This window comes from Solihabitans fulvus, assembly GCF_008386585.1.
Taxonomy (GTDB): domain Bacteria; phylum Actinomycetota; class Actinomycetes; order Mycobacteriales; family Pseudonocardiaceae; genus Solihabitans; species Solihabitans fulvus.
In genome coordinates, this window is sequence record NZ_VUOB01000015.1 from 56,151 (window position 1) to 99,240 (window position 43,090).

41 protein-coding genes and 3 tRNA genes (1 of these 44 running past the window's edge) are annotated in these 43,090 nt (G+C 69.8%); 20 read left to right on the forward strand and 24 right to left on the reverse strand.

Features of this window, described 5'->3' with window-relative positions; all coding sequences use genetic code 11:
- A protein-coding gene (locus F0L68_RS09575; RefSeq protein WP_223198635.1) for a D-arabinono-1,4-lactone oxidase crosses the window boundary here: on the forward strand, positions 1-1,032 show its 3' portion. It extends 318 nt beyond the left edge of the window; only the last 1,032 of its 1,350 coding nucleotides appear in the window; its start codon lies off the left edge, out of view; it ends in the stop codon at positions 1,030-1,032.
- Here the strand turns inward: F0L68_RS09575 and F0L68_RS09580 are convergent.
- The 5 genes from F0L68_RS09580 to F0L68_RS09600 form a co-directional block, all read right to left on the reverse strand.
- Complete coding sequence (locus F0L68_RS09580) at positions 1,029-1,679, reverse strand: NAD(P)H-binding protein (protein WP_149849136.1); 651 nt, start codon at positions 1,677-1,679, stop codon at positions 1,029-1,031. The two genes, F0L68_RS09575 and F0L68_RS09580, sit on opposite strands and share 4 nt — an antisense overlap.
- A 10-nt stretch (positions 1,680-1,689) precedes the next feature.
- Positions 1,690-2,310, reverse strand: coding sequence for a hypothetical protein (locus F0L68_RS09585; protein ID WP_149849137.1), 621 nt, complete (start codon positions 2,308-2,310; stop codon positions 1,690-1,692).
- 348 nt (positions 2,311-2,658) lie between these two features.
- Positions 2,659-2,904 (reverse strand): DUF2630 family protein, encoded by a 246-nt coding sequence (locus F0L68_RS09590; RefSeq protein ID WP_223198636.1) that lies wholly within the window; start codon positions 2,902-2,904, stop codon positions 2,659-2,661.
- A 219-nt stretch (positions 2,905-3,123) separates the two neighbouring features.
- Positions 3,124-3,765 (reverse strand): LPXTG cell wall anchor domain-containing protein, encoded by a 642-nt coding sequence (locus tag F0L68_RS09595; protein ID WP_188316480.1) that lies wholly within the window; start codon positions 3,763-3,765, stop codon positions 3,124-3,126.
- Positions 3,766-3,974: 209 nt separating this feature from the next.
- On the reverse strand, positions 3,975-4,610 hold the full coding sequence (locus F0L68_RS09600) for a TetR/AcrR family transcriptional regulator (protein ID WP_149849140.1): 636 nt from the start codon (positions 4,608-4,610) through the stop codon (positions 3,975-3,977).
- Between the two features lie 111 nt (positions 4,611-4,721).
- On the opposite strand from F0L68_RS09600, the gene F0L68_RS09605 reads away from it, so the two are divergent.
- Entirely contained in the window at positions 4,722-6,155 is a 1,434-nt protein-coding gene (locus F0L68_RS09605; protein WP_149849141.1) for a DHA2 family efflux MFS transporter permease subunit, read from the forward strand.
- 29 nt (positions 6,156-6,184) lie between these two features.
- Positions 6,185-7,033, forward strand: coding sequence for a mycothiol conjugate amidase Mca (mca, locus tag F0L68_RS09610; protein ID WP_149849142.1), 849 nt, complete (start codon positions 6,185-6,187; stop codon positions 7,031-7,033).
- Here the strand turns inward: mca and F0L68_RS09615 are convergent.
- The gene (locus F0L68_RS09615; RefSeq protein ID WP_149849143.1) at positions 7,030-7,497 is read right to left on the reverse strand and encodes a MarR family winged helix-turn-helix transcriptional regulator; all 468 of its coding nucleotides are present in this window, start codon (positions 7,495-7,497) and stop codon (positions 7,030-7,032) included. The genes mca and F0L68_RS09615 overlap by 4 nt on opposite strands.
- Before the next feature lie 532 nt (positions 7,498-8,029).
- Positions 8,030-8,112: transfer RNA gene (locus F0L68_RS09620), tRNA-Leu, on the reverse strand.
- Between the two features lie 118 nt (positions 8,113-8,230).
- Here F0L68_RS09620 and F0L68_RS09625 point away from each other — a divergent pair.
- From F0L68_RS09625 to pknB, 7 genes are all read left to right on the forward strand, one after another.
- Positions 8,231-9,472, forward strand: a complete 1,242-nt coding sequence (locus F0L68_RS09625) for an FHA domain-containing protein (protein WP_149849144.1) — start codon at positions 8,231-8,233, stop codon at positions 9,470-9,472.
- Positions 9,473-9,524: 52 nt separating this feature from the next.
- Positions 9,525-9,983 carry an FHA domain-containing protein FhaB/FipA gene (locus F0L68_RS09630; protein WP_149849145.1) on the forward strand — a complete coding sequence of 153 codons (459 nt, stop codon included), beginning with the start codon at positions 9,525-9,527 and terminating at the stop codon, positions 9,981-9,983.
- Complete coding sequence (locus F0L68_RS09635) at positions 9,980-11,389, forward strand: PP2C family protein-serine/threonine phosphatase (RefSeq protein WP_149849146.1); 1,410 nt, start codon at positions 9,980-9,982, stop codon at positions 11,387-11,389. The genes F0L68_RS09630 and F0L68_RS09635 overlap by 4 nt, the downstream gene beginning before the upstream one ends.
- Positions 11,389-12,858: an FtsW/RodA/SpoVE family cell cycle protein gene (locus F0L68_RS09640; protein WP_149849147.1), complete on the forward strand. Its 1,470-nt coding sequence runs from the start codon at positions 11,389-11,391 to the stop codon at positions 12,856-12,858. Before F0L68_RS09635 ends, F0L68_RS09640 begins: the two co-directional genes overlap by 1 nt.
- Entirely contained in the window at positions 12,855-14,363 is a 1,509-nt protein-coding gene (locus tag F0L68_RS09645; RefSeq protein WP_149849148.1) for a peptidoglycan D,D-transpeptidase FtsI family protein, read from the forward strand. Before F0L68_RS09640 ends, F0L68_RS09645 begins: the two co-directional genes overlap by 4 nt.
- Positions 14,363-15,793 carry a serine/threonine-protein kinase gene (locus F0L68_RS09650; RefSeq protein ID WP_149849149.1) on the forward strand — a complete coding sequence of 477 codons (1,431 nt, stop codon included), beginning with the start codon at positions 14,363-14,365 and terminating at the stop codon, positions 15,791-15,793. Before F0L68_RS09645 ends, F0L68_RS09650 begins: the two co-directional genes overlap by 1 nt.
- Before the next feature lie 88 nt (positions 15,794-15,881).
- On the forward strand, positions 15,882-17,879 hold the full coding sequence (pknB, locus tag F0L68_RS09655) for a Stk1 family PASTA domain-containing Ser/Thr kinase (RefSeq protein WP_149849150.1): 1,998 nt from the start codon (positions 15,882-15,884) through the stop codon (positions 17,877-17,879).
- Positions 17,880-17,979: 100 nt separating this feature from the next.
- Here pknB and F0L68_RS09660 read toward each other — a convergent pair whose 3' ends face one another.
- A complete protein-coding gene (locus F0L68_RS09660; RefSeq protein ID WP_149849151.1) occupies positions 17,980-18,621 on the reverse strand; it encodes an aminodeoxychorismate/anthranilate synthase component II in 642 nt (213 codons plus the stop codon).
- 121 nt (positions 18,622-18,742) lie between these two features.
- Between F0L68_RS09660 and F0L68_RS09665 the strand changes: the two genes are divergently transcribed.
- Positions 18,743-20,062 (forward strand): FAD-dependent oxidoreductase, encoded by a 1,320-nt coding sequence (locus tag F0L68_RS09665; protein ID WP_149849177.1) that lies wholly within the window; start codon positions 18,743-18,745, stop codon positions 20,060-20,062.
- Positions 20,063-20,108: 46 nt separating this feature from the next.
- Here F0L68_RS09665 and F0L68_RS42260 read toward each other — a convergent pair whose 3' ends face one another.
- Positions 20,109-20,264, reverse strand: a complete 156-nt coding sequence (locus tag F0L68_RS42260; RefSeq protein ID WP_188316481.1) for a hypothetical protein — start codon at positions 20,262-20,264, stop codon at positions 20,109-20,111.
- A complete protein-coding gene (locus F0L68_RS09670) occupies positions 20,264-21,298 on the reverse strand; it encodes a class E sortase (RefSeq protein ID WP_149849152.1) in 1,035 nt (344 codons plus the stop codon). Before F0L68_RS09670 ends, F0L68_RS42260 begins: the two co-directional genes overlap by 1 nt.
- Positions 21,299-21,669: 371 nt before the next feature.
- Between F0L68_RS09670 and crgA the strand changes: the two genes are divergently transcribed.
- Both crgA and F0L68_RS09680 read left to right on the forward strand, forming a co-directional pair.
- Positions 21,670-21,936, forward strand: coding sequence for a cell division protein CrgA (gene crgA, locus F0L68_RS09675; protein WP_149849153.1), 267 nt, complete (start codon positions 21,670-21,672; stop codon positions 21,934-21,936).
- Between the two features lie 223 nt (positions 21,937-22,159).
- Positions 22,160-22,573: a PH domain-containing protein gene (locus F0L68_RS09680; RefSeq protein WP_223198637.1), complete on the forward strand. Its 414-nt coding sequence runs from the start codon at positions 22,160-22,162 to the stop codon at positions 22,571-22,573.
- A gap of 11 nt (positions 22,574-22,584) precedes the next feature.
- Here F0L68_RS09680 and F0L68_RS09685 read toward each other — a convergent pair whose 3' ends face one another.
- Positions 22,585-23,502, reverse strand: a complete 918-nt coding sequence (locus tag F0L68_RS09685; RefSeq protein ID WP_149849155.1) for a rhomboid family intramembrane serine protease — start codon at positions 23,500-23,502, stop codon at positions 22,585-22,587.
- 10 nt (positions 23,503-23,512) lie between these two features.
- On the reverse strand, positions 23,513-24,061 hold the full coding sequence (locus F0L68_RS09690) for a peptidylprolyl isomerase (protein WP_149849156.1): 549 nt from the start codon (positions 24,059-24,061) through the stop codon (positions 23,513-23,515).
- Positions 24,062-24,155: 94 nt separating this feature from the next.
- Here F0L68_RS09690 and F0L68_RS09695 point away from each other — a divergent pair, with 94 nt between their 5' ends.
- Positions 24,156-24,905, forward strand: a complete 750-nt coding sequence (locus F0L68_RS09695; RefSeq protein WP_149849157.1) for a hypothetical protein — start codon at positions 24,156-24,158, stop codon at positions 24,903-24,905.
- Between the two features lie 57 nt (positions 24,906-24,962).
- Here the strand turns inward: F0L68_RS09695 and F0L68_RS09700 are convergent, their stop codons facing one another.
- Positions 24,963-25,523: a DUF2020 domain-containing protein gene (locus F0L68_RS09700; RefSeq protein WP_149849158.1), complete on the reverse strand. Its 561-nt coding sequence runs from the start codon at positions 25,521-25,523 to the stop codon at positions 24,963-24,965.
- A gap of 240 nt (positions 25,524-25,763) precedes the next feature.
- Here F0L68_RS09700 and F0L68_RS09705 point away from each other — a divergent pair, with 240 nt between their 5' ends.
- Positions 25,764-26,198, forward strand: coding sequence for a DoxX family protein (locus tag F0L68_RS09705; RefSeq protein ID WP_149849159.1), 435 nt, complete (start codon positions 25,764-25,766; stop codon positions 26,196-26,198).
- 298 nt (positions 26,199-26,496) lie between these two features.
- Here the strand turns inward: F0L68_RS09705 and F0L68_RS09710 are convergent.
- The 11 genes from F0L68_RS09710 to dnaA form a co-directional block, all read right to left on the reverse strand.
- Positions 26,497-26,569, reverse strand: a tRNA-Ala gene (locus F0L68_RS09710).
- 72 nt (positions 26,570-26,641) lie between these two features.
- Entirely contained in the window at positions 26,642-26,764 is a 123-nt protein-coding gene (locus F0L68_RS43430) for a DLW-39 family protein (RefSeq protein ID WP_223198638.1), read from the reverse strand.
- 63 nt (positions 26,765-26,827) lie between these two features.
- Positions 26,828-26,901: transfer RNA gene (locus F0L68_RS09715), tRNA-Ile, on the reverse strand.
- 52 nt (positions 26,902-26,953) lie between these two features.
- The gene (locus F0L68_RS09720) at positions 26,954-27,655 is read right to left on the reverse strand and encodes a DUF3566 domain-containing protein (protein WP_223198640.1); all 702 of its coding nucleotides are present in this window, start codon (positions 27,653-27,655) and stop codon (positions 26,954-26,956) included.
- Positions 27,656-27,903: 248 nt separating this feature from the next.
- The gene (gene gyrA, locus F0L68_RS09725) at positions 27,904-30,414 is read right to left on the reverse strand and encodes a DNA gyrase subunit A (RefSeq protein ID WP_149849160.1); all 2,511 of its coding nucleotides are present in this window, start codon (positions 30,412-30,414) and stop codon (positions 27,904-27,906) included.
- 58 nt (positions 30,415-30,472) lie between these two features.
- The gene (gene gyrB, locus F0L68_RS09730) at positions 30,473-32,443 is read right to left on the reverse strand and encodes a DNA topoisomerase (ATP-hydrolyzing) subunit B (protein WP_149849161.1); all 1,971 of its coding nucleotides are present in this window, start codon (positions 32,441-32,443) and stop codon (positions 30,473-30,475) included.
- 213 nt (positions 32,444-32,656) lie between these two features.
- Positions 32,657-33,085, reverse strand: coding sequence for a DciA family protein (locus tag F0L68_RS09735; RefSeq protein WP_438672262.1), 429 nt, complete (start codon positions 33,083-33,085; stop codon positions 32,657-32,659).
- Between the two features lie 274 nt (positions 33,086-33,359).
- A complete protein-coding gene (recF, locus tag F0L68_RS09740) occupies positions 33,360-34,514 on the reverse strand; it encodes a DNA replication/repair protein RecF (protein ID WP_149849162.1) in 1,155 nt (384 codons plus the stop codon).
- A 9-nt stretch (positions 34,515-34,523) separates the two neighbouring features.
- A complete protein-coding gene (gnd, locus tag F0L68_RS09745; RefSeq protein WP_149849180.1) occupies positions 34,524-35,426 on the reverse strand; it encodes a phosphogluconate dehydrogenase (NAD(+)-dependent, decarboxylating) in 903 nt (300 codons plus the stop codon).
- Positions 35,427-35,524: 98 nt separating this feature from the next.
- Positions 35,525-36,664, reverse strand: coding sequence for a DNA polymerase III subunit beta (gene dnaN, locus F0L68_RS09750; protein WP_149849163.1), 1,140 nt, complete (start codon positions 36,662-36,664; stop codon positions 35,525-35,527).
- 1,329 nt (positions 36,665-37,993) lie between these two features.
- On the reverse strand, positions 37,994-39,607 hold the full coding sequence (gene dnaA, locus F0L68_RS09755; RefSeq protein ID WP_149849164.1) for a chromosomal replication initiator protein DnaA: 1,614 nt from the start codon (positions 39,605-39,607) through the stop codon (positions 37,994-37,996).
- A 507-nt stretch (positions 39,608-40,114) separates the two neighbouring features.
- Between dnaA and rpmH the strand changes: the two genes are divergently transcribed.
- Genes rpmH through F0L68_RS09780 form a run of 5 tightly spaced genes read left to right on the forward strand, consistent with a single transcriptional unit; the run spans position 40,115 to position 42,750 of the window.
- The gene (gene rpmH / locus F0L68_RS09760) at positions 40,115-40,258 is read left to right on the forward strand and encodes a 50S ribosomal protein L34 (RefSeq protein ID WP_025361973.1); all 144 of its coding nucleotides are present in this window, start codon (positions 40,115-40,117) and stop codon (positions 40,256-40,258) included.
- 13 nt (positions 40,259-40,271) lie between these two features.
- On the forward strand, positions 40,272-40,697 hold the full coding sequence (gene rnpA, locus F0L68_RS09765) for a ribonuclease P protein component (RefSeq protein ID WP_149849165.1): 426 nt from the start codon (positions 40,272-40,274) through the stop codon (positions 40,695-40,697).
- On the forward strand, positions 40,694-41,035 hold the full coding sequence (gene yidD / locus F0L68_RS09770) for a membrane protein insertion efficiency factor YidD (RefSeq protein WP_188316483.1): 342 nt from the start codon (positions 40,694-40,696) through the stop codon (positions 41,033-41,035). Before rnpA ends, yidD begins: the two co-directional genes overlap by 4 nt.
- A gap of 5 nt (positions 41,036-41,040) precedes the next feature.
- Positions 41,041-42,138, forward strand: a complete 1,098-nt coding sequence (gene yidC, locus F0L68_RS09775; RefSeq protein ID WP_149849166.1) for a membrane protein insertase YidC — start codon at positions 41,041-41,043, stop codon at positions 42,136-42,138.
- A gap of 45 nt (positions 42,139-42,183) precedes the next feature.
- A complete protein-coding gene (locus F0L68_RS09780; RefSeq protein ID WP_188316484.1) occupies positions 42,184-42,750 on the forward strand; it encodes a Jag family protein in 567 nt (188 codons plus the stop codon).
- The last annotated feature ends 340 nt before the right edge of the window (positions 42,751-43,090 follow it).

Genomic DNA, 43,090 nt, shown 5'->3' on the forward strand with positions numbered 1-43,090 from the left:
GGGCTCGCCATGGCCAACCTCGGCGACATCGACGCGCAGACGCTGTCCGGCGCGATCTCCACCGGCACCCACGGCACCGGCTCCCGCCTCGGCGGCCTCGCCACCCAGGTCGAGGCGCTCGAACTGGTGCTGGCCGACGGCACCGTCGCGCGCTGCTCGGCGACCGAGCGACCCGACCTGTTCGCCGCGGCCAGGATCGGCCTCGGCGCGCTCGGCGTGATCACCGCGATCACCCTGCGCTGCGTGCCCTCGTTCGTGCTGGCGGCCGACGAGCACGCTGAGCCGCTGGACGGCGTCCTCGCCAGGATCGACGAGCTGGCCGAGGACAACGACCACTTCGAGTTCTACTGGTTCCCCTACGGCCGCAACGCGCTGGTCAAGCGGAACAACCGGCTGCCGGCCGGCAGCGAGCCCAAGCCGCTCGGGCCGATGCGGCACTACTTCGAGTACGAAGTCATGGAGAACAAGGTCTTCGGCCTGCTCTGCCGGCTCGGCCGCGCGGTCCGGCCGCTGGTCCGGCCGCTGAACCGGCTGTCCTCCAGCGCGCTGTCCACGCGGTCCTACAGCGACCACTCGCACCGCGTGTTCACCACCAACCGCCAGGTGCGGTTCGTGGAGTCCGAGTTCGCGGTTCCACGGGAAACATTGCACGAGGTGCTCAGCGAGCTGCGGGCCAGGGTGCCGAGGCTGCGCGAACCGGTGATGTTCCCCGTCGAGGTGCGGGTCGCAGCCGCCGACGACATCTGGCTGTCCACCGCGCACGGCAGAGACTCCGCCTACATCGCCATCCACCAGTACCTCGGCATGCCCTACCGGGAGTACTTCGACCTGTTCGAGTCGGTGGTCGGCGCGGTCGGCGGCCGTCCGCACTGGGGCAAGCTGCACACGCTGGACGCGGCCACCCTGGCCACCAGGTATCCGCGCTTCGAGGACTTCCGCAGGATCAGAGCCGAACTCGACCCGGCGGGCCGGTTCGCCAATCCCTATCTGGAGCGGGTGCTCGGCCCGAGCCGGCCCGTGAGCAGCAGCTAGTCGAGCTGCGCGACCGCGTCGGCGATCGGCGTGCCGCCCTCGACGAGCTCCAGGGTGCGCCCGACGGTCGCCGGCGTGTCCAGCAGCGCCACCAGCACGGCGGCGACGTCGGCGCGGCTCACCGCGCCCCGCGCCACGTGCTCGGCAAGGTGCACCCGGCCCGTCGGCAGGCCGTCGGTGAGGCTGCCCGGCCGCAGGATCGTCCAGTCCAGGTCCCGTTCGCGCAGGTCCCGCTCGGCGGCGGCCTTGGCCCGCAGGTAGACCCCGAAGACGTCGTCGCCGGCCTGGTCGGCGCGGTCCGCGCCCATCGAGCCGATCTGCACGTGCCGCCGGACCCCGGCCAGCTCGGCCGCCTCGGCGAACAGCGCGGCGGCGCCGCGGTCGACGGTGTCCTTGCGCTCGGTACCGCTGCCCGGCCCGGCTCCCGCGGCGAACACCGCAGCCTCCGCGCCGGTCAGGTACTCCGCGACCGAGGCCACGTCGGCGGACTCGAGGTCGCAGTGCACCGGCACCGCGCCGACGTTGCGCACGTCGATGAAGTGGTCCGGGTTGCGCACCAGTGCGGTGGCCGAGTCGCCGCGCTCGGCGAGCAGGCCCTCCAGCAGGAGCGCGATCTTTCCGTGGCCACCGGCAATGACTACTCGCATGGGATTCAGCCTAGGCGGAGGCCGTCGCCAGCACCTGCTCGTAGACGACCTCGTTGATCCACCGGGTCACGGCGGTGTCCTCGACCGGGATGCCGTCGTGCCGGCCCGCCAGGTCGAGGGTGACCTCGGCGTCGGGCTGGGCGGTGACCACGGACAGGCCGTAGCGGCGCGCCCTTGGCAGGCAGTTGGCCAGGTAGTCGTGCGTCATCGCGACCGAGGACGGCAGGACCGTCGCGGCGTTGCCGAAGCGCGCGAAGGGCACCGAGGAGGCGAGCCCGGTGCGCCAGTGGCGCGCCACGGCCAGCACGCCGACCAGCCGCACGGCTGGGGGCGGCACTCGACCCTCCATCTCGGGCCACACCCAGGTGGCGACGGTGGTGCGGTCCGCGACGGGCTCGCTACCGAGGCACAGCCGCTCGGCGTGCGCGTCCGGCAGCAGCTCGGCCACGACGACAACGCGCCTGCCCAGCAGCGTCATCGGCGGCAGCACGACCCCGCGCCAGCCAAGGAGTTCCGCCGCACTGGCCGCCAACGTCTCCGTCGCGGCGGGCAGTTCGGGAAGCGGAATGGCCCGCGAGGGCAGCAACCGCGTCTCGTTGGGTGCTGCCGTCCGTGCTGGGGTGCTGCTCACGCTTGGGCCTCCCTAGCCGTGCCGAACTACTGCGTCAGGGAATGGCCTACCAGGAAGCGCGTGGGGTGTTTCCGGCCTTTCGTCGCCGCTGCGATCGACGGCGTCAAGCGGTCGGTGACCGGTCGATAACCGGTCGAGGGACTTCGGCCCGACGGTACTGCCGTCCGGGTGACCGGCAAGGTGGGCGGTAGATGTCCCAGTTTGGCGGACAGTGGCCACCGAGGGGCGAATTCCACCTGTGGGCTACCGTCCGGACCTGCACAGCATGATCGGCACGACCTCGGTACGCAATGGTGCGAATGACGCAACCGGATGCGTCCCGGCGTCGGCACGACGGCGCCGCCTGGGCTACTGGAGGTAGCCCTCGACCTCGTTGACGGGCCGGGCGGACGCCTGGTCGGGATCCCCTCCGGCAACCCGCAACGCCCGCCGCTGCCGGAGCATGTCCCAGCACTGGTCGAGCGACTCCTCCAGGTGCGCGAGGCGCTGCCGCTCCTCGCCCGAGTCGAGCTCGCCGGCCATGGTGCGCTGCCGGAGCGAGTGCTCCTCGTCGACCAGTTCTCGAATCCTGCCGAGCACCTCGTGTTCCCGCACGACGCCGACCTCCGTCCGTCCGTGACCCGGCCGCCGGGTCCGCGTTGCCAGCACAACACCTCTGTCGACCATGCGGGACACCGGCCGAACCCGCCACCCGATGGTCATACCGCAAGCGCGGCGAACTCTCGAATGTGCCTGGTGATCATGGGTGCGCGAACGCCGCCGGGGCGCTGGAACCAACCCAGCGCCCCGGCGGTCACACGATCTTGCTGACGACTACTGACCCGAGTTGCGACGGGTGCGGCGCACGGCGAACAGCGCGACCGCGCCCGCGGCGAGCAGGCCGCCGCCGAGCAGCAGCGGCAGGGTCACCGACGCGCCGGTGTTGGCCAGCGGGTTCTCGGTGGCCGCGGCGACCGCGGCGGGCGAGGTGGTCACGCTGGTCGCCGAGCTGCTCGGGGCGTTCGAGGACGGCGGGGCCACGACGGCGCTCGACGACGGCGCGACGCTAGAGCTGGTCGGCGCGACGCTGGAGGACGTCGGCTTCACGCACGCCGGCACGGTCTGCTTCTGGGTGAAGGAGAAGCCCTTCTTGCCGTCGGTGTCGTCCCACGCCTTGACGGTCAGCGTGAACGTGTGCGCGACGTCGCCGGCCACGGTCTTGTCGGTCTTGAAGCTGTCCGGGAAGTTGGTGACGGCGACGAGCTCGGTGTCGTTGTCCTTGAGCTCGACCGTGTTGGCCTTGTCGGCGTTGTAGTAGGTCAGGTCGACCGAGACCGTCGTCTTGCCGGTCTTGGTGTCGCAGGCAGCAGTCCACGTCTTGTTGTGGGCGCTGGCGGGGGCTGCCAGGCCGACCCAGAGGGTGGCGGCGACCGCGGTGACCGCGCTCACACCGAGGGCTTTGCGAGCGAACTGCATGGGTTCTCCTGTCCGGCGGGACGTCGGGGGCGCAAAAGACACGGGGGCGACCCGTTCGCTCATGGCGGGTGGGCGAGCGAGGGTCGACGGAGTAGCCACCGTCGCAATACCACCCAAATAGGCATCACCCACTCGGGTGGTGATCGACCGGGACAGTAGCAAGAAAGTGACCCTCAGTAGGTCACCGTTCGACAACGCAACCGTCGCGATCACACCGCGCGTGGCGCGACGTCCCCGATTCCCTGCTCCACGAGGCCGAACGCGTGCTCGGCCACCGGCACCAACGCGGCCGCGATCTCCTCGTTGGACTCACCCGCCAGGGTGCGCCCGAACACCTCGTCGAGCAGCACGCGGCACACGGTGACCAGCGTGGCGGCCACCATTCGCGCGGTGCCCCCGTGCTCGGGATCCTCCGCGAGCAGCACGGCGGCGAGCGCGTCCTCCCGCTCCTCGTGGATCTCCCGCAGCCGCGCGCGCAGCACCGGGCTCTCGGTGATCAGCCGCGCGAACGGCTCGCCGGAGAAGCCGAGCGCGGCGTCCCGCCCGGCGAGCGCCTCGAAGTAGAACTGGCGGATCGCGGCGGCGGCCGACTCGCCGGGGGCCCGCTCGGCGACCGCCCGCGCCGGGCCGGCGACCAGCTCCTCGTGCAGGTCGAGGACCAGGTCCTCCTTGCGCGGGAAGTGGTTCGTGACGGTCATCTTGGCGACACCGGCGGCGGAGGCGACCTCGGCGATCGTCACCGCGTCGAAGCCGCGCTCGATGAACAGCCTGGTCGCCACGTGCGAGATCGCCTGCCTGGTCTGCCGCTTCTTCTGCTCCCGCAGCCCCGAGGTCTCCGTGCCCATGCGCCCACTCTAGAGCACTTGATTAGGTCCGACCCAATTTTAGGCTTGACCTACCAACTAGGTCCGACCTAACGTTAGGTCCGACCTAATCAAGCGTTCAGAGAGGCGGGCATGACCACCCCAGCCAGCACCGTCCACCCGACAGCAATCCACCCGGCCCAGCCCGCCGACACCGAACGGCTGGACCCCGCGCTGCTCAAGATGGGCGCGGTGCTGATCTTCGGCGCAATCCTGTCCGTCCTCGACGGCACGATCGTCAACGTCGGGATCGACTCGGTGGTCCGCGACCTGCACAGCCCGCTGGCCGCCGTCCAGTGGGTGGCCACCGGCTACCTGCTCGCCGTCTCGATGGTCATGCCGCTGTCCGGCTGGGCCACCGAACGCTTCGGCGGCAAGCGAATGTGGATGATCTCGGTCGCGCTGTTCGTCGGCGGCTCCGCCCTGTGCGGGCTCGCCTGGTCCACTCCGGCGCTGATCGCCTTCCGCGTGGTCCAGGGCATCGGCGGCGGCATGATGCAGCCGATCGGCCAGGCCATGATGGCCCAGGCCGCGGGCCCGTCCCGGCTGACCAGGGTGATGGGCCTGCTGGTCGTCCCGATCACCTTCGCGCCGGTGCTCGGCCCCCTGCTCGGCGGAGTCATCGTGGCGAACCTGGACTGGCGCTGGATGTTCTACGTCAACGTGCCCATCGGGATCGCCACGCTGGTCGCCGCCGCGCGCGTCCTGCCGGCCGGCGGCCGGACCGGCGCGCGCAACCGGCTCGACGTGCTCGGCCTCGCCCTGCTCTCCCCCGGCCTCGCCGCGCTGGTCTACGGCTTCGCGACCGCGGGCGAACCCGGCGGCTTCGGCGCGCCGAAGGTCGTGCTCGCCCTCGCGCTCGGGGTCGGCCTGCTGGCCGGCTACGCGGCGCACGCCCTGCGGGGCAGGGGAATCCCGCTGATCGACCTGCGGCTGTTCCGCCGCAGGCAGTTCGCGGTCGCCACCGGCAGCTCGTTCCTGCTCGGCGCCTCGATGTACAGCTCGATGTTGTTGCTGCCGCTGTACTACGAGCAGGTCGAGCACGCGAGCGCGCTGCGGGCCGGGCTGCTGCTCGCGCCGCAGGCGCTCGGCACCGCGCTCGTGGTGACCCTGGCCGGACGCCTGGCCGCCAGGATCAGCCCGCGCCGGATCATGGTGTGCGGCATCGGACTCTCGCTCGCCGGGACCGTCGCGTTCACCCAGCTCGGCGCGCACCCGGCCGGCTGGCTGCTCGTCGCGTCCCTGGTGCTGCGCGGCATCGGGCTCGGCGCGACCATGGCGCCCGGCATGGGCGCGGTCTACGCGGCCGTCGAACGGCACGAGGCGCCGAGGGCGGCCAGCGCGCTCAACGTGCTGAACCGGGTCGGCGGCTCGCTCGGCACCGCGGTCCTCGTTGTGGTGCTGCAACAGAACCTCGACACGGCGGCCGACCCGGCCGTCGCCTTCGGCACGACCTTCTGGTGGGCGCTCGGGCTGTCGCTGCTCACCCTGATCCCCGCCGCGATGTTCCCCGACCGCGTCAGGTGACAACGCCCCAGATCGACAAGGAGACCCCGATGACCCTGCGCCTGCTTGCCGTGCACGCACACCCCGACGACGAGTCGAGCAAGGGCGCGGCGACCCTGGCCCGCTACGCCGCCGAGGGCGTCGACGTGCTCGTGGCGACCTGCACCGGCGGCGAGCGGGGCGACGTGCTCAACCCGAGGATGGACCGCCCCGGCGTGCTCGAGAACCTGGCGGAGATCCGCCGCGCCGAGATGGCGGCCGCCGCCGAGATCCTCGGTGTGCGGCAACGGTTTCTCGGCTTCGTCGACTCCGGCATGCCGGGCCGGGGCGAACCGTTGCCTGCGGACTGCTTCGCCGCGCTGCCCCTCTCGGTGGCCGCCGCGCCGCTGGTGGCGCTCATCCGCGAGTTCCGCCCGCACGTGGTGGTGACCTACGACGAGACCGGCGGCTACCCGCACCCCGATCACATCAGGACGCACGAGGTCGCCGTCGAGGCGTTCGAGGCGGCGGGCGACGGCGAGGGCCTGCCCGAGGCGGGCGAACCGTGGCAGCCGAGGAAGCTGTACTACCTCGCCCAGTTCAGCAAGGCCTGGTTCCAGACGCTGCACGACGCGATGACCGGACGCGGCGTCGACTCGCTGCTAGGCCAGGTGCTGGACGAGTGGCCGGACACCGCGCCCTCGCTCACGATCACCACCAGGGTGCGCTGCGCCGAGTACTTCGCCACCAGGGACAGGGCCGCGCTGGCGCACGCGACCCAGGTCGACCCCGACCACCCGATGTTCGCCCACCCGAGGGACCTCGAACGCGAGGTCTGGCCGACCGAGGACTACCAGCTCGCGCGGTCGGTGGTCGACCAGGACCTGCCCGAGGACGACCTGTTCGCCGGGCTGCGCTAACCGCCGAACCAGCTGGGAATGTCGAGTCGGAAGACGTTCGGCGGGGTGACCCTGCGCAGGTCGTCCTCCATGGCCCGCAGCCGATCCTCGCCGAGCGCGGCCGACCACTTCGCGCGCAGCTCCTCGAAGATCCGCGCCGACCTGGCGAGGCAGTCGTAGCCACGGTCGGTGAGCCGGACGACCTTGCGCCGCCCGTCGTTCGCGTCGGCGCGCCTGGTCACGTAGCCGAGGCGCTCCAGCGCGTCGACGGTCTTGCCGGCGGCCTGCTTGGACACGCCGAGCCTGCGGCCGAGCTCGGCCGCGGTCGCGCCGTCGCGGCCGATGGCCTGGAAGACGAACCCGTGCATGGGCCGCACGTCGGGGTGCCCCTGCCTGGCCAGCTCCTCGTGCAGCTCGTCGATGAGCACCCGGAACCCGAGCAGCAGCCGCAACGGCAGCTCGAACCCCGGCCGGTCACCCGGCACGACGCGTCACCCCGGTCAGCACACCGACAACCATATTGACCACTACGGGAGCCCGCAACGCGGCCTGCCTGACAACCACCCGCGCCCGTTCCGCCCGATTCAGGCATCCTGCCCCGCCGCTCTCAGCCACGAACGGGGTAACGCGCATCACATCCGGGCACACCTCACCGACGCGGATTCGGCCCTATTCCAAGCCCGGCGCAAATCGAGTCTCGCCCCACGAACCTCAAACCGCCACCCCACCATCGGCTACAACAACCCCACCCGCCGATTCCCACCACGGTCATCCCCGAGAGAAATAACCACCACCCCGAGGCCAGGCAAACCAACCGACAACCCAACCAACAACCTCACCGGGTCGCCCACCCAGGCACTCAAACGCTCATATCCGCGCTGGTCAACGCCCTAGCAACCACGCTGGTTCAAGAGGAGCTCGCACCGTGGGGGGCGTGGGGGGCTCGGCCCCCCAACATAATGACGAAGAGGCCCCTGTTCGCGCTTTCTGCGAACAGGGGCCTCTTCGGACTCGGAGTGCGCGAGGGGGGAGTTGAACCCCCACGTCCTTTCGGACACACGGACCTGAACCGTGCGCGTCTGCCATTCCGCCACTCGCGCTGGCCTGACGAAACGAAGCCTAGCACGGGCCCAGGACGGGTATCCAACTGACCCGTGTCGCCCATGCCGCGCACGGATACGATCGGGTCAGGAAGTCGCCGTGTAGAGGGAGTCGACCGTGGGCCTCGTGCAGCGCTTCGAGCGCCGTCTCGAAGGCATCGTGGGCAACACCTTCGCGCGCGTGTTCGGGGGCAGCGTCGTTCCGCAGGAGGTCGCCCAGGCACTACAGCGGGAAGCCGAGGGCAACATCCGCGAGCTCGCGGGTGGTCGTCTACTCGCACCGAACCACTACACGGTGCTGCTCGGCCCGCAGGACCATGATCGTCTTGCGGGCGACGGGCAGGATGAACTGCGCATCACCCAACTACTCGAAGATTGCGTACGAGAGCACCTCGCCGAGTTCGGGTGGGACACCTATGGTGACGTCGTAGTCTCCCTGGAGCGCTCTGACGCGCTGCACACCGGACAGTTCCGAACCAGCTCGTCCGTCGACCCCGACGTACGCCGACGGTCAGCACCACCTCGCACCGCAGGAGACCGATCCATGAGCCAGCCTCCCGGCCACGGCCAGCACCCCGAGGGCGACCCGTATGCCCAGCAGGGGCAGTACGGCTACGGACAAGGACAGGGTCAGCCCGGCTACGACCCGAACTACGGGCAGCAGCAGGGCGGCTACGGCGCCCCGCAGCCCGGGTACGACCAGGGTTACGGCCAGCAGCCGCAGCAGGGCTACGACCAGGGTTACGGCCAGCAGCCGCAGCAGGGCTACGACCAGGGCTATGGCCAGCAGCCCCAGCAGGGCTACGACCAGGGCTACGGCCAGCAGCCCGGGTACGACCAGGGCTACGGGCAGCAGCCGCCGCCGCAGGGCTATGACCAGGGCTACGGCCAGCAGCCGCAGCAGGGTTACGACCAGGGCTACGGGCAGCAGCCCCAGCAGGGCTATGACCAGGGCTACGGCCAGCAGCCGCAGCAGGGTTACGACCAGGGCTACGGGCAGCAGCAGGGCGGTTACCAGCAGGACCCCGCCGGTGGCTACGCGCCGCCAGCCGTGCAGACCGGCCCCCGCCAGCTGTCCGCGGTGCTCCAGCTCGACGACGGTTCGAACCGGACGTACAACCTGAAGCAGGGCGGCAACGTCGTCGGCCGTGGGCAGGACGCGGACTTCCGACTTCCCGACACGGGGGTCTCCAGAAGGCACCTGGAGATCACCTGGGATGGTCAGAGTGCAATGCTCGCTGATCTCGGTTCGACAAACGGCACCACGGTGAACGGCACTCCAGTGCAGACTTGGCAGCTCGCGGAAGGCGACGTCGTCCGCATCGGCCACTCCTCGCTGATGTTCCGTACCCAGGGCTGAGGCGTCGACCGGCGACGGCAGTCAGTACTCAAGGCGGGAGCGGTCACAACCGGTGCCAGAGCTGGTGATGCAGCTGACCAGAGCGGGTTTCCTTGTCCTGCTCTGGCTGTTCGTGCTGGCCGCGCTACGAGTGGTCCGCTCCGATCTCTACGCTGCCTCTGGGCTCCGGGTGTCCGCACCCGGGTTCCGCAAGGCAGCAAGGAAGGGCTCCCGGGGAAAGGCGCCTCGGCAACTCGTGGTCACCCACGGGGCGCTGGCCGGCACCCGGATCGCCCTTGACGGTCGCCCCATCCTGATCGGCCGCGCAGACGATTCGACCCTCGTGCTCGATGACGACTTCGCGTCCACCCGACACGCGAGGCTGTCTTTGCGCGGAACCGACTGGTACGTGGAGGATCTCGGCTCCACGAACGGAAGCTACCTAGACCGGGCGAAGGTCACGGCACCCCTCCGGGTCCCGCTCGGCGTCCCGATCCGCATCGGCAAAACGGTGATCGAGCTGCGCTCATGACCCTCGTCCTTCGATACGCAGCCCGCAGCGACCGGGGCCTGGTCCGTTCCAACAACCAGGACTCCGTGTACGCGGGCCCGCGCCTGCTCGCGCTCGCCGACGGCATGGGCGGCCACGCCGCCGGTGAGGTGGCCAGCAAGGTCGTCATCGCCGCGCTCGCGTCGCTCGACGACGACGAGCCGGGCGACGACCTGCTCAGCCAGCTGCGCGAGGCGGTGCAGGCCGGCAACGGCGCCATCGCCGACCTCGTCGCCAGCGACCCCGACCTGGACGGCATGGGCACGACGCTCACCGCCGTCCTGTTCGCCGGCAGCAGGCTCGGCCTCGTCCACATTGGCGACTCGCGCGCCTACCTCCAGCGAAACGGCTCCTTCGCCCAGATCACGCACGACGACACGTTCGTCCAGTCGCTGATCGACGAGGGCCGGATCACCGAGGAGGAGGCGGCGACGCACCCGCAGCGCTCGCTGCTGCTGCGCGCGCTCACCGGTCACGAGGTCGAACCGAGCCTCACCGTCAGGGAAGCCCGCGCTGGCGACCGGTTCCTGATCTGCTCCGACGGACTCTCCGGGCCGGTCAGCCTGGAGACCCTGGCCGAGGCGATCAAGATCCCCGACCCGCACCTGTGCGCCGACCGCATGATCGAGCTGGCGCTCAAGGGCGGCGGCCCGGACAACGTCACCTGCGTCGTGGCCGACGTGGTGGACATCGACTTCGGCGAGGACACCCCGATCGTCGGCGGCGCGGCCGGTGACGGCAGCGAGGACCCCCCGCCGCCGGACTCCCCCGCGTCCCGCGCCGGATCTCTGACGCCGCGCCCGACTCCGCCGCCGAGGGTGGAGTCGCCGGCCGAGGCGCCGGACCCGAAGGCCAAGCGCCGCAAACGTTTCCGCCTGCTGCTCCTGCTGGTCGTGCTCCTCGTGCTGCTCGCGGCCGCCGGCTTCGGCACCAGGTACTGGGTGCTCCGCCAGTACTACGTGAGCGCGTCGGACACCGGCGAGGTGTCGATCTTCCAGGGCGTCCGGGGCAGCGTGTTCGGCATCAAGCTGCACCGCAACGTCGAGGGCTCCTGCGCGCCGAACCTGCCGCAGGCCTGCGAGATGATGAAGGTGGACGACCTCGCGGCCACCATGCGCGACGTCGTGCGCAGCGGCATCACCGACGTCGACGGGCTGGAGGGCGCCCGCGCCAAGATCCGGCAGCTGCGCCTCGAGCAGCTGCTGCCGATCTGCGCGACGACCTCGCCAGGGTCCAACACCACACCGACGAGTCCCACCTCACCGCCGCCGACGGGCGGCGAACAGTCCTCCGGGTCGCCGGAGCCGCCCAACACGGACGCCACCCCGGTGCCGTCCAACCAGCCGCGCCCCGGTGAGACGTGCCGGACCCGACGAGGAACCGGTTGATGGCTGTACCGACTCCCGGCGGGGGAGGCGTGGCCACCGGGCCGGCGAGTGCCACGTCCCCTGGCATACGTCCGCCCACGCGACGGGGCACCGAGCTGGTCATGCTCGCGTTCGCCGCCGCGATCGTCACTGGCGCGATGATCCTCGTCGAGGCGAACCAGCAGCAGTCGATGTCGCTGGACATCCTGTACTACGGGCTCGCCTACCTCGCGCTGTTCGGCGTCGCGCACCTGGCCGTGCGCAGGTGGGCGCCGTACGCGGATCCGCTGATCCTGCCGTGCGTCGCGCTGCTCAACGGCCTCGGCCTGGTGATGATCCACCGCCTTGACCCGGCGCTGCGCGCGCAGGCGGCCGCTCGCGAGCACGCCTACACCGACGCGGCGCCCAAGCAGCTCGTCTGGACCACGATCGGCCTCGTGCTGTTCATCGCCGTGCTGATGCTGATCAAGGATCACCGCACGCTTGCGCGCTACGGCTACACCTTCGGCCTGGTCGGCCTGGTGCTGTTGGCGCTGCCCGGCATGCTGCCGGCGTCGATGTCCAGCGCGGGCGGCGCGAAGCTGTGGCTGATCCTCGGCCCGTTCTCGATCCAGCCAGGTGAGTTCGCCAAGATCCTGCTGCTGATCTTCTTCGCCGCGTTCCTCGTCTCCAAACGCGACCTGTTCACGATCGCCGGCCGCCGGTTCCTCGGCATGGACCTGCCGCGCGCCCGCGACCTCGGCCCGCTGCTGGTCGCCTGCGTGATGGCGTTCGGCGTGCTGGCGCTGGAGAACGACCTCGGCCAGTCGCTGTTGATGTTCGGCGTCGTGCTGATCATGCTGTACGTGGCGACCGAGCGGTCGTCCTGGATCGTGGTCGGCCTCGTCCTGTTCGCCGCCGCGTGCATCCTGGCCTACAAGCTGTTCCCGCACTTCCAGGTGCGCGTGTCGGCGTGGCTGAACCCGGACGCCATCTACGACGCGGACTTCGGCAGCAGCTACCAGCTGATGCAGGGCCTGTTCGGCATCGCGACCGGCGGGATCTTCGGCACCGGCTGGGGCGCGGGCAGGCCCGACATCGTGCCGGTGTCCAACAGCGACTTCATCGTCACCTCGTTCGGCGAGGAGCTCGGCTTCATCGGGCTCGCCGCGATCCTGATGATCTACCTGCTGCTGGTGATGCGCGGCCTGCGCGGGGCCCTCGCGGTCCGCGACACGTTCGGCAAGCTGCTCGCCGGCGGCCTCGCGTTCAGCGTCGGCGTGCAGACGTTCATCATCGTCGGCGGCGTCACCAAGCTGATCCCGCTGACCGGCATCACCACGCCGTTCCTCGCCAACGGCGGTTCCTCGCTGCTGGCCAACTACATTCTCGTCGCCCTGCTGCTGCGCATCTCCGACACCGCGCGGCGGCCGCAGGCGAGCAGTCGGCCCAAGCCGCCGCAGCCGGCCATCGCCGACCAGCACACCGTCCTCGTGGAGCGGCCGACATGAACACTCCGCTCCGCAGGGTCGGCCTCGCGATGATGGTGATGATCGTTCTGCTGCTGGCGAACGCCACCTACGTGCAGGTGATCAAGGCAGACGACTACCGCAAGGACCCCCGCAACCAGCGGGTGTTGCTCGACGAGTACGCCAGGCAGCGCGGCCAGATCATCGCCGGCGACAACAAGACCCAGCTGGCCAACGTCACCGGCACCACCGACCGGCTGCGCTACCTGCGCACCTACCCCAACGGGGCGCTCTACGCGCCGGTGACCGGCTACTACTCGACGATCTACTCGTCCAACGGCATCGAGCACGCCGAGGACGACGTGCTCAACGGCTCGGACGACCGGCTGTTCGTGCGTCGGCTCTCCGACCTGATCACGGGCCGGGACCCGCGCGGCGGCAGCGTGCAGACCTCGATCAACACGGCCGCCCAGCAGGCCGCGTACACCGCGCTGACCTCGCGCGGCCTGACCGGCGCGGTGGTCGCGATCGACCCGAAGACCGGCCAGATCCTGGCCAGCGTGAGCACCCCGTCCTACGACCCGAACCGGCTGGCCAGCCACGACGGCACCGAGCAGAAGAAGGCGTGGACGGAGTACACCGACCCGAACGGTCCGCAGCCGATGCTCAACCGGGCCGTGACGGCGACCTACCCGCCCGGCTCGACCTTCAAGCTGGTCGTCACCGCGGCGGCGCTCGCCGACGGCAAGAACAAGGACACCCAGCTGACCGCGGCGCCGACCATCGACATCAACAAGAACACCAAGCTGGAGAACTACAACGGCAGCACCTGCGGCAGCGGCCAGACCGCCTCGTTGCAGGACGCGCTCGCGCTGTCCTGCAACACCGCGTTCGCCCAGCTGGCGCACGACCTCGGCCCGGACAAGCTGCGCGACCAGGCGGCCAAGTTCGGCATCGGCCAGAACGGCCTCCAGGTGCCGCTGCCGGTGTCGCGATCCTGCATCGGCCCGACCGTGCCAAGCGACAACTGCATGACCATCGCGGACTCCGACGCGCTGTACTCCACCGGCATCGGGCAGCGTGACGTCAGCCTGACGCCGCTGGAGAACGCGGAGATCGCGGCGACGATCGCCAACGGCGGGCAGCGGATGCAGCCCAACATGGTGAAGGCGATCCTCGGCCCCGACCTGTCCCCGGTCGAGACCACCAAGCCTGTCGTGGCCGGCCAGGCGATGAGCTCCGACGACGCCGCAACGCTGCGCGACATGATGATCAAGTCGGAGCAGCACACCGGCGGCGAGGGCCAGCTGTCCGGCGTCACCATCGCGTCCAAGACGGGCACCGCCGAGCACGGCACCGACCCGCGCCACACGCCGCCGCACGCCTGGTACGTGGCCTTCGACGCCTCCACACCGGGCGGCCCCAAGGTCGCGGTGGCCGTCATCGTGGAGAACGGCGGCGACCGGGGGCTCGGCGCGACCGGCGGCAAGGTGGCCGCGCCCATCGGCCGCGCGGTCATCGGCGCCATCCTGGGGGGTGGCGGCTGATGCTCACCACCGGCCACCTGCTCGCCGAGCGCTACCGGCTCGGCAGGCGCATCGCCGTCGGTGGGATGGGCGAGGTCTGGGAGGCTGCGGACACCCGGCTGGACCGCAAGGTCGCGGTCAAGGTGCTCAAGCCGGAGCTGTGCGGCGACGCCGAGTTCCTGCACCGCTTCCGCACCGAGGCGCGCACCACCGCCTCGCTGAACCACCCCGGCATCGCGGCCGTGCACGACTACGGCGAGACGGCGTCCCTGCCGGACGGCCCGCAGGACACCGCGTACCTGGTGATGGAACTCGTGGAGGGCGACCCGCTCGCGGCGATCATCGCCAAGGGGCGGCTGACCGCCGACCGCACGCTGGACATCCTCGAACAGGCCGGCACCGCGCTCCAGGCCGCGCACCAGCGCGGCCTGGTGCACCGGGACGTCAAGCCCGGCAACATCCTGGTCACGCCGACCGGGCAGGTGAAGCTGACCGACTTCGGCATCGCCAAGGCCGCCGACGCCGCGCCGGTGACCAGGTCGGGCATGGTGATGGGCACCGCGCACTACATCGCCCCGGAACAGGCGCTGGGCAGCGAGGCCGAACCGGCCAGCGACGTCTACTCGCTCGCCGTGTGCGGCTACGAGTGCCTGGCGGGCCGGCGGCCGTTCCTGTCGGAGAACGCGGTCACCGTCGCGATGATGCACATCCGCGACCTGCCGCCGCCGCTGCCGCCGGACGTGCCGCCGGGTCCGCGCGCCCTGATCGAGGCCACCCTGGTGAAGGACCCGAGGCAGCGCTACCGCAGCGGTGGCGAGTTCTCGGCTGCGGTCACCGCGGTGCGGCTCGGCCAGCCGCTGCCGACGCCGTCCGGGCTGGCGATGGCCGGCCCGATGAGCATGCCCGGCCTCGTCCCGCAGCAACCGCTGATGGGCAACACCGGTTCGATGACGGGGATGCGGCCGGTCGGGCCGCCGCCGATGCAGCACGGGCCGCCCGGTCTCGCCCAGCACACCGGCGCGTTTCGGCAGGCGCAGCAACAACAACAGCCGCCGCAGCGGAACCGGACCGGCCTGTGGGTGCTCGTCGCCGTGCTGGCCACCGCGCTCGTGGTGCTGGGCGTGTTCGTGGTGGTGATGGCGACACGCAACAATGGTGCGTCGCCGCCGACCGGCCAGCGCGACACCGGCACGACTCGATCGGTCAGCGAGTCGACCGGTTCGGTGGGACACGGCGTGCCAGGCCAGGTCACGATCGACGCGCACGACTATGTCAACCGGCCTGCGGCCGAAGTGCGGACCAGGTTGATGCAGAACCAGCTCGTGCCCGAGGTGAAGACGCCGCAGGGTGACACGCCGCGAGATCCGCAGCGCTGCGTGGTGACAGATCTCGCGCCTGTCGGTCAGGTGGCGATCGGTTCGAGGGTGGCGGTCACATGTGCGCCCCAGTGAATCGACTCGCCAGGCCGGACTGGCACCGAAGGCTCCACGCGGCAGGCATGATGAGGCGAACGTTGACGAGGATCGGGACGACGCACCGATGAGCACTCCGCGACTGCTCTCCAACCGCTACGAAATCGGCGAGACGCTCGGCTACGGCGGGATGTCCGAAGTCCACCGGGGCAAGGACGTTCGGCTCAGCCGGGACGTGGCGGTGAAGGTGCTGCGCGCTGACCTCGCCAGGGACCCCCAGTTCCAGGAGCGGTTCCGGCGCGAGGCGCAGAACGCCGCCGCGCTGAACCACCCGGCCATCGTCGCCGTCTACGACACGGGCGAGACGCAGACCGAACACGGTCCGCTCCCCTACATCGTGATGGAGTACGTCGACGGCAGGACGCTGCGCGACATCGTCAAGACGCAGGGGCCGCTGTCGGGCAAACGGGCCATGGAGGTCATGGCCGACGTCTGCGCCGCGCTGGACTTCAGCCACCGGCACGGGATCGTGCACCGCGACGTCAAGCCGGCGAACGTGATGATCACCAAGACCGGCGCGGTCAAGGTGATGGACTTCGGCATCGCCCGCGCGGTGGCCGACGGCCAGGCCGCGGTGACGCAGACCGCAGCCGTGATAGGGACCGCCCAGTACCTCTCGCCGGAACAGGCCAGGGGCGAGGCCGTTGACGGCCGAAGCGACGTCTACGCGGCTGGCTGTGTGCTGTTCGAGCTGCTCACCGGGGAGCCGCCGTTCACCGGCGACTCCCCCGTCGCGGTGGCCTACCAGCACGTGCGGGAGGACCCGAAGCCGCCGTCCACGCTGAACCCCAACGTCACGCCCGCGCTGGACGCCATCGTGCTCAAGGCGATGGCCAAGGGCCCGGCCAACCGCTACCAGTCGGCCGCCGAGATGCGCGGCGACCTGGTGCGGGTGCTGTCCGGGCAGCGACCGTCCGCGCCATCCGTGATGACCGCGGCCGACCGCACCTCGCTGATGAACCAGGCGGGCCCGACCGAGGTCATGGGCGGCGGCCGGCACCGGCCGACGACGATGGCCGACGACGACTACGACGACGAGTACGACGAGGAGGAGGAGCGCAGGGCGCGGCGGAAGAAGACCACCACCATCGTGCTGGTGGTCGTGGCGTGCCTGCTCCTCATCGGGCTCGCGGCGTGGCTGGTCTCCACCCTGTTGGGCGGCGGCAGCGCGAACAAGCAGGATCCCAACGCCAACAAGGTGAACGTGCCCAGCGTGGTCGGCAAGACCGGGCCAGACGCGTCGGCCGCGATCGGCAACGCCAGCCTGATCGCGAACCTCGTGAACCTCAAGTGCCAGACGGACCCGGCCAAACCTTCCGATCCGGCGCCGTGCACCCAGGCCGACATCGGCAAGGTCATGAAGACCAGCCCGGCGGCCGGGACGTCGGTCGACAAGCGCTCGGCGGTGGACATCTACGTCGCGACCGCGGCGGACGCCGTGCCGGTGCCCAACCTGACCGGCAAGACGCTGGCCGAGGCGGGGCAGGCGCTGACGGCGGTCGGGTTGACGCTGGACCCGGCGCAGCCGCAGACGGAGGACGTCACCGACGACACCCTGATCGACAAGGTGTCCTCGCAGTCCCCGAGCGCGAGCGCGAGCGTGACCAAGGGCACCGCGGTCACCGTCAAGATCGGCAAGCAGACCAAGATCGCCGTCACCGACTACACGGGGCAGAGCTACGACAGCGCGCAGGGCGGGCTCACCGCGGTCGGCCTGCTGCCGAAGAAGGTCGAGGTCGACTCGGACAAGCCGATCGGCACGGTCGTCGACCAGAACCCCAAGAGCGGCAAGCTGGCCAAGGGCGGGACGGTCACCCTCCAGGTGTCGCGGGGGCCGAAGCTGACGATGCCCAACATCAAGGGCATGACCGTCCAGGACGCCAAGGACATGCTGGCCAACCAGGGCTGGACGGGCTCCTTCACGCAGGGCACCAAGCAGACGACCGACCCGAACCAGAACGGCCTGATCTCCGACCAGGGCCTCCCGGTCGGCACCCCGCTCACCAAGGACCAGGCGATCCCGATCACGGTGTACCAGTTCAACATCCTGCCGACGACCAGGTAGCCGACCAGACGCACAACGAGAAGGGAGCGGCCCGCTGCGGGCCGCTCCCTTCTCGTTGTCCAGTCCTTGTTCTGGCCGTGCGGCGTTCCGGCCGTGCGGCCTAGATCCTGGCCGCCGCCGCGAGCCTGCGCATGTCCTGCTCCAGCGCGGCGACGGTCCCCTCGGGCACCTGGTGGCCGCACACGGCGAGCCAGTTGGCCAGCATGCGGTGGCCGCCGTCGGTGAGCACCGACTCCGGGTGGAACTGCACGCCCTCGACGGGCAGCTCGCGGTGGCGCATCGCCATCACCACGCCGGACTCGGTGCGGCCGGTGACCTCGAACTCCGCTGGCACGGTGTCGGGCAGCACGGTCAGCGAGTGATACCTGGTCGCGGTGAACGGGTCGGGCAGGCCGGCCAGCACGCCCCTGCCGTTGTGGTGCACCTGGCTGGTCTTGCCGTGCAGCAGCTCGGGGGCCAGGTCGACGGTGCCGCCCCAGACCGCGCCGATGGCCTGGTGGCCGAGGCACACGCCGAGCACGGGGATCCGCCGGTCCGCGCAGTGCCGGATCACGTCCATGCTCGCGCCTGCCCGGTCCGGCGTGCTCGGGCCGGGGCTGATCAGCACCCCGTCGAACTCGGCGATCTCGGCGAGGTCGACCGCGTCGTTGCGGCGCACCTCACAGTCCGCGCCGAGCTGGGCCAGGTACTGGACCAGGTTGTAGACGAAGCTGTCGTAGTTGTCGACCACGAGGACCCGCATTGGCTAAGCCTAGAGCGCGGGGGCCGGGGTGCGGAGCTGTGGGGTTGCCCACCGGAGGGCAATCTTTAGGGCACCCTAACTTACTATCGATGGCATGAGTCGCCCACTGCGCGTGGCGGTCGTGGGCGCGGGCCCGGCCGGCATCTACGCCGCCGACATTCTCAGCAAGGCGGAGACCCCCGTCAGCGTCGACCTGTTCGAGCGCCTGCCGGCGCCCTACGGGCTGATCCGCTACGGCGTCGCCCCGGACCACCCGAGGATCAAGGGAATCGTCAATGCCCTCCAGCGGGTGCTGGAGCGGCCGGGCATCCGGCTGTTCGGCAACGTCGAGTACGGCGTGGACATCAAGCTCGACGACCTGCGCGAGCACTACGACGCCGTCATCTTCAGCACCGGCGCGGACCGCGACCGGCAGCTGGACGTGCCGGGTGTCGACCTGCCGGGCAGCTACGGCGCCGCCGACTTCGTCTCCTGGTACGACGGCCACCCCGACGTGCCGAGGACCTGGCCGCTGCACGCGCGCGAGGTCGCCGTGCTCGGCGCCGGCAACGTCGCGCTCGACGTGGCGCGGGTGCTGGCCAAGACCGCCGACGAGCTGCTGAGCACCGAGATCCCGGACAACGTCTACCAGGGCCTGCTGGCCAGCCCGGTCACCGACGTGCACGTGTTCGGGCGGCGCGGTCCCGCGCAGGCCAAGTTCACGCCGCTGGAGCTGCGCGAGCTCGACCACTCGCCGAACGTGGAAGTCATCGTGCACCCCGAGGACATCGAGTTCGACGCGGGCAGCATGACCTCGATCCGGTCGAACAAGCAGGTCGAGATGGTCGTGCGGACGCTCCAGGAGTGGGCCATCCGGGACCCCGGCGACCGACCGCGCAGGCTGCACCTGCACTTCCTGCACAGCCCGGTGGAGATCCTCGGCGACGAGCACGTCACCGGGCTGCGCACCGAGCGCACCAGGCTCACCGGCGACGGCAACGTCGAGGGCACCGGCGAGTTCCACGACTGGCCGGTGCAGGCCGTCTACCGCGCGGTCGGCTACCTCGGCACGAACCTGGCCGACCTGCCCTTCGAGCACGGTTCCGGCACGGTGCCGCACGCGGCGGGCCGGGTGCTCGACCTCGACGAGCTGGCCGTGCCCGGCGTGTACGTGACCGGCTGGATCAAGCGGGGCCCGGTCGGCCTGATCGGGCACACCAAGGGCGACGCGCTGGAGACCGTGACGAGCCTGCTCGCGGACGCGCCGACGCTGACCGAGCCGCCGAGGCCGGACCCGGCCGCCGTGCCGAGGTTCCTGGCGCAGCGCGGCGTCCCGTTCACCACCCTGGACGGCTGGCGGCGGCTCGACGGCCACGAGCTGGCGCTCGGCGCCGCGGCGGGCCGCGAGCGGATCAAGGTCGTCGACCGCGACCAGCTGGTGTCGATCTCCCGGACCGAGTAGCCGGCGCGGGCTCCCCGCGCACACGTGTGCGGGGAGCCCGGCGGCCTCAGCCGGTCGTGACGTGGTTGAACGGCAGCTTCGGCTCGGCCCACGGGAAGACCACGAACATCAGCAACGCCAGCACGGCGAGCACCAGCAGCGTGGCCAGCGCGATGCGCAGCGCGATCGGCCCCGGCAGGTGCCGCCAGATCCACGCGTACATCAACGCTCCTTCAGTTCCTGCGGCGTCTCCCCGGCCTTGAGCTGCGCCTTCGGAATCTGCCTGCTCAGCACGGCGTGCACGATCAACCGCTCTTTCGCCGAGAACTGCGGGTGACAGGTGGTCAGGGTGAGCAGCGCCGCCTGCTGGCCCGCGCTCGGCGGCTGGCCGTAGGGCACCGGGGCGATCACCGCGCCCTGGGTAGGCAGCACGATCTCCTGGCCGACCGTCTTGTCGTAGGGGGCGCCGAGCGGCTGCACCTTGTTGGTGGCGCACTTGGCCGCCTTGCCCTTGCCCTCGGCCCAGCCGGCGATCTCGTCCTGCTTGGGCAGCATCCGGTAGACGAACCAGTCGGTCTGCGTCTCGATGACGATGGCGTCGCAGGAGTTCAGCAGGTCGAGGTCGTTGAACGGCGCGCCCTTGCCGACGCGGTGCCCCGCGACGGCGAAGTTGCCCTGCTGGCCCGGCAGCGCGGTGCCCTTGTAGTGCCCAGGCCCGATCTCCAGGTCCGCGTCGGTGGTGCCCTCGACGATGGTGAACTTGTAGTCGGGGCCGAACGTCGGGATGTAGAGCTTGGCGAAGCCCTGCCCGTCGGCCAGCGAGTAGTGCGCGCTGCGCTGCTGGTCGCCGCCGACGGTGTTGGAGCCCCACTCCTTGTTCAGCTCCGCCGCCGCGTCGGCCTGCTTGCCGGCCGAGATCCAGTCGGTCACGTAGACCTCGTAGATCACGAAGAGCAGCATGACCAGGCCGGCGGTGATGAACAGCTCGCCGACCGTGCGGACCGTCTTGCGCACCGGCCCGTCCGCCGGGACATCCGGTGCTGGCTGCTCGTCCGCGTCCAGCTCCTCGTCGTGGTCGTAGTCGTGGTCGTAGTAGGGGTCGTCCTCGTCCCCATACTCCCCGTGCCCGCCGTAGAGCCCGTGTTCTGGCTCGTCCTCGATCCGGGGAATCACCTCTGTGGGTGATTCGGGCACGCGGGCCCTCGGCGGCAGGACCGGCGGCCGGCCGGGCGGGCCAAGCGGCGGACGACTCGGCATCGCGCCCTGCGGCGGCCTCGGCGGCCGCTGCGGCGCGGGCGGCAGCAGACTGCCTGAGAAACTGGTCCGTTCGGCGGGACGCTGCTGCGGCCGGTCATCTAACCTTGGCAACCGCTGCGTCAGTTCCGCCTCGGAAGGTGGTGGATCCTGCCGCGAACGGGGTCGCCGAGGCGGCGGACCCGGAGGCGTTGCTCTGGGTGCCGGTGGGTCGTCGCTCACCGAGGAACCTCCCGAGCCGTGGCTGGACCTGAACAAAGCGGGTCAACAGGTGGTTCGCTGACCCGCCCGGTTACGTTAACGTGTTGCCCCAGCAGTGGACGTGAAGTCACGGCCACTGACGATCAGAGCGCTCGACGTCAGGCGAGGACAGTATGCCCAAGTCCAAGGTCCGCAAGAAGGCCGTTTACACCGCGCCGGCCGATCGACGCACGCCCGTCAAGGTCAAGGCGGCCGGCCCGTCACACCCGATCTACATCGCGGTGATGCTCGCGATGATGCTGCTCGGTCTTGCCTGGCTGGTGGTGAACTACATCGCAGGCGACAAGGTCCCGGTGATGAAGGACCTCGGCTCGTGGAACTTCGGCATTGGTTTCGCGCTGATGATCTCCGGCCTGCTGATGACCATGCGCTGGCGCTGAATCACGCACCGTGCCCACCGACCCGGACGTGTCACACGTCCGGGTCGCTGCACGTTCAGCCCAAGTTCACCCAGTTCACCTGCCGGTCACCGAAACACACGGGTGTAACTCATCCCCACTGGGGACAACCCCTGTGGACAACCTTGCGCAATTTTGCACAAGGGCCGGTGACGGGCTTCAGTTGTCCACAGGATCCCGCCCGAAGTACGGAACACTTGCGGACGTGACAGCACGGACATGGTCCCCGCAGGCCGCGCTCGTCGGCCTCGCCTGGGTGCTCGCGGCCGGCGCGCTGGCGCTGGCCCTGTTCCGCGACAACGCCCCAGGACGGCTGCTGATGGCGGTCGCCACGGTCTGCCTCGGCCTGCTGGCCCTGCACGGCACCGTGGCCAGGCCGAGGCTGACCGCCGACGAGACCGGGCTGACGGTCCGCACGCTGCGCGGCGCCCGGCACTGGGACTGGCCGGACGTCAGCGCCCGCCTGGTGCACAGCAGGCGACTGGCCCGCACCACGGCCGTGCTCGAACTGGACTTCCGCGAGCCCGACGGCGAGGAGCACCTGGTCGTGCTCACCAGGATCGACCTCGGCGAGGACCCCGAGGACGTCCTCGAGGCCCTGCGCGAGCTGCGTCCCTAGCCTCTGGGCCCCTAGCCCCTGGGGCAGTAGATCCCGACGCCGACGTCCTGGCAGCCCAGCTGGGACGTGCGGACCACGATCAACACGACGAGCACGGCCAGCAGCGCCACCATCGTGGCGATCTGCAACGGCGTCCGGCGCGCGGGCGGCGCGTAGACCAGGCCAGCGGTGGCCGCCGCCCCGACCACCAGGCCGCCGAGGTGCCCGAGCAGCGAGATGCCCGGCAGCGACACGCTGATGATCAGGTTCATCGCGATCACGCCGATCGCCGACTTCGGGTCGAGCCGCAGCCGGACCAGCGCGACCAGCAGGCCGCCCATCAGCCCGAAGATCGCGCCGGACGCGCCGACGACCGGCACGTCCGGTGCGCCGAACAGGTACACCGACACGCCGCCGCCGATGAGCGCGAGCACGTACAGGCCGACGAACCGAACCCGGCCGAGCACCAGCTCCATGTCCCGGCCAAGCACCCACAGCGCCACCATGTTCAGGACGAGGTGGATGGGGTTGACGTGCAGGAAACCCGAGGTGATCAGGTTCCACCACGAGCCGGCCGACGCGCGTTGCGGCCAGAGCAGCCAGTCGACGTAGAGGTTCGACGACCGCAGGTCGAACACGCTCTTCGCCTGGACCGCTGTGATCGCGAAGATCACCACGTTGATCGCGATCAACACCGGTGTCACCACCGGCTTGCTGACCAGCTCGGCACCGGCCACGGTCACCGGCCGGCGGACGGTCCGCCGCGCCTGGTTGACGCAGTCGACGCACTGGTAGCCCACCGGGGCCTCGCGAAGGCATTCCGGGCAGGCCGGACGTTCGCACCTGGCGCAGCGCAGGCCGGTGGGCCGGTCGGGATGTCGCACGCACGCCGGCAGTTCCGGCTGCGCCCCGACCGGCCCATCGGCCGGTGGAACGGGAGGGGTCGTCACCGTCGTCCGGTCAGGCGCGTTCGATCACAAGCTGCTCGATCACGACGTCGGTGACCGGCCGGTCACCGGCGCCCGTCGGCGTCTTGCCGATCGCGTCGACCACCTGCTCCGACTTCTCGTCGGCGACCACGCCGAAGATGGTGTGCTTGAAGTTCAGCCAGGTCGTCGGCGCCACCGTGATGAAGAACTGGGAGCCGTTGCTGTTCGGGCCCGCGTTGGCCATCGCCAGCAGGTACGGCTTGTCGAACTGGAGCTCGCTGTTGAACTCGTCGGCGAACTTGTAGCCGGGACCGCCGCGACCGGTGCCGGTCGGGTCGCCGGTCTGAAGCATGAAGCCGTCGATCACGCGGTGGAACAGGGTGCCGTCGTAGAACGGACCCGAGGACTCGCCCTTGGCGTTGGGCTCCGTGTACGCCTTGGTGCCCTCGGCGAGGCCCACGAAGTTGGCCACCGTCTTGGGGGCGTGGTCGGGGAAGAGGTTCAGTCGGATGTCGCCCAGCGAGGTGCGCAGGGTCGCCGTTACCTTCGCCCCAACGAGCGATTCATTGCTGTCAGCCACCCGACCATCGTGCCATCCATCGGCGGGAAACCGGGGGAAGGGGCACGATAGACGGGTACGGATCGTGATTCGTCGACAGCTTCTGGAGCAGATAATGGATGAGGTTGAGGCCATGACCCGCGCCGGAGAGTCGGTCGGGAAGGCCGTCGGAACCGGGCTGCGCGCGGTGCGGCGGGGTGCCGTTCGCGCTGGTCATGCCGGTGCCGAGGTCACGGCGCAGGTCGCCGCGAAGGCCGAGCACAAGCTCGCGGAGCACGGTGTCGCGCCGGAGCAGCTGCGCGACACGCTCGTGGACAAGGCCGACGAGGTCGGCAAGACGACCCGGCGAGCCCGCAAGGAGCTGGCCAAGCAGGGCACGCGGTTGGCGAAGAAGGGCGACCGCAAGCGCGCCGAGCTGCTCGCCAAGGCGGAGGACATCCGCGACGAGGTGTTGCACGCCGCCGACCGGGCGCGCGCGGAGTCCACGGACCGCGCGGGAGACCTCCGCGCCAAGGCCATCGGCCGCGCGAAGGACCTCCGCGCCGAGGCGAAGGACAGGGCAAGGGACATCCGGTCCGAGGCGAAGGGTCGCGCGAAGGACGTCCGCAAGGCCGCGAAGCAGGCCGGCAAGGACTACCGCGCCGAGCAGCCCAAGGGCCGCCGCAGGTGGCCGTGGGTGCTCGGCCTGGTCGCCACCGCGGCCGCCGCGGGCTACGTCGTGCTGTCCCGCCGCCCGCAGGAGGTGCACCTGCACGACGACGAGCAGCAGCCGACGCAGCCGACCTCGCACAACCACGACTCGGCGCACCGTGGCGCGACCGCGCAGGAGACCCAGCACGCCAGCAACGGCCGCGCGGCGCACTAGCCCGCGACTCCAAGGTGTGGCTGCCGGGTCCGGCAGCCACACCACGCTCGTTCCGCGTCAGAGCTTGAGGTTCTTGATCACTGTCTCGACGACGCGGCGGGGCTTCACGGTCTGCTTCTGGTCGCTGTTCACCACCACGGCGGTGCCGCCCTTGGCCACCGCGTAGACCGCGCCGTCAGCGGTCGGCATCTTCCCGCCGGTCCAGCCGGCGATGTCGTCGGCCGGATCCGAGCTGGCCCTCGGCGCCGCCTGGTCCACGATGGCCGTCGCGATCTTCGGGTCCCCGACGTAGACCCGGACCGTGAGCTGGATGTCCTTGGGGTTGCCGTAGAAGAAGCACGTCGGGTAAGGCTTGTCCTCCGACGTTCGCACGTGGTTGACCAGCTGCCCGTTGGCGTCGGCGACGAACCTGTTGTCCAGGTAGGTGCACGGCGCGTCGGAGGTCGGCTGCGGCGCGGGCGGCGGCCCGGTCGGCGCCGCCGCACTGCTCGGGGCCGACCGGCTGGTGGCGGGTTGGTTGGAGGTCTGCGGAGACTGCGCGGCGGGCGTCGACCCGCACGCGGCGACCGCGGCGAGCAACACCAACGAGGGCAGTGCGCGGGACAGTGCTCGTCTCATAGCACCGCAAGTCAACCAGACCCGTTCGGGCGAAGGTCAACACACCGGCCCATTCGTGCTGTGCAGAGTTTTTCCGCGCGACCGCGCCCCGACCTCCAGTCGATCAGCGTCGGCCACGCCGAGCGTCCTACCGTTAACCATTAACAGGCCCGAGTGCGCCACACGGCGGTGGTGGATCGTTCAAGTACTGCGCAACACTGCCCAATCTCTACTGCTGGTACAGGTGGAAAGGGCAAGCTCATGCAACTACTGGACCGAGGCAAAGATCACATCGTGGCCCTGTTCCGCATCGTGGTCGGCGTGCTGTTCACCTGTCACGGCGCGGCCGGGGTCTTCGGTGTTCTCGGTGGGCACAGCGTCAAGGGCGGCACCATCCCGGTCGGCCAGTGGCCGAGCTGGTGGGCCGCCCTGATCCAACTGGTCGGCGGAGCCCTGGTCGCCCTCGGCCTCGGCACCAGGTACGCGGCCCTGATCTGCTCGGGCTCGATGGCCTACGCCTACTTCACGGTGCACCAGCCGAAGGCCCTGCTCCCCATCCAGAACAGCGGTGAGGCGGCCGCCATGTTCTGTTGGGCGTTCCTCCTGATCGCCTTCGTCGGCCCCGGCCCCTGGGCCCTTGACCAGCTAAGGGCCCTCCGAGCCAAGAAGGAACAGCAACCAGCCCAGGCCCACTAACCCACTATCGACAAACCGACACACAAAGTCGACAAGCACCTAAACCGACAAACCCCTGAAACGACAACGGCCCGGATCCTCACGGATCCGGGCCAAGTCGAAGACAAACCCAACAGCGGTACGCCTCCCACCAGAGCAGGCTCCAAGGCAAGGAACCCACAAGAGGCAACCACCGAAGTGGAGGGTCCGGGGGGCGAAGCCCTCCCGGCTGGGGGTCTGGGGGGCTCGGCCCCCCAGTGTGACAACGATCGAGACAGGGTGAGCGCGTTCCGCGAACACGGATAGCCCATCGAGATCGTGGAGACGAGGGGAATCGAACCCCTAACCCCCGCCTTGCAAAGGCGGTGCTCTGCCAATTGAGCTACGTCCCCTTACCTGGGGTCCGAGCCGTCAGATCGACGGACTCATCCCCACAGGGAACGGGCGAACTCCGCCCGCAAGGATCAGTTCTCGGTCGGCGCGGTGGCCTCGCGCCACAGGTCGGCCTCGGCCTTGGCGGACTTGTTCCTGCGCACGACCAGCAGGACTGCACCAGCCACGGCCACGAGCAAAGCAAGCTTCTTCACGTCTGGTCCCTCCTGAGCGGTGCGTGCCCACGAAGGTCGGCTGACCCTGTGAACCTGCGGGAGTGGGCCTAGCTGGACTCGAACCAGCGACCCCTTCGTTATCAGCGAAGTGCTCTAACCGTCTGAGCTATAGGCCCGCGGGGCAACGCAGGCAAGATTACAGCACCGGCCGGCGTGCCCCAAACCGGGTTACTCCCTCTCGGAAAGAGTGAGTTCAAGACCACCCGCGAGGTCCGCGGACACGTTGTAGACGAACGCCCCGACCGTGGCCAACGCCGTGAACAACACGATGTTCACGGCGCCGATCACCGCGGCGACGCCGAACACGTTGCCCGCCGTGATCAGCGGCTGGACCGAGCTGGGGTCGCCGCTGCCCTGCAACAGCTCGTTGGCGGTGCTGTTGATCCGCTCCCAGACGCCCATGCCGTTCAGCACGCCGTAGAGCACGCCGACCGCCACCAGCCAGACGAAGAACAGCGCGATGCTGAGCACCAGGGCCAGTTTCAGCACCGACCACGGGTCCACCCGCTTCACCTGGAGGCTGGCCCGCCTCGGCCCCCTGCCGGGGCGGCGCGCGCTCGGCGCGGCCGCCGTCGGCCGGTTGGCGGACGCGCCGAGGTTCACCGAGGTCCGCGCGCCAGCGCCCTGCGGGGCCGCGGCCCCGGTGGCCACCGGACGCACCCGCGTCGTGGCCGCGTCCCCCGCGGGGAAGCCCTGCTCGGGATGCACCCCGTGCTGGACGTAGGCCGCTGGCGAGTCCTGCTGGATGTGGTGAGTGTCACTGCTGACCCGCTGCCACGGCGGCGGGGCCGACGAGGCGAGGTCGGCAGGCTGCGCCGCGGGCGCGGCGTGCTGCTCGACCGGCGGCGCGTGGTTGTCGGCAGGCGGCACCGGCAGGGCCTGCGTCGCGTCCGTGCCGGGCTGCGCGGCCGAGGACTGCTGCGCGCCTCCACCCGAGGACGGTTCGGCCGGCGCCGCCTTGACCGCGGCGTCCACTGTCTTGGCAGTGTTCGCCGGCGCGGCTCCTTCACTCGGCGAGGTGATCACCGAGGTCGTGTCCGGCTTCGTGCCGGAGCCGGAGTCCGAACGTTCCTGGTTCTCGGGTGGAGTCACGAGCAGTCCTTAGCCTCTCGTCCGTGTTACTGCTGGGCCGGCTCTGCCGAGCCCCCCTCTTCGTTGGAGACGTCCGAGGGCTCGTCGGCGTTGCGCGCGACGGCGAGGAGTGTGGTGCCCTCGCCGATGTTCATCAGCCGCACTCCCTTGGTCTGCCGACCAGCCTTGCGCACCTCCTTGGCGCTGGTCCTGATGACCCCGCCAGAAGAAGTGATCGCGTACAGCTCGTCATCTATGTCGACGATGAGCGCGCCCACCAGCCTGCCACGCCGACGGTCATGCTGAATGGTGAGCACGCCCTTGCCGCCACGCCCCTGAACGGGGTAATCCTCGAGCGGCGTGCGCTTTGCGTAACCGCCGTCGGTGGCCACCAGGACGAACCGGCCCTCCTGCACGACGCCCATCGACAGCAGCTCGTCGCCGGAGTTGAACCGCATGCCGAGCACGCCGGAGGTGGCCCGGCCCATGGGCCGCAGCGCCTCGTCGGTGGCGTGGAAGCGGATCGACTGGCCGTCGGCCGAGACCAGCAGCAGGTCCTCCTCCGCGGCGCAGAGCACCGCGCCGACCAGCTCGTCGTCGTCGCGCAGGTTGATGCCGATCAGACCGCCCGACCGGTTGGAGTCGAAGTCGGCCAGCTTGGACTTCTTCACCAGGCCGTTCTTGGTGGCGAGCACCAGGTACGGCGCGACGGTGTAGTCCTTGATCTGGATGACCTGGGCGATCTCCTCGCCGGGCTGGAAGGCCAGCAGGTTCGCCACGTGCTGGCCGCGCGCGTTGCGGTTGGCCTCCGGCAGCTCGTAGGCCTTCGCCCGGTAGACGCGGCCCTTGTTGGTGAAGAACAGGATCCAGTCGTGCGTCGAGCTGACGAAGAAGTGCGCGACGATGTCGTCCTGCTTGAGCGCCGCGCCCTGCACGCCCTTGCCGCCGCGCTTCTGCGCCCGGTACAGGTCGGTCTTGGTCCGCTTGGCGTAGCCGGTGCGGGTGATGGTGATGACGACGTCCTCGACCGCGATCAGGTCCTCCATGGACATGTCGCCGTCGAACGGGATGATCCTGGTGCGGCGGTCGTCGCCGTACTTGTCCACGATCGCCATCAGCTCGTCGCGGACGATGCTGCGCTGCCGCTCCGGCTTGTCCAGGATGTCCTGGAGGTCCGCGATCTCCAGCTCGATCTCGGCCAACTGGTCGATGATCTTCTGCCGCTCAAGGGCGGCGAGCCGACGCAGCTGCATCTCCAGGATCGCGTTGGCCTGGATCTCGTCGACGTCGAGCAGCTCGATCAGGCCGGTGCGCGCCAGGTCGGGCGTGTCCGACCGGCGGATCAGCGCGATGACCTCGTCCAGCATGTCCAGCGCCTTGACCAGACCGCGCAGGATGTGGGCCCGCTCCTCGGCCTTGCGCAGCCGGAACCTGGTCCGCCGGACGATGACCTCGATCTGGTGCTTCACGTAGTGCCGGATCATCTGGTCCAGCCGCAGGGTGCGCGGCACCCCGTCGACCAGCGCCAGCATGTTCACGCCGAAGGAGTACTGGAGCTGGGTGTGCTTGTAGAGGTTGTTCAGCACGACCTTGGCGACCGCGTCCCGCTTGAGCGTGATCACGATGCGCATGCCGCTGCGCTTGTTGGACTCGTCGGCGATGTTCGCGATGCCGGTGAGCTTGCCGTCGCGCACCAGCGCGGCGATGTTCTCCACCAGGTTGTCCGGGTTCACCTGGTAGGGCAGCTCGGTGACGATCAGGATCACCCGGCCCTTGGCGTCCTCGTCCACGTCGACGACGGCGCGCATGCGGACCGAGCCCCGGCCGGTGCGGTAGGCGTCCTCGATGCCCTGCGTGCCGAGGATCAGCCCGTAGGTCGGGAAGTCGGGGCCCTTGATCCGCTGCATCATCGCGGCGAGGGTCTCGTCGTCGGAGGCGTCCCAGTTGTCCAGCGCCCAGACGACGCCGTCGGCGACCTCGCGCAGGTTGTGCGGCGGGATGTTGGTCGCCATGCCGACCGCGATGCCCGAGCTGCCGTTGATCAGCAGGTTAGGGATCCGCGACGGCAGGACGGTCGGCTCCTGGATGCGACCGTCGTAGTTGTCGCGGAAGTCGACGGTGTCTTCCTCGATGTCCGCCAGCATCTGCATGGCCAGCGGCGTGAGGCGGCACTCGGTGTACCGCATGGCGGCGGCCGGGTCGTTGCCTGGCGAGCCGAAGTTGCCCTGGCTGTCGACCAGCGGGTAGCGCATCGCCCACGGCTGGGCGAGCCGGACCAGCGCGTCGTAGATCGAGGAGTCGCCGTGCGGGTGGTAGTTGCCCATCACGTCGCCGACCACGCGGGCGCACTTGTTGTAGCCGCGTTCCGGACGGAAGCCGGAGTCGAACATCGAGTACAGCACCCGCACGTGCACCGGCTTGAGCCCGTCACGCACGTCCGGGAGCGCCCGGCCGATGATGACGCTCATCGCGTAGTCGATGTACGAGCGCTGCATCTCCTGCTGGATGTCGACCGGCTCGGTGCGGTCGTTCTCCCTGGGCAGGGTCGTCTCGGTCACGGTCCTTCTTTCCTCTTCGCGGGCGCGATCTGTCTACTGTGGACCATCCGGCCGGAGGTCACACGTCCAGGAAGCGAACATCCTTGGCGTTGCGGGTGATGAACGACCGGCGCGCCTCGACGTCCTCGCCCATCAGCACGCTGAACAGCTCGTCCGCGGTCGCCGCGTCGTCCATGGTGACCTGGAGCAGCACCCGGTTGGCCGGGTCCATGGTGGTCTCCCACAGCTCCTCGGCGTCCATCTCGCCGAGGCCCTTGTACCGCTGGATGTTGTCTTCCTTGCCCAGCTTCTTGCCGTTCGCGATGCCCGCCTCGATCAGGCCGTCCCGCTCGCGGTCGGAGTAGGCGTACTCCGGCTCGATCCGCTGCCATTTGATCTTGTACAGCGGCGGCTGCGCGAGGTAGACGTGGCCGTGCTCGAGCAGCGGCTGCATGAAGCGGAACAGCAGCGTCAGCAGCAGCGTGCGGATGTGCTGGCCGTCCACGTCGGCGTCGGCCATCAGCACGATCTTGTGGTACCGCAGCTTGGACAGGTCGAACTCGTCGTGGATGCCGGTGCCGAGCGCGGTGATGAGGCTCTGCACCTCGTTGTTCTTGAGCACCCGGTCGATGCGGGCCTTCTCGACGTTGATGATCTTGCCTCGGATCGGCAGGATCGCCTGGTACATGGACTCCCGGCCCTCCTTGGCCGAGCCGCCAGCCGAGTCGCCCTCGACGATGTAGAGCTCGCACTCCTCCGGGTTGGTCGAGCGGCAGTCCTTGAGCTTGCCCGGCAGGCCGCCGATGTCCAGCGCGCCCTTGCGGCGCACCAGCTCCCTGGCCTTGCGGGCCGCCATGCGGGCCTGCGCCGAACCGACCGACTTGTTGATGATGATCTTGGCTTCCGCCGGGTTGCGGTCGAACCAGTCGGCAAGGTGCTCGTTGCACGCCTTCTGCACGAACGACTTGGCCTCGCTGTTGCCCAGCTTCGTCTTGGTCTGGCCCTCGAACTGGGGCTCCTTGAGCTTGACCGAGATGATGCCGGCGAGGCCCTCGCGCACGTCGTCGCCGGTGAGGTTGGTGTCCTTCTCCTTGAGCAGCTTCTTCTCGCGCGCGTACTCGTTGACCACCCTGGTCAGCGCGGCGCGGAAGCCCTCCTCGTGGGTGCCGCCCTCGTGCGTGTTGATCGTGTTGGCGAAGGTGTAGACCGAGGCGGTGTAGCCGTTGTTCCACTGCATCGCGACCTCGACCTCGAGGCCGTCGCTCTTGGCCTCGAAGGAGACCACCGTGGGGTGCGCGGCCTCGCGGGTGGCGTTGATGTGCTTGACGAAGTCCACCAGCCCGCCGGGGTAGTGGAAGGTGCGCTCCTTGACCCTGGCCTGCTTGCCCTCCGCGTCGGCCTCGTCCTCGACCTCGGCGACCCGCTCGTCGCGCAGCACGATGGTCAGGCCCTTGTTGAGGAAGGCCATCTCCTGGAGGCGCCGCGCGATCGTCTCCACGCTGTAGGTCGTGGTCTCGAAGATCGTGGGGTCGGCCCAGAAGCTGATGCTGGTTCCGGTGCGGTCGGTCGGCTCGCCCTTGTGCAGCTCGTGCGCCGGCTGGGTGTTCTCGTACCGCTGGGTCCACACGTAGCCGCTCGTGTGGATCTCCACGTCGAGCCTGGTGGACAGCGCGTTCACCACGGACACGCCGACGCCGTGCAGGCCGCCGGACACGGCGTAGGAGTCGCTGTCGAACTTGCCGCCCGCGTGCAGCGTGGTCAGCACGACCTCGACGGCGGGCCGCTTCTCGACGGGGTGCATGTCGACGGGAATGCCTCGGCCGTCGTCCACGCAGCGCACGCCGCCGTCGGCGAGCAGCGTGACCTCGACCCTGGTGGCGAAGCCGGCCATCGCCTCGTCGACCGCGTTGTCCACGACCTCCTGGACCAGGTGGTGCAGGCCGCGTTCACCGGTGGAGCCGATGTACATACCGGGACGCTTGCGAACCGCCTCCAGGCCCTCCAGGACGGTGATCGAAGACGCGCTGTACTCGTTCTTCTTGTCTGTCACGGGCCTGGTGTCTCCTCGTCTCGCGAACGCTGACGGTCACGCTACTGGTGATTCTACTGGGCCGCCTGCGCTAGAAGTGCCCAAGGACACCCCTAGATTGGTCACAGGGTCCCTGAACCGAACGCCGACTAGGGCCATCGCCACCCCGGTCGCCCCGAAACCGCTCGTGTGCGTTCAGCGAGCCACAGAATGGGCTCTGCCGGCCTGAAAGGATCAGCCGTAGGTGTCGCGAGGGCCCCGGCCCGGCACGTGCCGTGGGCCGTATCGCCAGCTCGGCGCCGCCGGACCCTGCACCTTGAGCCGCTTCACCACGCCGTGCCCGACACCCGCCGCGATGCCGGCCAGCAGCTGCCGCTGGAGCAGCCGCAACTGGGTCGCCCACGCGGTCGAGGCGGCCTGCACGGTCAGCTCACCGTCACGCAGAGCGATCGGCTTAGCGTGCTGGGCGACGTCCTCCCCCACCAGTCTCGGCCACTTCGCGAAGACCTGCCCGCCGGTGAGATTCTCGGTCCAGCCGCGCTCGGCGGCGATCCTCGCCGCGAGCCTGCCAAGCGTTTGCGGATCCCGATCGTCCGCCCTCGGCCCCGACCACCTGCGGCGCCTGCGGCCGGTCGAACCCGCCGCGCCACGCTTGCCGGGCACCCGCCCGCGCGCCTTCGCCGCGGCGCGGGCCGACTCCAGGGCCGCCCTGGCCAGATCCGGTCCGCGTAGGGGTTCTTCCCCAGAATCACCAACATTGGGGACAGGTCCACTCCCTTGAGTGAACTTTGCCGGAGTTTTGTCCGTTTCTGCACCCGCTCGATCTGCGGATGTGACGGAGTTATCCACACCATCCACAGGGTTGTCCCCAGATGTGCGATGGGTCACAGTGGGGCCGTGCACAGGCCGTCGCCCGCCCGCGCGGCCCGATTCGCCGTCAACTGGCACGTCGCACCTCGCCGTCGCGCACCTCGTAGCGGGCCCCGGCCAACTCGTCCGGCACGTCCTCGCCGACCGCCGCGGTCACCAACACCTGCTCCGCCGCCGACGCGACCTTGGCCAGCTGCTGCCGCCTTCGCCGGTCCAGTTCGGCGAACACGTCGTCGAGCACCAGCACCGGCTCGCTCCCGTCCGCACGCAGCAACTCGTACGCGCCGAGCCGCAGCGCGAGCGCGAACGACCATGACTCTCCGTGACTGGCGTAGCCCTTGGCCGGCAGCTCGCCGAGCGCCAGTTCCAGCTCGTCGCGGTGCGGGCCGACCAGGCACACGCCCCGGTCGACCTCCTGCGAACGCACCCGACCCAGCTCCTCCAGCAGCGCTGCCTCCAACGCGGCCAGGTCCGCGCGCGGGCCGTCCGGCCGCCCGACCCCCTCCGGCAGCGCGTCGCCAAGCGAGGACCGGTAGCCGATCACCGCAGGCCGCGACTCGGGAGCCACGTCCGCGTACGCCCTGGTCACGTGCGGCGCCAGGTCGGCGACCAGGTCGAGCCTGCCGGCGAGCAGTTCGGCACCGTGCCTGGCCAGGTGGCCGTCCCACACGTCCAGCGTGCGGATGTCCCCCTTGCCCCCGGCCCGCCGCGCCGCGCCCGCCGTCTTCAACAGGGCACCGCGCTGCTTCAACACCCGCTCGTAGTCCGCGCGCACCCCGGCATACCTCGGCGCCCGCGAAACCAACAGCTCGTCGAGGCACCGGCGCCGCTCGCCGGGATCGCCGCGCACCAGCGCAAGATCCTCCGGCGCGAACAACACCGTCCGCAGGATCCCTAACACCTCGCGGGGCCGAGGCACCGGCCCCCGGTTCACCCGAGCCCGATTGGCCCGCCCAGGCGTGATCTCCAACTCGACCAGCAGCTCACGCCCGTCGTTGACCACCGCGGCACGCACCACGGCGTGCTCGGCCCCGTGCCGGACCAGCGGCGCGTCCGTGGCCACCCGATGCGAACCAAGGGTGGCCACGTAACCCAACGCCTCGACCAGGTTCGTCTTGCCCTGGCCGTTCTGCCCGACCAGGACGCTGACGCCTGGCTCGAACGCGACATCGGCCTGGACCCAGGACCGGAAGTCGCTGACCTGAAGCTGCCGGACGTACACCTCGACTGCTCAGTTGCCGGCGCTCGGCCCGGCCTTGTGCACGGCGTGCCCACCGAACTGGTTGCGCAGCGCGGCGACCGCGCGCATGGCCGGCGAGTTGGTCTGCCGCGAGGCGAACCTGGCGAACAGCGCGGCGGAGATCACCGGCGCGGGCACCGCGTGGTTGATCGCCTCCTCGACGGTCCAGCGGCCCTCGCCGGAGTCCTCGACGTAGCCGGTCAGGTCGTCCAGCTCCGGGTCCTCGTCCAGCGCCTTGACCAGCAGGTCCAGCAGCCAGGACCGGACGACGGTGCCGCGCTGCCACGCCTTGATCACGGCGGGCACGTCGGTGACCATCTCGGAGGCGTCCAGCAGCTCGAAGCCCTCCGCGTACGCCTGCATCAGGCCGTACTCGATGCCGTTGTGCACCATCTTCGCGAAGTGGCCCGCGCCGACGGAGCCCGCGTGCGCGAAGCCCTCCTCGCGCGGACCCTCCGGGCGCAGCGCGTCGAAGATCGGCATGACCCGCTCGACCTGCTCGGCGTCGCCGCCGACCATCAGGCCGTAACCGTTGGCCAGCCCCCACACGCCGCCGGACACGCCGACGTCGAGGTAGCCGATCTTCTTGGTGGCCAGGTGCGCGGCGTTGGCCTTGTCATCGGTGAACCTGGAGTTGCCGCCGTCGATGACCAGGTCGCCGTCGGACAGCAGCTCGCCGAGCTCGTGGACGGTCTGCCTGGTCGGTTCGCCGGCCGGCACCATGATCCACACGGCACGAGGGGCGTCCAGCTTCTGCACCAGCTCGGCCAGCGAACCGGTGTCGCTGACCTCCGGGTTGCGGTCGTAACCGACCACGTCGTGGCCGGCCTCGCGCAACCGCGCGCGCATGTTGAAGCCCATCTTGCCAAGGCCGACGAGTCCGAGCTGCACGATCGCTGTCCTTCCAGTTGAGCGCGACCCACCCACGGGTGGGCCATCCTGCGTCCGCCGATGGGTCCGGCGGCCGGGTGTTCGGTGGGCCGACTGGTCGGTCAGCCGGGCAGCCGCACGGGCATCAGCAGGTACACGTAGCCGGCGGCCACGTTGCCATCCTCGTCCACGGGCTTGAGCAGCGCCGGGCGACTCGGCGTGGTGAACGACAGATGTGCCCTGTCGGTGTGCAGCGCGCCGAGGCCGTCGAGCAGGTAGCCGGGGTTGAACGCGATCGTCACCGGCTCGCCGGTGTACTCGACGGGCAGCTCCTCCTCGGCAGAACCCTCGTCGTCGCCGCCCGCGGACAGCTTCAGGCCGGCGTCGACGAACTCCAGCCGGACCTGGGTGCCGCGCTCGGCGACCAACGACACGCGCTTGATCGCCTCGACCAGCGGGGCCACCTCGATGACGGCCGCGGCGCTGTGCTCGCTCGGCAGCAGCTGCCGGTACTTCGGGAAGTCGGCGTCGAGCAGCCGGGTGGTGGTGCGCCGGCCGGCACCGGACAGGCCGAGCAGCCCGTCGTTCGCCGCGAGCGAGAGCTCGATCCGACCGCCCGAGGTGCCCAGCGTCTTCGCCGCCTCGGCCAGCGTGCGGGCCGGCACGAGGACCGCGGTGTCGGCGACGGAGTCGTTGGGCTCCCACGGGAACTCGCGCATGGCGAGCCGGAACCGGTCGGTGGCGACCAGGACGAGCTTGCCCTCGCCGATCTCCAACCGGACGCCGGTGAGCATCGGCAGCGTGTCGTCCTTGCCGGCCGCGATGGCGACCTGGGCGACTGCCGCGCCGAAGACCTCGCCGGGAAGTTCGCCGGCGAGCTGCGGCATCGCCGGCAGCTGCGGGTAGTCCTCGACCGGCATGGTCGGCAGGCTGAACCGGGAGCTGCCGCAGGTGATCGTCATCCGCGAACCGTCGACGGAGATCTCCACCGGGTGGTTCGGCAGCGACTTGGTGATGTCGGCGAGCAGCCGGCCGGACACCAGAGTCCGGCCGCCGTCGGCGATGGTGGCCGGCACGCCGACCGTCGCGGAGACCTCGTAGTCGAATCCGGAGACGGTCAGGGCGTCGCCGGGTTCCCCGTCAGAGGAACCGGCATCGAGCAGCACACCACCGAGGACGGGAACCGGCGGCCGGGACGGCAGGCTGCGCGCGACCCAGGCGACGGCGTCGGCGAGGCCGTCGCGCTCGACGCGGATCTTCATGGGGCGTCCTTTCCGGAGTCGGCACGACCGACAAGGCGGGTCGGGTCAACGCATGTGGCTCAAGGAGTCGGGTCCGCGTGGTGGCTGGCTGGTCCGCAGTCGTGGGCCGCTGGGCAGCCGATCCGCTGGCGCGGTCGCTCCACCGTAGAGCGTGCGAGGCCGCCTCGTCATCTCGGGGCTCGAAGCGCCCTCGGGGTCCGGCATCGCCTCGGAGCGAGATGTCCCCAACTTCGGCCGCCCCCTGTTTTTAATCTGTTCATCTCTTGGAAGAGACAAAGACAGCAGTAGTAGTAAGCGTTGTGGATTGTGTGGACAACGCCTGTCTTGGCTGGTCCAGACGGTCGAACCGGTGTGGACGAACCGTCGTGATCGTCCGTGGACAAGTCGGGCGACCCGTGGACAACTCCGGCGCTGCTCCGTTCGGTCCACAGAACCGCCGAGCTGTCCACACAGCCATCCCCAGATGTTGGTGTCTCCATACCCAGGCCGTGCACAGGCCTCCGGTGGTCCAACTCTCCCCCGATCGGCGAACTTTTCTGGCTTGAGGACAGCCCTGGACCCCGAACCCGGTGAGAAAAGTTCCCGCGCGAACAGGGGTCGCCCCGCCCCCACCGAGCCCGCGCGAGCCCGCCCAAGGGCATCGCCCCCACCGACCGCCGAGCAGTTTTGAGGCCCCGGGCGACCGCCCGGCGAGTGCTGAGAAAAGTTCGGCGAGGCGCGCCGACGACCGCCACCAACCGACGCGCGACCCGAGTTTTTCTGACCGTCCCCCGCGCGCGACTGCCCCACCCGAACAGAAAGGATCCCGCGTCCGCCCCAAGGGGCACCACCGCGACGCGCCCGAACCACCCAAGCGATGCGCGGGGTGTCCGCGCCCGCCAGCAACACACGAAGGACTTTCTAGCCGACCCCCGGCCCCAACCGCCCCACCCCAACAGAAAGACACAGCCGTCCCCCAGGGGGCCTCACACCCGCCCTCAGCCCGCGCCACCGCCGTCACCAGACGACGCCCCACCCCGCGCCACCGTCCTCTCCGGGCGACGGCGCACGCCTGCGCCAGCGTCATCACCTGGAGACGGCGCGGGCCCACGCCCAGCGCCCAGCGCTCCGCTTTTCCACTTTGTGACGGTGCGGGGTGTGCGAGTTCGNNCCGGCCGAGCGAAGCGAGGCCCAAAAAACACAGGTAGCTCAGAAACCGGGCAGCGAGCGAAGCGAGTCGCCGGCCGGGGCGTCGTCCTCACCTATCAGACGGCCGGGGCGTCCCACCCAAAAAGCGGCCAGAGCGCCCTACCCGTCAAACGGCCAGAGCGTCGTACCTACTTGAGAGCGTCAGGACAGCTTGCGAGCTCGCTGCTTTATGCGCGACGTCAGCTCCTGGACCTGGTCGTAGATCTTGCGCCGCTCAGCCATCTCCTTGCGGATCTTCTTGTCCGCGTACATGACCGTCGTGTGGTCGCGTCCGCCGAAGGTCTGGCCGATCTTGGGCAGCGACAGGTCGGTCAGCTCCCGGCACAGGTACATCGAGATCTGGCGCGCCTGCGCCAGCGCCTTGGTCTTGCTCGGCCCACACAGGTCGTCGATCGACACGCTGAAGAACTCCGCCGTCACGGCCATGATCGTCGGCGCGGTGATCTCCGGCGCGTGCGAGTCAGGGATCAGGTCGCGCAGCACGATCTCGGCCAGCTGCACGTCCACCGGCTGCCGGTTCAGTGACGCGAACGCGGTCACCCGGATCAGCGCGCCCTCGAGCTCGCGGATGTTGCGCTCGATGCGGGCCGCGATGAACTCCAGCACCTCGGCGGGCGCGGCCAGCCGGTCCTGCGCGGCCTTCTTGCGCAGGATGGCGATCCGCGTCTCCAGCTCGGGCGGCTGGATGTCGGTGATCAGGCCCCACTCGAACCGCGTGCGCAGCCGGTCCTCCAGGGTCTCCAGCCGCTTGGGCGGCCGGTCCGAGGACACCACGATCTGCTTGTTCGCGTTGTGCAGGGTGTTGAACGTGTGGAAGAACTCCTCCTGCGTGCCTTCCTTGCCCTCCAGGAACTGGATGTCGTCGACGAGCAGCACGTCGATGTCCCGGTAGCGGCGCTGGAAGGCGACCTTGCGGTCGTCACGCAGCGAGTTGATGAAGTCGTTGGTGAACTCCTCGGTCGAGACGTACCGCACCCGCATCCCGGGGAACAGCCGCTGGGCGTAGTGCCCGACCGCGTGCAGCAGGTGGGTCTTGCCGAGGCCGGACTCACCCCAGATGAACAGCGGGTTGTAGGCCCTGGCGGGCGCCTCGGCCACGGCGACGGCCGCGGCGTGCGCGAACCGGTTGGACGCGCCGATGACGAACGTCTCGAACGTGTACTTCTCGTTCAGCCTGGAGTGCGCGCTCGGCGGGTGCGCCGGCTTGGTGAACGGGCTGCCGCTGGCCGGCGCCGTGCCGCTAAAAGTGGGCCAGATCTCGTGGACGGTGGCGAGCGCCTCGCGCTCCTCATCCACTTCGTCTTCCGTATCGGCCTCGTCGCTCCCCGCGGCGCCACCGGGACCAACCTGACCACCAGTACCAGGACCACCCTGACCGACCTGACCAACCACCACGTCCTGCGGTGGCATAGGCGCACTGAAGTTGCGCCCAAGATCGGGCGGCCCAACCGGCGTCATACTCGCCCCGACGGGCGCGGGCGTCGGCACCAGCTCGGGCGAGTCGACCTTGACGGCAAGCGAGACGGCCCGGCCGAGCCGGCGGGACAGCGCGTCGGTGATCGGCTCGCGCAGCGCGCGCTCGATCGCCTCCTTGGCGAAGTCGCTCGGCGCGGCGAGCAGCGCGGTGCCGTCGAGCAGACCGATCGGACGCGTCACCCGCATCCAGGCCCGTTGCTGCGGGGAAAGGGTGCCGGCGGACAGCTCCAGCACCACCTGCGCCCACACGAGACCCAGGTCAGTCTGGTGGTCGGACACCTCCGCGCTCCCCTCCCCTCAAATGGCATGTCGCCCGCCGGTCGGCGAACGCTTGCCACGGCTCCTGACGTGGCTCCGCCGAACCCGGCACGTGGACACGGAGAATAGAGGTATCCACAGAGTTGTCCACAACTGTGCACGAAAGTACGCCGGGACGCAGGGGAACCTGTCGACTCCCACCCGCCGAGCGAAGAGGCCGAGGGACTCCCATTCCCCGAACCCGAAACCGCGGAGGCTGCACGCTAACAAGGGCCGGGACTCGCCACAAGACGACGGTTTTTCACAGCTGCCGCCTTGCCTGGCGCTCGGCGGTCCGGGTGTGGGCCAGATCCCAAACGGCGACCCGATTTGAGATGCGGGGACCGGCCTGCGTACCCTCGAAAGGTCTCCCGCTAGCGACGGGTGCGTTTGTTGTGCCCGTGCAGTGTTGGTCCTGCCCGCGTGCCGGACGCTGGCAGGGGACAACACCACAGACCTGCTTGGTAGTCAGCACCGGGAGATCCGACCGTGAGCAAGGGTAAGCGCACCTTCCAGCCCAACAACCGTCGTCGCGCCAAGACCCACGGGTTCCGGCTGCGCATGCGCACTCGCGCCGGCCGCGCCATCCTGGCTGCCCGGCGCGGCAAGGGCCGCGACCGACTGTCCGCCTGACGATCCCCGCGCCGTGCTCCCAGCGGCCGCCCGGCTGACCCACAGCCAGGACTTCGGCCTGGTGGTTCGCCGGGGCCGCCGCGCAGGCCGGCCCCGGCTCGTCCTGCATGCGCTGACGAGTTCGGCGCTGGAGCAGTCGGCGTCGTCACGGCAGCACGACACGCGAGGAACGCCCACCTTGACCGGCTCGCAGCCGGCCAAGGTGGGCTTCGTCGTGAGCAAGGCCGTCGGGAACTCGGTGGTTCGACACCGGGTCGCCAGGCGGCTGCGGCATCTCGTGCGCGACCGGATCGGCGTGTTGCCGGCCGGCAGCGCGCTCGTGATCCGCGCGCTGCCGCCGTCGGCAGAGGCGTCGAGCGCGGATCTTGGCGTCGACCTGGACGCCGCGCTCCGCAGGCTCAAGCTCGGCTCGACGAGCGGATCCGGCGGCGCCGAGTGAGCGCGCCGCGGGAGTCTCTCGGCGCGGGCACGGCGACGGAACGGCCCGAGGCCGACCGGCCGACCCTTGCGGCGAGGCTGCTGCTGCTCCCGGTGCACGTCTACCGACGAACGCTCTCGCCGCTGCTGCCACCAAGCTGTCGTTTCCATCCGAGTTGCAGTGCCTACGCGGTGGAGGCGTTGACCGTCCACGGTGCGCTGAGAGGGTCCTGGCTGGCTGTCCGCCGGCTCGCCCGCTGCGGACCCTGGCACCCTGGAGGCTTGGACCCCGTTCCACCCAGGCGGACCCGCGAGGCCGGGGCGTCTGACCGGGTCCCTAACACCCCTGCCGAGGAGTAGTTCCCGTGCTCGACATCATCTACTACCCGGTGTCCTTCATCCTCTGGTGTTGGCACTGGGTATTCAGTCACGTCTTCGGCCCTTCCAGCGGTGTCGCCTGGGCCCTCGCGGTGATCTTCCTGGTCTTCACGCTGCGCGCGGTGATGTTCAAGCCGTTCGTGAGCCAGGTGCGCTCGATGCGGAAGATGCAGGAGTTCGCGCCCGAGCTACAGAAGATCAAGAAGAAGTATGCGAACGACCGGCAGAAGCAAGCGGCGGAGATGCAGAAGCTCCAGTCCGAGCACGGGGTCAACCCGCTCGGCGGCTGCCTGCCGATGCTGCTCCAGGTCCCGGTCTTCATCGGCCTGAACCACGTGATCCGGTCGTTCGTGCCAGGCCAGAACGAGAACTACTTCTTCGACAAGGCCGGCGTCGACTCCTTCGTGCACGCCAAGCTGTTCGGCGCGAACCTGCTGACCTACATCGGCATGAAGGACGGCCAGCTCGACCTGTACAGCACCACGCGCACGGCCGTGATCTTCGTGTGCGTGCCGCTGATGATCGTGGCGAGCATCGCGACGCACTTCACCGCGCGGCACTCGGTGGCGCGCCAGCAGGCCAGCGCCGCGGAGAACCCGCAGACCGCGATCATGAACAAGCTGACGATGTACATCTTCCCGCTGGGTGTGCTCGCGTTCGGTGCCTTCTTCCCGATCGGCCTGCTGCTGTACTGGTTGGCCAACAACGGCTGGACGCTCGCCCAGCAGCACGTCGTCTACCGGAAGATCGACGCCGAGGAAGACGAGAAGAAGTCCGCCGCCGTCGCGCAACGCCAAGCACTGGCTCCCAAGCCAGGCCAGAAGCCGAGCCAGGTGAAGAAGCGACCGGCCGCTGACGCGACTGTCGCCGATGCGACTGTCGCCGACGCGAAGTCGGGCGACGCGAAGGCCGCTGATGCGAAGCTGGCTGACGCGAAGGCCGCTGATGTGAAGTCGGGCGACGCGAAGTCGGGTGACGCGGCGGGAAGCGTGAAGAAGACGGCAAACGGCCAGTCCCCAGAGATTCCCGGTCTGATCTCGGACCATCCCCGCGGCAAGAAGCAGGGCAACAAGAAGCGTCGTTAGACCCGACTCGTCGGGTCGGGGCGCCAGCCCTGGAGAGGAGTGATCGTGTCGGAGACGTTGCAGGCAACCGACGTTGAACGGCAGGACGAGGACGCGGCTCCCGAGGAGACCGGCGACGGTGCCGCCGAGCGTTCCTCCGGCAGCACGGAGGATCTGCTCGTTCAGGAAGGCGACATCGCCGGCGATTACCTGGAGCAGCTGCTGGACCTGCTCGACTACGACGGCGACATCGACCTCGATGTGGAGGCCGGTCGGGCCGTCGTGAGCATCGAGGGCGGCGAGGACCTGGAGAAGCTGGTCGGCCCGCGCGGCAACGTGCTGGAGTCGCTACAGGAACTCACCAGGCTGGCCGTCCAGCAGGAGACCGGCGTGCGCAGCCGGCTGATGCTGGACATCGCGCAGTGGCGCGCAGGCCGTCGCGCCGAACTCGCGGAGCTGGGCAAGACCACCGCCGAGAAGGTGGCTGCCGACGGCGAGCGGGTGCGACTGCACCCGATGACGCCGTTCGAGCGGAAGGTCGTGCACGACGCCGTTGCGGCCGTTGCCGGCGTGCACAGCGAGAGTGAAGGCGAGGAGCCGCAGCGGCGCGTGGTGGTCTTCCGCCAGGCGTAGTTGCGTATTCGACGTTTCAGAAGCGGCAGGGCCCGTTCCACGTGGAACGAGCCCTGCCGTCTTTTGTCTTTGTCTTTGAGGACGCTCTGGCCGTTTGACGGGGCGGGCGCTCTGGCCGTTTTTTTGGGTGGGGACGGCCCCGGCCGCTTGATAGGTGAGTACGCCCCGGCCGGCGACTCGCTTCGCTCGCTGCCCGGTTTCTGGACTACCTGTGTTTTTTGGGCCTCGCTTCGCTCGGCCGGCGAGTTCGCCTCAAGTCGGCCCCTTCGGCTTCTCGGGCGACTCCGCTTCGCTCCGTCACCCTCCTGCGCCTCCAGGGACCGACGGCGAACTCGCACAC

Bases quoted from the DNA above. Each gene is read 5' to 3' on its own strand.
- F0L68_RS09605 (WP_149849141.1), top strand. From the start codon at position 4,722: ATGACCACCCCAGCCAGCACCGTCCACCCGACAGCAATCCACCCGGCC.
- F0L68_RS09600 (WP_149849140.1), bottom strand. From the start codon at position 4,610: ATGGGCACGGAGACCTCGGGGCTGCGGGAGCAGAAGAAGCGGCAGACC.
- F0L68_RS09700 (WP_149849158.1), bottom strand. From the start codon at position 25,523: ATGAGACGAGCACTGTCCCGCGCACTGCCCTCGTTGGTGTTGCTCGCC.
- F0L68_RS09650 (WP_149849149.1), top strand. From the start codon at position 14,363: ATGCTCACCACCGGCCACCTGCTCGCCGAGCGCTACCGGCTCGGCAGG.
- F0L68_RS09660 (WP_149849151.1), bottom strand. From the start codon at position 18,621: ATGCGGGTCCTCGTGGTCGACAACTACGACAGCTTCGTCTACAACCTG.
- crgA (WP_149849153.1), top strand. From the start codon at position 21,670: ATGCCCAAGTCCAAGGTCCGCAAGAAGGCCGTTTACACCGCGCCGGCC.
- F0L68_RS09580 (WP_149849136.1), bottom strand. From the start codon at position 1,679: ATGCGAGTAGTCATTGCCGGTGGCCACGGAAAGATCGCGCTCCTGCTG.
- dnaN (WP_149849163.1), bottom strand. From the start codon at position 36,664: ATGAAGATCCGCGTCGAGCGCGACGGCCTCGCCGACGCCGTCGCCTGG.
- F0L68_RS42260 (WP_188316481.1), bottom strand. From the start codon at position 20,264: ATGTACGCGTGGATCTGGCGGCACCTGCCGGGGCCGATCGCGCTGCGC.
- F0L68_RS09640 (WP_149849147.1), top strand. From the start codon at position 11,389: ATGGCTGTACCGACTCCCGGCGGGGGAGGCGTGGCCACCGGGCCGGCG.
- F0L68_RS09645 (WP_149849148.1), top strand. From the start codon at position 12,855: ATGAACACTCCGCTCCGCAGGGTCGGCCTCGCGATGATGGTGATGATC.
- pknB (WP_149849150.1), top strand. From the start codon at position 15,882: ATGAGCACTCCGCGACTGCTCTCCAACCGCTACGAAATCGGCGAGACG.
- F0L68_RS09635 (WP_149849146.1), top strand. From the start codon at position 9,980: ATGACCCTCGTCCTTCGATACGCAGCCCGCAGCGACCGGGGCCTGGTC.
- F0L68_RS09705 (WP_149849159.1), top strand. From the start codon at position 25,764: ATGCAACTACTGGACCGAGGCAAAGATCACATCGTGGCCCTGTTCCGC.
- mca (WP_149849142.1), top strand. From the start codon at position 6,185: ATGACCCTGCGCCTGCTTGCCGTGCACGCACACCCCGACGACGAGTCG.
- F0L68_RS09695 (WP_149849157.1), top strand. From the start codon at position 24,156: ATGGATGAGGTTGAGGCCATGACCCGCGCCGGAGAGTCGGTCGGGAAG.
- F0L68_RS09670 (WP_149849152.1), bottom strand. From the start codon at position 21,298: ATGCCGAGTCGTCCGCCGCTTGGCCCGCCCGGCCGGCCGCCGGTCCTG.
- F0L68_RS09595 (WP_188316480.1), bottom strand. From the start codon at position 3,765: ATGCAGTTCGCTCGCAAAGCCCTCGGTGTGAGCGCGGTCACCGCGGTC.